This window comes from Marmoricola sp. Leaf446 (genome assembly GCF_001424755.1).
Taxonomy (GTDB): Bacteria; Actinomycetota; Actinomycetes; order Propionibacteriales; family Nocardioidaceae; genus Marmoricola.
In genome coordinates this window covers 1-55,871 of sequence record NZ_LMRF01000004.1, presented here as the reverse complement: position 1 = coordinate 55,871, position 55,871 = coordinate 1, and the positions used below count along the sequence as shown (strand labels likewise).

The window sequence follows — 55,871 nt, the reverse complement described above, 5'->3', positions numbered from 1 at the left end:
CCGCCGCGCGACCCCGACGCCCGTCANGGGGTGGAGGCCCCCCCCCGCCGCTCCGACGACGCGTTGCCCGCGGCCGAGCGGCGGGCCTGCGAGCGCCTGGTCGCCGACCTCCCCGACGCCGTCGGCGACCAGCCCCGCGAGGAGGTCACCGGCGACGAGCTCGCGGCCGCGTGGGGCGACCCGCCGGTCGTGCTGCGTTGCGGGGTCGGCAGCCCTGCCGACTTCACGCCGCTCTCGACGTGCCAGGAGATCAACGGCGTGCTGTGGTTCGTGCCCGAGGGGCAGATCACCGACCAGTCGGCCGACGTCGTCGCGACCTCGATGGGCTCGCTCCCCCGGGTCGAGGTGGCGGTCCCTGCCGCGCTGCGCCCGCCCCAGGGCATCCTCACCGACCTCTCCGACGCGCTGGGCGCCCAGGGGCGCACGCCGGACCCCGACGCGCCCTGCGGCTGAGTCCGTCTCGTCGGTCGAGCCCGTCGGGACCAGACCACGGTCCGGTCCCGCTAGCGCAGGCCGGTCTCGCGCTGCGCGGCCAGCGTCACGAGGCGCTCGACGAGCGCCGGGTAGTCCAGGCCCGACTCGCGCCACATCAGCGGGAACATCGAGGTGGCGGTGAACCCCGGCATGGTCTCGACCTCGTTGACCACGACCCGGCCGTCGGCCATGACGAAGAAGTCGACCCGGGCGAGACCCTCCACGTCGAGCGCCTCGAAGGCCCGGACCGCCAGCGCGCGCACCTGGTCGCGGACGTCCTCGGGCACCGAGGCGGGCAGGGTGAAGCTCTGCTCGAGGTACTTCGCCTCGAAGTCGTAGAAGGCGTGCTCGGCGCCCACGGTGATCTCGGCCAGCTCGCTGGTCTCGGGGTCGCCGCCGTCGAGACCCTCGAGCACGCCGACCTCGATCTCGCGGGCGCCGACCGCGGCGGCCTCGACCAGCACCTTGGGGTCGTGGCGGCGCGCCTCCTCGATCGCCGCGTCGAGCTCGGCGAGGTCGTCGACCCGGCTGATGCCGAAGCTCGACCCGGCGCGGGCCGGCTTGACGAAGACGGGCAGGCCCAGCGCAGCGACGGCCTCGCGCACCGCCCCGGGGTCGCGCTCCCAGGCCCGGGGCCGGACCAGGACGTAGGGCAGCACCGGCAGCCCCGCGGCGCTGAAGACCTGCTTCATGAAGTGCTTGTCGGTGCCGACCGCGCTGGCCAGCACGCCGGCGCCGACGTAGCGGACCCCCGTCATCTCCAGCAGCCCCTGGAGGGTGCCGTCCTGGCCCCACGGCCCGTGCATCACGGGGAAGACCACGTCGACCTGGCCGAGCACCTCGGGCACGTCACCGGCGTCGGTCACCACCAGGCCCTGCCCGGCAGTCAGCGTCACCTCGCGGTCGCCCGTCACCGTGGGCAGCTCGCCCCCGGGCCCCAGGGCCAGGCGCGCGGGGTCGGCGGACTCCAGCACCCAGCGGCCGTCGGGGGCGATGCCGACCGGCACCACGTCGTAGCGCTCGGGATCCAGCGCCGCGATGACGCTGCCGGCCGAGATGCACGAGATCGAGTGCTCGCTCGACCGACCTCCGAAGACGACGGCCACCCGGGGCCGACGGGCGGGTGCTGGGTGCTCGCTGGTCACGCGGCGACCCTACGGCGTACGTCGGACGCGGCACCGGACCCGCACCGCGTGCCCCACCGCCTGCTTCCTAGGCTGGACCGATGCGCCCCGCCACCCAGGCCGTCCACGTCGGCCGCCCGCCCCACGAGCCCGACCAGCCGCTGAACACCCCGATCACGATGGCCTCGACCTACGTCGCGGGCGGCGACCTGGAGTACGGCCGCTACGCCAACCCGACCTGGGACGCCTTCGAGCAGGCCCTCGGCGCCCTCGAGGGCGGGCGCTGCCTGGCCTTCTCCAGCGGCCTGGCCGCCGTGGCGACGATCCTCGACCTCGTCGGGCAGGGCCAGAAGGTGGTCGCGCCCCGGCACTCCTACACCGGCACCGTGATGCAGCTGGGCGACCTCGAGCTGCGCGAGCGGGTCGCCCCGGTCCTGGTCGACATGACCGACCTCGACGCCGTCGTGGCCGCCTGCGACGACGCCTCGCTGGTGTGGCTGGAGTCGCCGTCCAACCCCGCCATGGAGGTCGTCGACGTCGAGGCGATCACCACGGCGGCGCACGCCGCGGGCGCCTACGTCGTCGTCGACAACACCTTCGCGACGCCGGTGCTGCAGCGGCCGCTGGAGTGGGGCGTGGACCTGGTCGTGCACTCGGCCACGAAGTACCTCTCCGGACACTCCGACGTCCTCATGGGCGCCGTCGTCACCAGCGACGAGGAGCTGCTGAAGGTGCTCAAGGGCCGCCGCGACCTGCTCGGCGCCATCCCCGGCACCTTCGAGGCGTGGCTGGCGCTGCGCGGCCTCCGCACCCTGCACCTGCGCGTCGAGAAGGCCCAGGCCAACGCGCAGGAGCTGGTGCGCCGCCTGCGCGAGCGCACCGACCTGACCGAGGTCCGCTACCCCGGCTTCGGCGGCATGGTCTCCATCGTGCTGCCCACCGGCGACCACGCCGACCTGGTGCAGCACTCCACCCGGCTCTGGGTCTACGCCACCTCGCTCGGCGGCGTCGAGTCCACGCTGGAGCGCCGTCGCCGCTGGCAGGCCGAGGCCGCCACCATCCCCGACGGCCTCCTCCGCCTCTCCGTCGGCATCGAGGACGTCGACGACCTCTGGGACGACCTCTCCCAGGCGTTGGACGTGGCGGGGAGGTAGGGGGGGCGCGCGCGAGGCAGTTTCACCGGCTGGCCGGTGAAACTGCCCTCCGAATGGGGCGAACCGGGCGTTGGTGGGCAGTTTTGCCACACCGGCCGCCCCCTATGCGCCCTTGGTCCGTACGCCGCCCCGTGACGCGACTGCCGCACACCGAATCCCCGGACGGCCGGGTCATCAGTGACTCAGTGCGACAGCACGTTCGTCCACCACCCGGCCAGCCGACGACTCGTCCCACACACCCACGCGCCCGGCGCCCACCCACGACGCCCGGCCGGTCAGTCCTTCTCGTGCTTGGTGTCGCGCGCGATGAAGGCGTACATCATGTCGCGGGCGCTGATCTCGCCGCGGACGACGCGGTCGACGTGCTCGGCCACGGGGGCGTCGACGCCGTGCTTGGCGGCGAGGTCGTAGATCGAGGCGCACGACTTGGCGCCCTCGGCGACCTGGCGGGTCGAGGCGATGATCTCCTCGGTGGTCATCCCCTGGCCGAGCTTCTCGCCGAAGGTGCGGTTGCGGCTCAGCGGCGAGGAGCAGGTGGCGACCAGGTCGCCGAGGCCGGCGAGGCCCATCAGCGTCATCGGGTCGGCGCCGAGGCGCTGGGCGAGCCGGGCCGTCTCGGCCAGGCCACGAGTGATGAGCGAGGCGGTGGTGTTGTCGCCGAACCCGAGCCCCACCGCCATGCCGACGCACAGCGCGATCACGTTCTTGTAGGCGCCACCGAGCTCGCAGCCGAGCACGTCGGTGCTGCGGTAGGGCCGGAACGCCTGGGTGTGGCACAGCTGCTGCACGCGGTGCGCGACGTCCTCGTCGGCACACGCGACGACGCTGGCGGCCGGCTCGCGCAGCGCGATCTCGCGGGCGAGGTTGGGGCCGCTGACGACGCTGATCCGCTCGGGACCGGCGCCGGTCACCTCGGCGATGACCTCGCTCATCCGCTTGGTCGAGCCGAGCTCGACACCCTTCATCAACGAGACGAAGACCGCCTCGGGCGGCAGCACGCCGGTCCAGGTGGTGAGGTTCTCGCGCAGCTTCTGCGACGGCACCGACAGCACCACGAACTCCGCCTCCCACGCGGCCTCGCCGGGGTCGGTGGTCGCGCGGATCGTGTCGGGCAGCTCGATGCCGGGGAAGTACTCGCGGTTCTCGTGCTGGTCGTTGATCGAGGCGCAGACCTCCTCGCGGCGCGCCCAGATCGTCACCTCGTTGCCCGCGTCGGCCAGCACCCGGCTGAACGCCGTGCCCCACGAACCGGCACCGAACACGGCCACCTTGGTCATCGACGCCCTCGCTTCTGCTTGTGGGGGTTGCCGATCACGCGCGCGCCGGCGGTCGACGGGTCGAAGCGTACGGCGGGCGCGGGCTCGCCCCGCAGGTCGGCTACGAGCGCGGTGATCGCGGCCATGATCCGGTCGGTGGCCTCGGCCAGCACCTCGGGGGTGAGCTCGCGGCCGGCGAGGTCCTGCAGGTCGACCGGGTCACCCACCTTGTAGTGCGTCGTGCGCCGGGGCAGCACGTGCGGCCTCGCGGTGTACGCCGGCAGCACCTCCTGCGCGCCCCACTGCCCGATCGGGACCACCGGCGCGCCGGTGGCCAGCGCGATCCGGGCGGCGCCGGTCTTGCCCCGCATCGGCCAGCCGTCGGGGTCGCGGGTGATGGTGCCCTCGGGGTAGACGCCGACGCACTCGCCGCGGCGTACGGCCTCCACGGCGGCGTCGTAGGCGCTGACGGCCCGGTCGGTCTGCCGCGCGACGGGGATCTGGCCCGCGTCGCGGACGATGTGCTTGAGCACCGGGGTGCGGAACAGCGCGTCCTTGGCCAGGTAGCGCACCAGCCGACCGTGCTCGTAGAGGAAGTGCCCCAGCGTCATCGGGTCGAGGTGGGAGACGTGGTTGACGACCACGATGCAGCCGCCGGTCGCCGGCACCTTCTCGCCGTCGATCCAGTCGCGCTTGGTGGTGAGCACCAGGGTGGGCTTCACGATCGAGACGACCACGGTCCACGCCCAGCCGCGACGCTCCTGCAGCCTGCGGACCTTCGTCACCCGACGCTCACCTGACCTCCCACCGACGCACCTCGTCGTGCGTCTCGGACACCGATCTCCTGCCGTCGGGCCCTGCGGGGCCCGCGCCGGACGCGAGCCTATCGCCGGGCGGCGGTGTCGCCGGGGTGTGCCGCTCTGGGATGATCGGGCGGATGTCCACGTTCGTCCTGCTGGTGCCGGTCAAGACCCTGGCCCGGGCCAAGACCCGGCTGGCGCCCCGACCGGGTCGCGACCTGTTGATGCGGGCCTTCGCCCTCGACGCGCTCGCCGCCGCCCGTGCGGCGACGTCGGTCGCGCACACCTACGTCGTCACCGACGAGGACGGCTTCGGCGAGGCGATCGGCGACGAGGGCGAGGGTGACCTCAACCTCGCCCTGCGCGTCGCCGAGCGCGAGGTGCGGCTGCGCCATCCCGGGCTCGGCGTCGCCGCCCTGCTCGCCGACCTCCCCGCGCTGCGCACCCCCGACCTCGACGCGGCGCTCGGCGCCGGTCTCCGCTCGCGGTGGTACGTCGCGGACGCCGACGGCACCGGGACGACGCTGCTCGCCGCCGGACCCGGCACCGACCTCGACCCCCGCTTCGGCGCGGGGTCGGCCGTCCGCCACGAGGTGTCGGGCGCGGTGCCGGTGCGCGCCGAGGTCCCCTCGCTGCGACGCGACGTGGACACCGACCTCGACCTCCGGGCCGCCCTCGACCTCGGCGTCGGCGCGCACACCCGCGAGGCCCTGGCGGCGGACGGACCCCCCGCCCACCCCGACGGACGCCCGACGGGGTAGCCGGCCGGCCGGCGACGACCGGCTCAGGAGCTGCTGGAGCCCTTTGCCGTCGACTTCTTCGCGGTCGACTTCTTGGCCGTCGACTTCTTCGCGGGAGACTTCTTCGCGGGCGACTTCTTGGCCGAGGACGTCGTGGCCGAGGACGTCGTGGCGGCGGACTTCTTCGTGGCCGCGGACGTCGACGCGCCCGACTTCTTCGCCGCGGACTTCGTGGCGGTCGACTTCGTGGCGGTCGACTTCTTGGCGGTCGACTTCTTGGCCGTGGACTTCGCGGGGGCCGACTTCTTCGCGGTCGACTTCTTCGTGGTCGACTTCTTCGTGGCGGGCGAGGACGAGGCAGAGGACTTCTTCGTGGAGGACTTCCCGGACGACGACTTCGTCGCCGGTGCCGGATCCGGGGACCCCACGCCCGTCGCGCGGCGCGCCACGGCGGCGGCCTGGGCGATGGCCGGCTGGGCGACGGCGGGGGCGGCGGCCTCGACGGCGGCCAGGGTCAGCGCCGGGAGCTTCTTGGCACCCGAGACCACGTCACGCAGTTGGGCACCCGGCTTGAAGGCGGGCACCGCCTTCTCCGAGGACTGCATCCGGACGCCGGTGGAGGGGTTGCGGACCCAGCGGGCCCCGCGGACGCGCTTCTCGAACGAGCCGAAGCCGGTGATGGCGACCTTCTCGCCCTTGGCCACCTCGCGGGTGATCGTGTCGAGCACGGAGTCGAGGGCGTGGGCCGCCGCCTTGCGGTTGCCCTCGAACCGTGCCGCCAGGGTGTCGATCAGCTGGCTCTTGTTCACGCTGGTCCCCTTCGCGGACGCAACGACCGCGCCTCGTGCCCGGTCGTGCAAGGCACGCTAGGGCGTCGTGACGCGCACCACAACGATTCGCACGGGGTGGCGGCTCAGTGCTGCGTGACCGGCTTCCAGGCCGGGCGGTGCTGCTCGAACTCGGTGATGTCGTCGGCGTGCGACAGCGTGATGTCGATGTCGTCGAGGCCCTCGAGCAGCCGCCAGCGGGTGTAGTCGTCGATGTCGAAGGAGTCCTCGATGGCGTCGGGGCCCTCCCCCGCTCGCACCGTGCGGCTCTCGAGGTCGACGGTCACCGTGGCACCGGGGTTCTCGGCCAGGTGGTCCCAGAGCCGCTGCACGACCTTCTCGTCGACCTGCGCGGCGACGAGGCCGGCCTTGCCGGAGTTGCCGCGGAAGATGTCGGCGAAGCGCGGGCTGATGACGGCCCGGAAGCCGTAGTTCTGCAGCGCCCAGACGGCGTGCTCGCGCGAGGAGCCGGTGCCGAAGTCGGGACCGGCGACGAGGACCGAGCCCGCGGCGTACTCGGCCTGGTTGAGCACGAACGAGGGGTCGTTGCGCCAGGCGGCGAACAGCCCGTCCTCGAAGCCCGTGCGCGTCACCCGCTTGAGGTAGACGGCGGGGATGATCTGGTCGGTGTCGACGTTGCTGCGCCGCAGCGGCACGCCGACGCCGGTGTGGGTGGTGAAGGGCTCCACGGCTCAGGCCTCCTGGGTCTGGACGGGCTCGAGGTCGGCGGGCGAGGACAGGGTGCCGCGGACCGCGGTGGCGGCGGCGACCGGGACCGAGACCAGGTGGGTGCGACCCCCCTTGCCCTGACGGCCCTCGAAGTTGCGGTTGGACGTCGACGCGCTGCGCTCACCCGGCTGGAGCTGGTCGGGGTTCATCCCCAGGCACATCGAGCACCCGGCGCCGCGCCACTCCGCACCGGCCTCCTTGAAGACCACGTCGAGGCCCTCGTCCTCGGCCTGCAGCCGTACCCGGGCCGAGCCCGGCACGACGAGCAGGCGCGTGTCGGGGTCGACGGTGCGGCCACGCAGCACCTCGGCAGCGAGCCGGAGGTCCTCGATGCGGCCGTTGGTGCAGGAGCCCACGAACACGGTGTCGACCGAGACCTCGCGCATCGGGGTGCCGGCCTGCAGGTCCATGTAGCGCAGCGCGTTCTCGGCCGCGACGCGGTCGTCGTCGTCCTCGTACGCCGCGGGGTCCGGGACCGTGCCGCCGAGCGGCACGCCCTGGCCGGGGTTGGTGCCCCAGGTGACGAACGGGGTCATGGTGGAGGCGTCGAGGACGATCTCCGCGTCGAACTCGGCGCCGTCGTCGGTGCGCAGGCTCGTCCAGTGCGCCACGGCGGCGTCCCAGTCGGCGCCCGTCGGGGCCTCCTGGCGACCCTGGATGTAGTCGAACGTGGTCTGGTCGGGGGCGATCAGGCCCGCCTTGGCACCCCACTCGATGCTCATGTTGCAGACCGTCATCCGGCCCTCCATCGAGAGCTCCTCGATGGCCTGGCCGCGGTACTCCACGATGTAGCCCTGGCCACCGCCGGTGCCGGTGTGGGTGATCAGGGTGAGCACGAGGTCCTTGGCGGTGACGCCCTCGGGCAGCGAGCCGTTCACGGTCACGGCCATCGTCCGGGGCCGGGTCTGCATCAGCGTCTGCGTGGCGAGCACGTGCTCGACCTCGGAGGTGCCGATGCCGAACGCGATCGCACCGAAGGCGCCGTGGGTGGAGGTGTGGCTGTCGCCGCAGACGATCGTCATGCCCGGCTGGGTCAGGCCCAGCTGCGGGCCGATGATGTGGACGATGCCCTGCTCCTTGTCGCCGAGCCGGTGCAGGCGCACCCCGAACTCCTCGGCGTTGGCCCGCAGGGTGTCCACCTGCGTGCGGGAGACGGGGTCGGCGATCGGCTTGTCCCAGTCGACCGTGGGCACGTTGTGGTCCTCGGTGGCGAGGGTCAGGTCGGGCCGGCGTACGCCGCGACCGGCGAGCCGCAGCCCCTCGAAGGCCTGGGGGGAGGTCACCTCGTGGATCAGGTGGAGGTCGATGAAGAGCAGGTCGGGCTCGCCCTCGGCGCTGCGGACGACGTGCTCGTCCCAGACCTTCTCGGACAACGTGCGTGGCGGTGTGCCGCCAACCTCGGGATTCCCGGCTGCTCTGGCCATGACGTCTCTCGACCCCTCTCGTTTCACATGCTGAACGCCTGCGGCCCCACCGCGGCGTGCTGGTCCCACTGAACGACAAGTCCGACGCGGCTGCGAAATCTCGTGGCTTTGCATCCCAACATCTGAGACGGCAGTATTACATCATGGACAACTCCAGCGGAGTGGGCGTGCTCGACAAGGCCGCCCTCGTGCTCACGGCCCTCGAGTCGGGCCCGGCGACGCTCGCCGGCCTGGTGGCCGGAACCGGTCTGGCGAGGCCCACCGCGCACCGGTTGGCCGTCGCTCTCGAGCACCACCGGCTCGTCGCCCGCGACATGCAGGGACGCTTCGTCCTCGGCCCCCGGCTCTCCGAGCTCTCGGCCGCCGCGGGCGAGGACCGGTTGCTCGCCACCGCCGGCCCCGTGCTGGCCCGCCTGCGCGACATCACCGGGGAGTCGGCCCAGCTGTGGCGTCGTCAGGGCGACCACCGCGTGTGCGTCGCCGCCGCCGAGCGTCCCAGCGGCCTGCGCGACACCATCCCGGTCGGCTCCCAGCTGACGATGCGCGCCGGCTCCGCCGCCCAGGTGCTGCTCGCCTGGGAGGACCCCGAGCGGATGCACCGCGGGCTCCAGCACGCGGCGTACTCCGCCACCGCCCTCGCCGGCATCCGCCGTCGGGGCTGGGCGCAGTCCATCGGCGAGCGGGAGCAGGGCGTGGCCTCGGTCTCGGCCCCCGTCCGCTCCCCCAGCGGCAAGATCATCGCGGCCGTCTCGGTCTCCGGCCCGCTCGAGCGGCTCTCGCGGCAGCCCGGTCGGATGCACGCCCCGGCGGTGCTCGCCGCGGCCGAGCGGCTCTCGGAGTCGCTGCGCCGCTCCTCGGCCGACTGATCCTCGGGCGGCGCGAGGCGCGGGATCGCCCCGTCGGCGTCGGCGAAGTGTAGTGTTCTGCTGGACTTTTCCCGCCGTACACCCGACCTCCCGGAGGCACTGATGCCGCTCCCCGGCGTGCGCGAGCGCGGACCGGGGGCGACCGTCGATGACCACGGTCTCGTGGTGCCCGACGTCGAGGGCTCGGTGGTCGTGCGCTTCGAGGACCAGTTCGTCTGGTCGTTCTCGCCCCGCCGCGACGGCCGGGTCGTGGGCGGCTCCCGGCAGGTGACCTGGCCCGTCGTGCTGGCCGAGCGGCTGCACGGCACGACGCGGGTGTGCGTCAGCGACGCCGACGGCGCGGTCGTGCACCTCGACGAGGTGGTCAGCTTCGGCGGGGTCGCCGAGCCGCTGCGGCTGGTCGACGCCCACGGGCACCCGTTGGCCGTGGACCGCGCGCACCACCTCACCCGGGTGTTCGCGGAGACCTCCGACGAGGGGCGCCGCCAGGTCGTGCTGGGCGCGGCCCGCGCCCTGACCGACCTGCGTGACCGGCTCGGTGTCGACGCCCACCTCAGCTACGGGTGCCTGCTCGGGGCGGTGCGCGACGGGCGGATGATCGGCCACGACTCCGACGCCGACCTCGCCTACTACAGCCACCACGCCCACCCCGTCGACGTGGTCCGCGAGTCCTTCGAGGTCGAGCGCGGCCTGCGTCGCCTCGGGTGGAAGGTGGTGCGGATGTCGGGCGGGGACCTCAAGCTGTTCCTGCCGCTCGACGACGGTCGGGTGGTGCAGATCGACGTCTTCGGCGCCTTCCACGCCGACGGCGTCTTCTACCAGCTGGGCGGCCGCAGCGGCACGCTGCCCGCCGCCGCCCTCACCCCGGCGGCGACGGTCGTGCTCGAGGGCGTCGAGCTGGCGGCTCCGGCCGACCCCGAGCGCGTCCTGGCCTTCCTGTACGGCGAGTCGTGGCGGGTGCCCGACCCGGCGTTCGTCCCGGTCGACCCGGCTGCCGGCGTACGACGGCTCGACGGGTGGCTGCGCGGCCCCCGCGACGGCCTCCCGCGGTGGAACGAGCTCTACCGCACCCGGGGTGCCGACCTCCCCCACGGCGGCAGCGACTTCGCCCGCTGGGCGGCCCCGCGGGTGCCCGACGACGCCATGGTCGTCGACGTCGGGTCGGGCACCGGCCGCGACGCCGCCTTCTTCCGGCGCCGGGGGCACCGCGTGGCGGCGCTCGACTACTCCGGCGCGGCGCTGACCCGGTCGCGGCGGCGGATCACCCGGGCGGGCGACCCCGCCGCCGACGTACGCGTGCTGACGCTCAACGACGCCCGCTCCGCCCTCCTCGCCGGCGCCGAGCTGGCGCGCGAGGAGTCCCCACCGTGGCTCCTGGCCCGGGGCCTGCTGGGGTGCCTCGACCGCGAGGCACGGGCCCACCTGTGGCGGCTGTGCTCGATGTCGCTGCGCCGCGGCGGGGCGCTGCTGCTCGAGCAGGCCGCCACCCGCGACGACCTGCCCGTCGACCGGCTCGACGCGATGGTCTCCCGGGTCTCGACCGCCGGGCTCCGGTCCGAGCTGGAGGCCGCCGGCGGTCGCGTCACCCACGAGGAGCACGTCGCCGGGCACGACGTCCTCGGCGAGGACGACCCCTGGGTGTCCCGGCTCGTGGTCCGCTGGGACCACCCCCTGCCCACCCGGCGACCCGCCGGCACCACCACCTCCGAGGAGACCCCGTGAGCCGCTTGAGCGACGCGGTGCGCAGCCGTCGTACGACGACCCGACCGACCGCCGGAGGACGCCTGGTCGTCGACGGCGTCGCGCCCGCCCGACGCGGCCCCGTGCGCGGCCTGCTGTCGCTCCCGCAGCGGATCCGCGACCTCGAGGCCGAGGCCCACGAGAACCGTCGGCTGCAGCGGCGCGTCGCGGAGCTGACCGACGTGGTGGGCGAGCTGCTGCTGCCGATCGCCGACCGCGACGAGGAGAAGGTGCGCGAGGTGCTGCAGCGCTACCGCGACGAGTCCTTCCCGTTCTGAGCCCCGGGGCCCGGCACGGGCGAGGCCCCGTCGGGCAGGTCGGTCGGGTCGAGGAAGACGTGGCGCACCTCGGGGTGGGCCTCACGCAGCCGCCGCTCGACCTCGTCGGCCGCCTGCTCCAGCTCGTCCGCCGAGGCGTCGTCGTCGAGGTCGACCCTCGCCGCCACGATCACCTCGTCGGGCCCGAGCCGCATCGTCATCAGCTCGACCACCGCGTCGATGCCGGGGGACTCCGCCACGGTCCGGCGCAACGACTCCTGCACCTCGGGTGAGAGCGCCTCGCCGATGAGGGCGCGCTTGTTCTGCTGGCCGAGGGCGTAGGCCACGACCGCGAGCAGCAGCCCGATCAGGACCGAGGCGAGCCCGTCCCAGTAGCCGTGGTCGGTGTAGTGGTGGAGCGTGATCCCGACGGCGGCGAGCACGATGCCGATCAGCGCGGCGGTGTCCTCGAAGGCGACCGTCTTGACGGTGGGGTCCGGGGTGATCTTGAGGTGCTCGAAGAACCCGCGGTCGGCGTCCTGGGCCTGGCCGCGCAGCTGGCGCACCGCCTTGAGCCACGACACCCCCTCGAACACGAAGCTCAGCGCCAGCACGACGTAGGGGATCGTCAGCGGCCCCAGCTCCTCGGGATCGAGGATGGCGCGGACGCCCTCCAGCACCGAGTAGCCGGCGCCGAGCACGAAGATGCCGACCGCGGCGATCAGCGCCCAGAAGTAGCGCTCCATCCCGTAGCCGAACGGGTGCTGGGCGTCGGCCGGCTTCCGGCTGCGCTTCAGCGAGGCCATCAGGAACACCTGGTTGAGGGTGTCGGCGAACGAGTGCGCCGCCTCGGCCAGCATCGCCGCCGAGCCGGAGACCAGGCCGCCGACCAGCTTGGCGATCGCGATCGCGAGGTTGGCCGACCCGGCCAGCAGCACCGTGCCCGCCGACTCGTCCTGGCCGTCCGTGGTGGGGGTCCCGGTCGTGCCCGGGTCGGTCGCTGCGTCGCTCACCCCGCCAGCCTCGCACCCCGGTCCCCGGCCTAGAACAGGCCGGGACGCTCGAGGTCGAGCAGCAGCTGCTTGCGCTCCAGCCCGCCGGCGTAGCCCGTCAGCCGTCCGTCGGCCCCGATGACGCGGTGGCAGGGCACCACGACCGGGATCGGGTTGCGGCCGTTGGCCAGCCCGACCGCCCGGGACGCCGCGTTGGTCATCCCCAGGCGCCGGGCCACCTCGCCGTAGGACGTGGTGGTGCCGTAGCCGATCCGGGAGAGCTCGGCCCACACCCGCTGCTGGAACGGGGTGCCGCCGGGGTCGAGCGGGAGGTCGAACTCGCGCAGGTCGCCCGAGAAGTACGCCGCGAGCTGCTCGGCCGTGCGCCGCAGCACCGGTCGGTCGTCGTCGCGCTCCCCCACGGCCTCGACCTCCTCGGAGGGCCAGGGGCTGAACTCGATGGCCCGCAGCGCGTCCCCGCGGGCGACGAGGCGCAGCGGCCCGATCGGGGTGTCGACCTGTGACCAGGCGCTGCCCGCGTCGGCCTGCGTCGGGGTCGCGGTGGCCTGCTGGGTGGCCTGCTGGGTGGCCTGGTGGGTGGCCTGGTCCAGGGCCTGGTCGGTGGGTGCGTTCACGGGTTCCTCCTCGTGGGACCGCGGCGCTGCTCGCGCTCGCGGAGCTGGTCGAGCACGACGGACCACAGCCGCAGCAGCGCGTAGGAGCGCCACGGCCGCCAGTCGTCGCTGCGCCGGGTGACGTCGTCGATGCCGAGCGCGGTCGCGGCGTTGCGGACGCCGATGTCGGTGGGCAGGAAGACGTCGGGGTCGCCGAGGGCCCGCATGGGGACGTAGTCGGCCGTCCAGGGGCCGATGCCGCGCAGGCCGGTCATCGCCGCCCGGGTCTCGGCCCGGTCCACGCTGCGGTCGAGCACCACCGTGCCGTCGGCCAGGGCGCCCGCGAGCGTGGTCAGCGCCCGGGCGCGGGCACGCGGCATCCGCAGCACCTCGGGGTCCTCCGGGTCGAGCGCCGCGAGCGTGGCCGGGGTGGGGAACAGCCGGGTGACCTCGTGCGGGCCGTCCAGGCCCAGCGGGTCGCCCCAGCGCTCGACGAGGCGGGCGGCGGCGGTGCGCGCCGAGGCCAGGCTCACCTGCTGCCCCAGGACCGTCTGGACGGCCACCTCGGCGCCGTCGAGCTGGCCCGGCACCCGCAGCCCCGGGCGGGACGCCACCAGCGGCGCCAGCAGGCCGTCCTCGGCCAGCGCGGCGTCGACCGCGACGGGGTCGGCGTCGGCGTCCAGCAGCCGGCGGGCGCGCTCGGTGGCCGGCGCCAGGTCGCGGGTGTCGGCCAGCGTCAGGGTGCAGGGCACCGTGCCCGGCGTACGGCCGCTGAGGTCGACCCGGACCACGCCCGGGCCGTGGGGCAGCCGCACCGCGCGCTCGTACCAGTCCTCGCCGACCGCCTCCAGGCCGGGCACGGCGTGCACGGCGAGGAACCAGTGCAGGTCGGCCGCCGCGAACGGCTCGCGCACGGCGACCCGGGTGTGCAGCGTGCCCGGCACCAGGCTGGGGTGCCGGCCGGAGGCGGCGGCGCGCAGGTCGGTGGGCGAGGCGGCGTACACCTCGCGGACGGTGTCGTTGAACTGCCGCACGCTGGTGAAGCCGGCGGCGAAGGCCACGTCGGCGAAGCGGAGGTCGGTGGTCTCGATCAGCACCCGGGCGGTCTGCGCCCGGCGCGAGCGGGCCAGCGCAAGCGGGCCGGCGCCGTACTCCCCGGTGACGACGCGGTGCAGCTGGCGCACGGAGTAGCCCAGCCGCGAGGCCAGTCCCTCGACGCCCTCGCGCTCCACCACGCCGTCGGCGACCAGGCGCATCGCGCGGCCGGCGGCGTCGGCCACGACGTCCCAGCGCGGCGACCCCGGCGTGGCGTCCGGCAGGCACCGGCGGCAGGCACGGAAGCCCGCGTCCTGGGCGCCCGCCGCGGTCGGGAAGAAGGTGACGTTGTGCCGGCGCGGGGTGATCGCGGGGCAGGACGGGCGGCAGTAGATGCCGGTCGTGCGGACCGCGGTGTAGAACATGCCGTCGAAGCGGCGGTCGCGCCCCTGCACGGCGCGGTAGCGCGCCTCCCACTCGGTGTCGGTGCCGGTCATGGCACCAGTGTGCCTGCCGGCCCGACCCGGACCTCGCGGGAATCGGACGTGCACGCACCAGCTGGGAAGACAGCAGCCCGGCCTCTGCGAGACCGGGCTGCTGGGTGGTACCCCCGACGGGATTCGAACCCGCGCTACCGCCTTGAGAGGGCGGCGTGCTAGGCCACTACACAACGGGGGCCTGAGCCAGCGGAACTGTATCGGCTGGTTGAACCAGCCACCAAATCCGTGACATCGCTGGGGTACTAGGACTCGAACCTAGACTAACTGGACCAGAACCAGTCGGGCTGCCAATTACCCCATACCCCATGGGATCGGTCCGCCTGTCAGGCCGTGAGGCTGTGGGGCGAACCGAGGGTCAAAGATACACATGCGGCTCCGGCGCCACCAATCGGGGGCGCCCTCAGAGGGTGTGAGGTACGCCGCTCCGCTCCACCTGCGGCGGGCTGCTGGTGCGCTCGAGGCCCATCCGTCGCGCGACGAGCAGCACCAGGACGAGGTAGAGGCCGTTCTGCACGACGGTCACGGGCAGCTGCCACCACGACGCCTCGGAGACCGTGAGGGTGCCGGAGAGCTGGTCGAAGGCGATCGCGAAGCCGAAGGCGACCAGGTTGTTGACCACGTGCAGCGCGATGCCGGCCTCGAGGCCACCCAGCAGGATCACGGTGGTGCCGGCGATCATGCCGAAGGCGAACCGGTCGAAGAACAGCGGGAAGTTCTGCGCGCCGTGGGCGAAGGCGAACAGCACCGAGGTGGCGACCAGGGCGGGCCACGGGCCGAGCAAGGAGCCGAAGGCCTGCATCAGGTAGCCGCGGAAGGCGTACTCCTCCCCGATGGCCTGCAGCGGCGTCGTCAGCAGGATCACGACCGTGGTGGCGAGCAGCTGCCCCGTCGGGAACGCCGCTTGCCCGCTGACGGTGTCCTGCGGGCCCGAGGGCAGCAGCAGGCTGATCGCTGTGGAGACGACCAGCGCGACCACCGACAGGCCCGCACAGGCCCACAGGAAGCGCCACCGGATGCCCGGCCGCACCGAGGCCAGCCAGCGCGGCCGCATGCCGTGCACGACCCGCACGATGAGCATGGCCAGGACCGTCAGGGACGCGAGCGCGAGGTTGAGGTAGAGCATCGAGCTGGGCGTGACCGAGGTCAGCGACGCCGCGGCCTCGACCCGGTCGCCGTAGGAGCCCTCCCCGCCCTCGATCGCGACCCCGATGAACAGGATGGGGATCAGCACCAGCGGGAAGACGATCAGCCCGCCCACGACCATGGTGAGGATGCCGACCACCGGCCGCCACCAGGCGTAGCTCCAGGTGCGGAGCATGAGCGGGTAGGAGCGCGGCTCCGGGTGCGGGTGGCTCGGCCGGGGCGCCCAGCCGGGCGGCGGTCCCGGCACGGATCCCGGCGGCGGCCCCTGCGGCGGGCCCTGCGGCGGCGGGTAGCCGGGCGGCCCGGCGTGGGGCGGGGGCGGGTAGCCCGCGCTCACGACGCGGGGGCCTCGGGACGGGGCGCCCCGGCCAGCCGGGCCAGCGACGCCTCCCGCCCGAGCAGCTCGAGCGACTCGAACAACGGCGGCGAGACCCGGCGCCCGGTCACGGCCACGCGCACCGGGCCGAAGGCGACGCGGGGCTTGAGGCCGAGCCCGTCGATGAGCGCCGCGCGCAGCGCCGCCTCGATGGCCGGGGTGGTCCAGTCGTCGAGGGCGGCCAGCGCCTCGTGGGAGGCCTCGACGATGCGGCCGCCGTCGCCGGAGAGCAGCTTGGCCACGTCGGCCTCGTCGTAGACCGGCTCGTCGAGGAACAGGAAGGCCAGCATGTCGGCGCCCTCCCCCAGCGTCCCGACGCGCTCGTGCACCAGCACGCTGCCCTCGGTCAGCTTCAGCTGCTCCTCGGGCGTCGGCGGGTCGGCCACGAGGTCGGCCTCGACGAGGAACGGCAGCAGCCGCTCCTCGAGCTCCTGCACGCTCAGCAGCCGCATGTGGGCGGCGTTGATCGCCTCGAGCTTCTTGAGGTCGAAGCGGGCCGGGTTGGGGTTGACCCGACGGATGTCGAAGGCCTCGGCCATCTCGGCCATGGTGAACACGTCGCGGTCCTCGGCGATGCCCCAGCCGAGCAGCGCGAGGTAGTTGAGCAGGCCGGCGGGCAGGAAGCCGCGCTCGACGTACTCCGCCAGGCCCGAGCCCGCGTCGCGCTTGGAGAGCCGCTTGTTGCCCTCCCCCATCACGATCGGCAGGTGGCCGAAGCGCGGGGCGCCGGAGCCGATGCCGATGGCCTCGAGGGCCTCGTAGAGCGCGACCTGGCGCGGGGTGCTGGAGAGCAGGTCCTCGCCGCGCAGCACGTGGGTGATGCCCATGAGCGCGTCGTCGACCGGGTTGACCAGCGTGTAGAGCGGGTCGCCGTTGGCGCGCACGATCGCGAAGTCGGGCACGTGCTCGGGCAGGAAGGTGACCTCGCCGCGGACCAGGTCGTCGAAGACGATCGGGCGGTCGGGCATCCGCACCCGGACGACGTGGCTGCGGCCCTCGGCCTCGAGGGCGGCACGGTGCTGGTCGGTGAGCGCGCGACAGTGGCCGTCGTAGCCCTGGACCTTGGAGCCCGAGGCCTTGCGGCGCGCCTCGACCTCCTCGTTGGTGCAGTAGCAGTCGTACGCCGCTCCCGACTCGCGCAACCGCGCGACGACGTCGCGGTAGGTGTCGAACCGCTCGGACTGCAGGTAGGGGGCGTGGGGGCCGCCGACGTCCGGGCCCTCGTCGTGGTCGATGCCGAGCCAGGCCAGGGCGTCCATCACCGAGGCGTAGCCCTCGGGGGTGTTGCGGGCGAGGTCGGTGTCCTCGATGCGGAGCACCAGGGTGCCGCCGTGGTGGCGGGCGAAGGCCCAGTTGAACAGCGCCGAGCGGACGTTGCCGACGTGGAGGTTGCCGGTCGGGCTCGGGGGGAAGCGGACGCGCACCTGCTCGGGGGCCAGGTCGCCCAGGACGGGGTCGGTGCTCATCGGCGTACCACCTTGTTGGTCAGGCTGCCGATGCCCTGGACGACGACCTCGACCTCGTCACCGGCCTCCATCGGACCGACGCCCTCGGGGGTGCCGGTGAGGATCACGTCGCCGGGCAGCAGCGTCATCACGCTGGTGACGTGGGCGACCAGGGTCGGGACGTCGAAGATGAGGTCGCTGGTGCGGCCGTCCTGCTTGACGTCGCCGTTGAGGAAGGTCTGCACCCGCAGGTCGCTGACGTCGAGCTCGGTCTCGACCCACGGGCCGAGCGGGCAGAAGGAGTCGAACCCCTTGGCCCGGGTGAACTGGCCGTCCTTGCGCTGCAGGTCGCGCGCGGTGACGTCGTTGCCGATGGTGAAGCCGTGGACCACGTCGGCCCACTTCTCCTTCGGCACGTCGCGGCAGATCCGGCTGATCACCACGGCGAGCTCGCCCTCGTAGTGCAGCTCCTCGGTCTGGCGGGGGTAGAACACCGGGTCGCCCGGACCCACCACCGAGGTGTTGGGCTTGAGGAACATCAGCGGCTCCTCGGGCAGGTCGTGGCCCAGCTCGGCGGCGTGGGCGGCGTAGTTGCGACCGATGCCCACCACCTTGCTGCGCGGCAGCACCGGCGACAGCAGCCGGGCGTCGGCGAGGCGCACCTGCTCGTCGGTCGGCTGCAGGCCGACGTAGAGCGGGTCACCCACCAGCGCGGTGATCAGGGAGTCCTCGTCGGGGATCCCGTGGTCGTCGACGTCTCCGGTGACGAGCCCGAAGCGGGGGTCGTCCCCGGTGGTGAACCTGGCGATACGCACCACGTGAGCCTACCGAGCGTCGACGCGGTGGCAGGAACTACCGTCGTCGCCTGTGGAGAACCTCACCCGCGGCGCCTGGCAGGCGCGTGCCCGCGCGCACGCCGAGCGCGTCGACGTCTGGGTGCAGCCCCACCTCGAGCGCCGCCGCCGGGGCGAGAAGCACCCCGTCCACGACTTCCTGTTCACCTACTACTCCCAGCGCCCCGCCGCCCTGCGCCGCTGGCACCCGGGGTTCGGCACCGTCCTCCTCGACGCCTCGGAGCTGGCCGGCGCGAAGGGATACTCCGAGACGAAAAGCACCACCGGACCCCCCTCCGGCGGTGCCGAACGTCTCGGACTATCCGTCGACCCGGCCCACCTCGCCAAGCAACGACCGGTGGTGGAGGCGATCCACCGGCTGCTGGTGGCCACCCAGGGACGGCCCCCGACGCTGGGCTGCTTCGGGCTCCACGAGTGGGCGATGGTGCACCGGCTGCCCGACGACGGCACCCGTCACGACGTGCCGCTGCGGCTCGGCGGCGCCGGCACCGACGCGGTCGTCGAGGGCCACCGGATCACCTGCTCGCACTTCGACGCGTTCCGCTTCTTCACCGACACCGCCCGGCCGCTCAACACCCTCGCGCCGGGCCGCGACGACCGGGCGGCGTACGAGCAGCCGGGGTGCCTGCACGCCGGGATGGACCTCTACAAGCACGCCTTCCGGCTCAGCCCGCTGGTGCCCAGCGAGCTGGTGGCCGACTGCTTCGCGCTGGCGTGGGACATCCGCGAGCTCGACATGCGCGCCTCGCCGTACGACCTCGCCGGGCACGGCTTCGAGCCGGTCCGGATCGAGACGGCCGAGGGCAAGCAGCGATACGCCGCGGCGCAGCGCGGGTTCGCCGAGCGCGGCGCCCCGCTGCGGGCGGCGCTCGTCGGGTGGTGCGAACGGCTGCTGGAGGCCGACGACGATGCGGTCGCGCTTGCGGGAACCGCAGCCGCCGCAGCGTCGCGCGGCAGCCGCACCGGTGTGGTCCACTGACCCCCGCCATGACCGCACGCCCGGAAGGCCCCCGGTGAGCCACTCGCACGTCCACGACCCCGCCGACCTGGCCGAGGTGGCCGTCCGGCCCGCCGCCCGCGTCGCCCTGCTGGCCTCGCTGGTCGTCGCCGGCCTCGCCACCGTGCTGGGGCTGGTGCTGCTCTGGCCGTCGGGCGACCCGCAGGTGGAGGACCCCAGCGCGGCCTTCGCGGCGCCGGGCGTGACCTTCCACAAGGCCGACGTGACCGCGGTCGCCCCGGCCTGCGAGAGCGCGGAGGCCAGCGCCCAGGGCGGCGAGGACGGCCAGCGCTGCGGCGCCGTCCGCGCGACCGTGCTCTCCGGCAGCCGGGAGGGCGAGCAGATCTCGATCCAGGTGCCGCCCGAGGTCAGCAGCTCGGGGCTGCGCGCCGGCGACCGCATCGAGGTGATGCAGCTGCCAGACAGCGGCGCCGAGCCGAGCGGCACCGAGCAGGCGTTCTCCTTCTTCAGCGTCGACCGCAACGCACCGGTCGGCTGGCTGGCGCTCGCCTTCGTGCTCGCGGTCGCCGCCGTCGCCCGGCTGCGCGGCGTCCTGGCGCTGGTGGGCCTCGGCTTCGGCGCCTTCGTGCTGGTGCGGTTCATGCTGCCCGCGCTGCTCGAGGGGTCCGACGGACTGCTCGTCGCGGTGGTCGGCTCCTCGGCGATCATGTACGTCGTCCTCTACCTCGCCCACGGCCTGTCGATCCGCACCAGCGCGGCGCTCGCCGGCACCCTGCTCGGCGTCGCCGTCACCGCCCTCATCGGGGTCCTGGCCATCGACCGGACCCGGCTCAGCGGCGTCAGCGACGAGACCGGGTCGCTGCTCTCGACCTTCGTCACCGACCTCGACTTCCAGGGCCTGCTCACCTGCGCGGTGATCGTCGCGGGCCTCGGCGTCCTCAACGACGTCACCATCACCCAGGCGTCCTCGGTCTGGGAGCTGCGCGGCGCCGCGCCCGAGCTCGGCCGGGCGGAGCTGTTCTCGCGCGCCATGCGGATCGGCCGCGACCACATCGCCTCGACCATCTACACCGTCGTGTTCGCCTACTCCGGCGCGGCGCTGTCGGTGCTGCTGCTCCTCTACTTCTACGAGCGGCCCGCCCTCTCGCTGGTCTCGACCGAGGAGATCGCCGAGGAGATCGTGCGCACCCTCGCCTCGGGCATCGGCCTGGTCCTCGCCGTCCCGATCACCACCGCGATCGCCGCCCTGACCGTCGAGGGTCCGACGGTCGTCCGGGCGGCGACGCACCGGGCGGCGTAGCTGCGATCACCCGGACGTCCGGGTGGTCGGCCCTCCGGTGGGACGCCGGGTCGGCGGCACCCCCCTGACTCCCCCTCACCAGCCGGGCGGCACCCGGTCGCGCCAGGCGCGACCCTCGTCGGCGTACGACGCCTCGACCTGGGCGGCGACCGAGAGCAGGAGCGCCTCCTCGCCGGGACGGGCGGCGAGCATCGTGCCGACGGGGAGCCCCTCGGCGGTGTGGTGGGTGGGCAGCGAGACGGCGGGGCTGCCGGTGAGGTTCCACAGCGAGGTCCACGGCGTGAACTGCTTCTGCGCCGCGAAGTCGGCCGCCGGGTCGGCGTCGTCGCGGATCGCCCCGACCGGCAGCGGCGGGGAGGCGAGGGTCGGCGTCAGCACGAGGTCGTACGCCGCCAGCCGGGTCAGCGCCCCGGCAGCGAGCCGCCGCAGCTCGCCGATCGCCAGTCCGAAGGCCACGCCGGACACCTCGTCGGCGCGGCCCGCCAACCACCGGGTCAGCGGGCGGATGACCGAGCGTTGCTCCGATGACAGCCCGACCACCGACTGGGCGGTCAGCACCGACCAGCAGGTCTCGAAGACGGGGACGGCCTCGTGCGGCATCGGCGAAGGCACGTCGACGACCTCGTGGCCCAGCGCCTCCAGCCGTGCGCCGAGCTGCTCCCACGCCGTGACGCAGTCCGGGTCGACGGACACGTCGGCGATGACCGGCTCGACGAACCGCGCCACCCGCAGGCGGCCGGGATCGCGGTCGCACGCGGCGAGGAACGGCGTGGCCGGCGGGGGCGCCCACGAGGGGTCGCCAACCGCCCGGCCGGCGAGCACGTCGAGCAGCGCGGCCGCGTCGCGCACCGTGCGGGCGAGGGTGCCGTTGGTCGAGAGCCCGACCGGGTCGCCGTAGGTCGGGGCGGCGCTGATCCGGCCGCGGCTGGGCTTGAGCCCGACCAGCCCGCAGCAGCTGGCCGGGATCCGGATCGAGCCGCCGCCGTCGGAGCCCTGCGCCACCGGCACCAGCCCGGCCGCGACGGCGGCACCCGCGCCGCCGCTCGACCCCCCGGCCATCCGGGTGGTGTCCCAGGGCGTCACGGCCGGCGGCCGGCCCTCGGGCTCGGTGTAGCAGGGCGAGCCGAACTCCGGCGTCGCGGTCTTGCCGAGCACCGGCATCCCGGCGGCACCGATCCGGCGCACCACCTCGTCGTCGACGTCGGGCACGAACCCGGCGTACGCCGCGGACCCGAACGACGTGGGCACGCCTGCGGTGAGGTTGAGGTCCTTGACCGCGGTCGGCACCCCGGCGAGCGGGCCCTCCCCTGCCGTCGAGGCCGCGCGCGCCCGGTCGGCGGTGACGGTGACGAAGGCGCCGTACGGCTCGCCCTCGATGCGGCGCAGGTAGTGCTCGACCAGCTCGGCGCTGGAGGTCTCCCCCGCCCGGATCGCGGCTCCCTGCTCCAGGGCGGTCAGGTCGTGCAGCTCGGCCACGACCGACCTCAGGAGAGCTGGGGCAGCTTGGTCAGCGCCTCGGCGACGGCGGCCTGGAGGGCGTCGTCCTCCCACGAGGTGTCCTCGATCGTGCCGGCGAGGTAGGAGGCGTACGCCGGGAGGTCGAGGTGGCCGTGGCCGCAGAGCGCGGTGAGGATGACCTTCTCCTCGCCGGTCTCCTTGCAGCGCACCGCCTCCTCGATCGCCGCGGCGAGCGCGTGGGTCGGCTCGGGCGCCGGCACGATGCCCTCGGTGCGGGCGAAGAGCACCCCGGCGGCGAAGCACTCCGACTGCGGCTTGGCCACCGCGCCGATCTCGCCGGTCTCGTAGAGGTGGCTGATCAGCGGGCTCATGCCGTGGTAGCGCAGCCCGCCGGAGTGGATCGGGTCGGGCACGAAGTCGTGGCCGAGGGTGTGCATCTTCATCAGCGGCGTCATGCCGGCGGTGTCGCCGAAGTCGTAGGCGTAGGTGCCCTGGGTCAGGGTCGGGCACGCCGACGGCTCGACGGCCCGCACCTCGGGCGACATCCGGCCGGCCCACTTCTCGCGCAGGAAGGGGAACATCAACCCCCCGAAGTTGGACCCGCCGCCGGTGCAGCCCACCAGCAGGTCGGGGGTCTCCCCCACCTTGGCCAGCTGCAGCAGCGCCTCCTCGCCGATGATCGTCTGGTGCAGCAGCACGTGGTTGAGCACGCTGCCGAGCGCGTAGTTGACGGTCGGGTCCTGCGCCGCGACCTCGACCGCCTCGCTGATGGCGATGCCGAGCGAACCGGTGGAGTCGGGGTGCTCGGCCAGGATCGCGCGACCGGCCTCGGTCAGCTCCGAGGGGCTCGGGTGGACCGTGCCGCCGAAGGTCTCGATCATCATCCGGCGGTAGGGCTTCTGGTCGTACGACGCCCGCACCTGCCAGATCTCGCACTCCATGTCGTACTGCGCGCACGCGAACGCCAGCGACGTGCCCCACTGGCCCGCACCCGTCTCGGTCGTGAGCTTGGAGATGCCGGCCTGCTTGTTGTAGAACGCCTGCGGCACGGCGGTGTTGGGCTTGTGGGAGCCGGCCGGCGAGACGCCTTCGTACTTGTAGTAGATCCGCGCCGGCGTCCCCAGCGCCTTCTCGAGGCGGTGCGCCCGGAACAGCGGGCTGGGCCGCCACAGCCGGTAGACGTCGAGCACCTCCTCGGGGATGTCGAGGTACTGCTCGGTGGAGACCTCCTGCTCGATCAGCGCCATCGGGAACAGCGGCGCGAGGTCCTCGGGGCCGATCGGCTGGCCGGTGCCGGGGTGCAGCGGCGGCGGCGGGGGCGTGGGCAGGTCGTGGAGCACGTTGTACCAACGCGTCGGCATCTCGCCCTCGTCGAGCAGGATCTTGTGCTGCTTCACGTCCGTCATCGCCTGGCCTCTCGCGTCACCGGGTCGCTCGCCCGGGGTGGTGCGCGTGAATCTAGCGGGGGCCACCCACGGCGTCGTCCGGCTCAGGCGTCGTGGCGGCGCAGCCCGAAGGTGAGGCCGTCGATGAGCGCGTGCCAGGAGGCCTCGATGACGTTGGGGCCCACCCCGACGGTGACCCACGAGCGCTGGCCGTCGGTGGTCTCGATCAGCACGCGGGTGATCGCGTCGGTGCCGTGGCCCTGGTCGAGGATGCGGACCTTGTAGTCGATCAGCTCGAACTTCACGATCTCGGGGTAGAGCTGGCTGATCGCCTGCCGCAGCGCCGCGTCCAGGGCGTTGACCGGGCCGTTGCCCTCGCCGGTCACCACGATCCGCGCCCCTCCGGCGCGCAGCTTCACGGTGGCCTCGGACAGCGCGTCGTCGCCGATCCGGGTCTCGGTGATGACGCGCCACGACTCCACCTCGACGTACGACGGCCGCACCCCCTCGACCTCCTCGAGGAGCAGCAGCTCGAACGACGCGTCGGCGGCCTCGAAGGTCCAGCCGCGCGACTCCAGGTCCTTGACCCGCCCGGTGACCCGCTGCACCAGCTCGGGGCCGAGCTCGAAGCCGAGCTCGCGACCCTTCAGCTCGATCGAGGCCCGCCCGGCCATGTCGGAGACCAGCAGCCTCATGTCGTTGCCGACGCCCGCGGGGTCCATGTGCTGGTAGAGGTCGGGGTCGACCTTGATGGCGCTGGCGTGCAGGCCGGCCTTGTGGGCGAAGGCCGAGGTGCCGACGTAGGGCTGGCGCGAGGCGGGCGGCACGTTGGTGACCTCGGCGACCGCGTGCGCGACCCGGGTGGCCTCGCCGAGCAGGCCCGCGGGGAGCACCTGCCGGTCGAGCTTGAGCTCGAGGTTGGCCACGACCGTGACGAGGTCGGCGTTGCCGGTGCGCTCGCCGTAGCCGTTGAGCGTGCCCTGCACGTGGGTGGCGCCGGCGTCGACCGCGGCCAGGGTGTTGGCGACGGCGCAGCCGGTGTCGTTGTGGCAGTGGATGCCGACGCGGACGCCGGTCGTCTCGACGACGTCGTGGACCACGTCGCCCACCCATCCGGGCAGCATCCCGCCGTTGGTGTCGCACAGCGCGGCGACCTCGGCCCCGGCCTCGAAGGCGGTGCGCAGCACCTCGAGGGCGTAGTCGCGGTTGTCGCGGTAGCCGTCGAAGAAGTGCTCGGCGTCGAGGAAGACCCGCTGGCCCTCCGCCCGCAGGTGGGCCACGGTGTCGCGCACCATGGCGAGGTTCTCGGCCAGCGTCGTGCGCAGCGCCAGCTCGACGTGGCGGTCGTGCGACTTGGCCACGAGCGTCACCACGCCGGCGCCGGAGTCGCGCAGCGCCGCCACGAGCGGGTCGTCGGCGGCGGCGAGCCCGGCGCGCCGGGTCGCCCCGAAGGCCGCCAGCCGGGCGTGCTCGAGGTGCAGCTCCTCGCGGGCCCGCCGGAAGAACTCGGTGTCGCGGGGGTTGGCGCCCGGCCAGCCGCCCTCGATGAAGCCGACCCCGAGCCCGTCGATGTGGCGCGCGACCGCGAGCTTGTCGGCGACCGAGAGGGTGAGTCCCTCCTGCTGGGCGCCGTCGCGCAGCGTCGTGTCGTAGACGTGGAACAGGTCACCGGTGGCGGTCATGGTCCGGTCCTTCGGGTGCGGGAGAGGCGTGCGGGTGCGTGCGGGGGCAAAGAAAAAGACCCCCCGTGAGGACGAGAGGTCGGCGCGGCGGCCAGGTGGTGCGGGGCCGTCGCGCTAGGCGATGATGCGGGTGCCGTGCTGCATGCCGGCGAGTCTGCCACGGATGACCGGCGGCGGGAACGCCCGACCGGCATCCGGTCCGGCAGGCGGCGTACGCCGTGCCGGGTCGGCGCCTCGGGACGTCGGGACGTCGCGTCAGGGTGCCGCGGGGACGAACGGCGCCATCGCCACGGCGCCCTCGGAGACGGTCCCGGCCGTGAGCGCGCGGGCCAGGCCGTAGCGGTTGACCAGCCCGACGGTGAGGCAGCCACCGGTCTCGCCGGCGGGCTGCGACCAGCGACCCTGGGTCGCCGGGACCTGGTGCCGGATGACGTCCGACGGCTGGTGCGCGCAGTCACCGGCCCAGCCACGGACCTCCACGACGGCGCCGTCGGGCACCGTGGTCGGCGGCCGCCAGGTCACGTCGAGCCCGCCCGAGGTGCCGACCTCGATGCGGACGTCGGACAGCGCACCGGGCAGCGGGTCGATGAGGCACCACCCCTGCGGGGCGAGCCGGGCGGTCCCGCCGTAGAGCCGCACCAGCCGGGAGGCCAGCGGGGCGTCGATCGTGCGGCAGCCGTAGGCGCCGGGGTGCTCGGTCGCGACCACGCCGCAGCCCGCGACGTCGAGCACAGGACCCATCAGCGAGCAGGGCGCGGTGGTGTGCTCGAAGCCCAGCACGTGGCCCAGCTCGTGGGCGAGGACGTTCATGACCTCGACGCGGGTGTGTGTGCTGGTGGCGTCGGCCGTCCGGTACGCCGAGCTCAGCTCGACGAACGCACCGCGGGTGCGGCCCACCGTGGCCAGCCCGGCCGCGCCGCCGGTGCTGCCGTAGGACACCGTCACCTGCGCGAGCCGGCGGTTGGTGGTGGGGACGAGGGTGATGCGCGAGCCGGAGGCGTTCCACTTGGCCACCGCGGTGCGCAGGCTCCAGTCCCACTGCGCCGGCAGGGTCTCGCGGACGTAGAGCCGCGACCCGCGCCAGGCGATGGCCGCCCGGGAGGTGCTGGAGGTCCGCGCGCGGACCGCGTCGTCGCCGAGGTGGAGCAGGCGGGCGTCCTCCTGGGACGCGGCGGCAGCCGCGGCCGGGGCAGCCGTCGCGGGGGCGAGCGGGGCCAGCAGCGCTGCCAGCAGGGCGAGCACGACGGCGGTCAGCAGGGCGGCGAGGGACCGCGGTGCGGACGTACGACGAGGGCTCATGTCCGTATCGTGGCGTGCTGGCCGGGATAGGTGAACTGCCCGGATTCTGCGCACTAGACCGGCCACGCGGAGTCGCTCGAACCGGTGGTGGGGCGGCCCCGGGGTCGCTATGCGACACCGGCAGCGGAGCGCCGGTCCGCAAACAGGAGCCGGCGGCCTACCGCCAGGGGGCGCCCACCCCCGGCGCCCAGTTGGGCCCGGCCGAGAACAGCAGCCCGAGCACCACCGCGGCGCCGAGCAGGGTCATGGCGGCCACGAACCAGCCCACGAACTCGGTGCGCGCGGTGCGGGTGACCAGCGCCCGCGTGGTCTCGCGCAACCGCTGGGACCCCGGACCCCACCACAGCGTGGGCACGAAGCCGACGCCCGCGAGGACCAGGCAGGTGCTGAGCGGCTGCTGGAGGAGGTAGCCCACCGAGAACGCCGCCAGCGCCACCACGGCGGCGACCACCACCCCGGACAGCGCCCCGACCAGGGCCACCGCGGCGTACCCCGGGGAGGCGACGACGGAGGCCGGCACGTCCCACCAGCGCTCGCGACCGCGCAGCCGGCGGCGGCGCTCGTGGCGCTGCCGGGTGACCGAGGCGGTGCGCAGCACCAGCACGACCAGCCCGACCAGGGCGGTGCCGAGGTAGGGGGCGTAGGCCACCACCGACCCCGCGAGCGCCCCCAGCCCGACCAGCTGCAACAGCCGCTGGGCCCGGCTGGCCTCCGGCGGCGTCGGCGCCAACCAGGGCGGCGGGCCAGCCGGCAACGGGCGGGCACGGGTCGGGTCGGCCGACACGACCGGGCCGTGGCCGGGCGGAATCGGACGGTCGGCGTGGAGCACCTGCGTGGCCGCCTCGGGGCGCGCGGCCGGCGGCTGCTGGTAGGGAGCGGCCTCGCGGTAGGCCGGGATCTCGGTGGTGGCCGGGTCGTCGTACGCCGCGGCGGCGGGCGCGGGGTCGCCCGCGCGTCCGAGCCTCGTCCCGCCGTCGTCGACCGGGGCGGGGACGGCGGCACCGGCAGCACCGGCGGTCGCGAACGGCATCGTCCACTGCTCCGGCGCCGGGGCGGTGGGGCGGCGGCCGGCGGACCGCCCCGGGCGCGGCTCGAGCCCGGCCTGCAGCAGGCCGACCCGGTCGCGGATCTCGGGCACCGTCGGGCGGTCGCCGGGCTCGGTGGCCAGGCACGCGGTGAGCAGCCCCGCCAGCGGCTCGGGCACGCCGGTCAGGTCGTGCTCGCCGCGCCGGACGCGGTCCATCACGCCCATCCACGGTCCCCCGCCGTAGGGCGAGCGGCCGGTCGCGGCGAAGACGAGCGTCGCGGCCAGGGCGTGGACGTCGGAGGCGGCGGTCGCGTCGTCGCCGTACAGCACCTCGGGCGCGAGGTATCCGGGCGTGCCCAGCAGCCAGCCGGTGCGGGTCAGCCGCGGGTCGTCGGAGACCCGCGCCAGCCCGAAGTCGATGAGGACCGGCGAGCGCCCCTCCATCAGCACGTTGGTCGGCTTGACGTCGCGGTGCAGCACGCCGACGTCGTGGACCGCCTGCAGCGCCTCGGCCAGGCAGGCGGTGGCGTGGAGGAGGTCGCGACCCTGGACCGGGCCCTCCTCGTCGACGTGGTGGTAGAGCGACAGGCCGGGGACGTAGCGCGTCACGACGTAGGGCATCGGGCCGTCGGGGTCGGCGTCGATGATCTCGGCGATGCGCGGGCTGCGGATCCGGCGCAGCGAGCTGACCTCGAGCGCGAGCCGCTCGCGGGCCTCGCGGTCACCGATGACGTGGGGGCGCAGCACCTTGAGCGCGACCCGGCTGCCGTCCGGCGCCATCGCCAGGTGGACCACGCCCATGCCGCCCTCGCCGAGCTGGGCGAGGAGCCGGTAGGGGCCGACGTGCTCCTCCGGCTCGTCGCGGCGTGCGCTGCTGGTCACCGGCACACGGTAGCCCGCGGCCCGAGGCCCGACCGGCCCTCGACGCGGGTGTCGTGACCTGCGCGACACCCGCGCCGGCGGTCCACGTAGGCTCGGACGTCATGACCACCGACGAGGGCACGACCGAGACCCCCGCCGACGCCCCGGTCGGGACCCCCACCGGCACCGCCCGGCACCGCACCGCCCGCGTGAGCGTCGACGTCCTGGCCGAGCCCGAGCGGATCTGGACCGCGCTGGTGCGGCCGATGAGCCTCGCCACCTGGCTGGGCCGCGTCGTCGAGGGCAACCCCGGCCCCGGCCCCGGGTTCGCGCTGGAGCACTCGCGCGGCCAGCGCTCGCGCCACACGGTGCGCCGCTGGGAGCGGCCCCGTCGCCTGGCCCTGACCTGGGACTTCCCCGACGAGGCCCGCAGCAGCGTCGGCTTCGACCTCGAGGTGCTGCCCGAGGGCACGCGCGTCACCGTGGTCCACGAGGACCTCGACGACCCGGCGTCGTACGCCGCGGGCTGGCACCGCCACCTGCAGTACCTCGCCGCCCACGTCGACGGCGAGGCGCTGCCGTGGGACGAGTTCTGGGACGGCTACGACGAGCTGCGTGCGGCGTACGCCGCCACGGCCTAGCCACCCGCAGGACCCCGGACACCCCGGGGTCACCGCCCGGGTCGTTCAGACGACCCGGTGCATCCAGCCGAAGGCGTCGTCGGCGCGGCCGTACTGGATGTCCACGAGGTCCTGGCGGATCTCGAGGGTGAGCGGGCCGGCCTCCTCGGTGGCCCGGCCGCTGACCTCGCCGCCGTCCCAGCGCAGCGTGCCGACGGGCGTGACCACGGCGGCGGTCCCGCAGGCGAAGACCTCGGTGATCTCGCCGGAGGCGACGCCCTCGCGCCACTCGTCGATGGCGAACTTGCGCTCCTCGACCCGGTGGCCCTTCTTCTGGGCCAGCTCGATGATGGCCGAGCGCGTGATGCCCTCGAGGATGGTGCCGGTCTCGGGGGTCACGACGTGGCCGTCGGCGTGGACGAAGTAGAGGTTCATGCCGCCGAGCTCCTCGACGTGCTTGCCCTCGGCGGCGTCGAGGAACACCACCTGGTCGCAGTCGTGGGCGGTGGCCTCCTGCTGCGCCACCAGCGAGCTGGCGTAGTTGCCGCCGGTCTTGGCCGCGCCCATGCCGCCGCGGCCGGCGCGGGTGTAGTCCTCGGTCAGCCACAGCGTGAGCGGCTTGACGCCGCCCTTGAAGTAGGCGCCCGCGGGCGAGGCGATGACCATGAACGTCACGTGCTGGGCGGGCCGCACGCCGAGGAAGGCCTCGGAGGCGAACATGAAGGGACGCAGGTAGAGGCTCTTCTCCCCCGTGCCCTCCGGGACCCACCGCTGGTCGACCTCGACGAGCGCGTCCACGCAGCGCACGAAGTCCGCAGGCTCCAGCACGGGCAGCGCCAGCCGGTGGCTCGAGCGCGCCATCCGCGCGGCGTTCTCACCGGGGCGGAAGGTCCAGACCGACCCGTCGTCGTGGCGGTAGGCCTTCATGCCCTCGAAGGTCTCCTGCGCGTAGTGCAGCACCGCGGTCGCGGGGTCGAGGCTCAGCGGTCCGTACGCCGTGACCCGCGCGTCGTGCCAGCCCTGCTCCGGCGTCCACTCGACCGTGAGCATGTGGTCGGTGAAGTGGGTGCCGAACCCCGGGTTGGCCAGGATCTCGGCCAGCTCGGACTCGCTGCGCGGGGAGGTCGACGTCGTGACGGAGATGTCGAGGGTCATGGGGGCACGCTATCTCTCGGGTCGGGGGCGGCAGTTTCCCAGGTGATGAACCCGAACCGCCTCCTCGCACACGGTGCGACGTGTGTGAGGACCCGGTCTGGGTTCATCACCTGGGAAACCGGACCGCAGGCGCCGCAGTGGGTCAGCCGGCGACGCGGGCGGCGACGGAGTCGCCGACCTCGGTGGTGACGACCGGGGCGCCGGGGGTGCGGGCGGCCAGCTCGTCGACCACCGCACGCTCGACGCGGGCGGCGGCGTCGTCGAGGCCGAGGTGCTCGAGGAGCAGCGCACCCGACAGGATCGCGGCCACGGGGTCGGCCTTGCCCTGGCCGGCGATGTCGGGGGCCGAGCCGTGGACCGGCTCGAACATCGACGGGGAGGTGCGGTCGGGGTTGACGTTGCCGCTCGCGGCCAGGCCGATGCCGCCGGTGACGGCGGCGGCCAGGTCGGTGACGATGTCGCCGAAGAGGTTGTCGGTGACGATGACGTCGAAGCGCGAGGGGTTCGTGACGAGGTGGATCATCGTCGCGTCCACGTGCATGTAGTCGACCGTGACGTCGGGGAACTCCGGCGCGACCTCCTGCACCAGCCGCCACCACACCGCGCCGGCGTGGACGAGCACGTTGGTCTTGTGGACCAGCGTGAGCTTGCGGCGACGCTTCCGGGCACGGTCGAAGGCGTCGCGCACGACGCGCTCGACGCCGAAGGCGGTGTTGACCGAGACCTCGGTGGCGACCTCGGCCGGGGTGCCGACGCGCAGCGCCCCGCCGTTGCCGGTGTAGGGGCCCTCGGTGCCCTCGCGGACGACCACGAAGTCGACCTCGCCCGGCTCGGCCAGGGGTGAGGCCGCGCCGGGGAAGATGCGCGACGGGCGCAGGTTGACGTAGTGGTCGAGCTCGAAGCGCAGCCGCAGCAGCAGGCCGCGCTCGAGGAGGCCGGGCGGGAGGTTCGGGTCTCCCGGCTTCCCCCCGACGGCGCCGAGGAGGATCGCGTCGTGTGCGCGCACCTCCTCGAGCACCGTGTCGGGCAGCACCTCACCGGTGGCGAGGTAGCGCTCGGCGCCGAGGTCGTAGCGGGTGGGCTCGAACTTCACGCCGGTGGGCGTGGCCTCGAGCACCTTCAGGGCCTCGGCGGTCACCTCGGGCCCGATCCCGTCGCCGGGGATGACGGCGAGCTGGACGGAGCGGGAGGCGTCGGGGGTCACGGGGGCATCGGGCATGCGGGCGATGCTAGTTGTCGTCGGGACGCTGCCCGCCGGCGTCCCGCAGGTCGAGCGCGGTCTGCAGCGCCCGGTAGGTGGGGCTCTCGGGGTTGTTCTTGGCGGGTCCCCACTCGGGGTAGAGGTCGTACATCGTGGTGTCTCCTGGTTCGCGGATCGGATGTGGATCGACGCGAGGGAGGTGGACGGTCTCAGACGACCGCGGATCGCGCGGCGGAGGCCCGTCCGGCGAGAGGTGAGGGGTGGACGTCTCTGCCTCGCTCGCGGAGAGGGTGACAGGCCGTCAGTGGCGTGTGCGTACGCCGGACTCCGCGGCGAGGTGGCCCGTCAGTCAGGCCCCGCCACGGCAGCGAATAAGTACGCACTGGTTCCGCATGGTCCGAACAGCCTGGGCCCACTCGTACGCCGTGACCACCCCTCGGATGATCCGTCCCATTCAGTGAGACGGATTCTCGCGACCGGGGCGGATGGCCACGATTTGCGAGACTGGTCACATGAGCGCCCCACCCGACCTGCCGCCGATCGTGTCGCGGGCCTTCGACGTCTCCCGGCGGGCCGGCTACGTGTCCTTCTGCCGCAACGAGACCGGGCGGCTGCTCGCGGCGCTCGCGGCCACCCGCAGCGGGATCATGGCGGAGTTCGGCACCGGCTGCGGGGTCGGCACCGCCTGGCTGCGCTCGGGGGTGCGGCCCGGCGCGCACATCCTCTCCGCCGAGCTCGACCCCACGCTCGCCACCGCGGCGCAGGACATCTTCACCGACGACCCGCAGGTCGAGGTGCTGGCCGCCGACTGGTCGACGCTGCGCAACAAGGGGCCCTACTCGCTGCTGTTCCTCGACCCCTCGGTACCCGAGGACGCGAGCGCCGAGGCGGTGGCCGACCTCGTCGAGCCCGGCGGCATCGTGGTGCTCGACGACTTCACGCCGTGCGAGTTCTGGCCGCCGATCACCGGCGGCCGCGTCGACGTGCTGCGCGAGACCTGGCTGACCGACGAGCGGTTCACCGCGGTCGAGGTGATGGTCGCCCCCGACGCGGCCGTGCTGCTCGCGACCCGTCGTTGAGCTCGACGACGCACCACGGCAGCATCAGCTGCACCAGCGGGCCGACGGCGAGCGCGTAGAGCAGCGTGCCGAGGCCCACGACGCCGCCGAGCAGCCAGCCGAGCGCGACGACGGTGGCCTCGATGCCGGTGCGGACGACCCCCACCGGCAGGCCCGTACGACGGTGCAGCCCGGTCATCAACCCGTCCCGGGGGCCGGGCCCGAACTGGGAGCCGATGTAGAGCGCGGTCGCCAGCCCGTTGAGGACCACCCCGCCCACCAGGAGCAGCACCCGCAGCCACAGCTCGTCGGGTGCGACCAGCACGGCCAGGGCGCGGTCGGCGACCAGCCCGACCACGAAGGAGTTGGCCACCGTGCCCAGCCCCGGCTGCTCGCGCAACGGGATCCACAGCAGCAGCACCAGCAGGCTCATCACGATCACGGCCGTGCCGATGGACATCGGCAGGTAGCGCGCCAGGCCCTGGTGGAGCACGTCCCACGGGGAGTTGCCGAGGGTCGCCCGGATGACCATCGCCAGCGTGACGCCGTACAGCGTCAGCCCGACCGCGAGCTGGCCCAGCCGGCGCGGGAGCCGACCGGCGCGCAGCTGGGCGACCGGACCGAGGGCGGCGAGACGGCGGTCGCGCCGGGCGGTCGGAGCCGGGTCGTCGAGGGTGGGGCAGCTCGTCATGGGTCCATCGTGGCCGAGAAGTGGCCTGGTTGGGCATGGCCAATCGTGATTCACTGGCCTGCATGTCCCGTCACCTAGCCGCCTCGCGGGTGGCCACCCTGCTCGGCGACTTCGACCGCTCCCCCGCCTACCGCGGCCTGGCCGAGGGCCTGCGGGTGCTCATCACCGACGGCCGCGTGCCCGTCGGGGTGCGCCTGCCGAGCGAGCGCGACCTGACCGAGGCGCTCGAGGTCAGCCGCACCACCGTGGCCCGGGCCTACGCCGAGCTGCGCGACCACGGCTTCCTGGTCTCCCGCCAGGGGTCCGGCAGCGTGGCCCACCTGCCGGCCGGACGCCGCGGCCACGACGACCACCTGCTGCGCCTGACCGAGCACCCCGACGGCAAGACCGACCTCACCTGCGCGGCCCCGCTGCCGGGTCCCGGGCTGCTCGCGGCCTACGAGCGGGCGGTGGCCGAGCTGCCCCGCCACCTCGCCGGGCCGGGCTACTTCCCGACCGGCCTGCCGGTGCTGCGCGAGGCCGTCGCCGAGACGTACGCCGCCCGCGGGCTGCCCACCAGCCCCGACCAGGTGATGGTCGTGCCGGGCGCCCAGGCGGGGGTCGCCATCGTCGCCCGGGCGCTGCTGGGCGCCGGCGACCGGGCCGTGACCGAGAGCCCGACCTACCCCAACGCGATCGCCACGCTCGCCCGGAGCGGCGCCCGCGTCGTGGGCGTGGACGTGCCCCGCGACGCGACCGACACCGAGGCGATGACCACGACGCTGCGCCAGGTGGTGCCGCGGGCGGCGTACCTCATCCCGGACTTCCACAACCCGACCGGCTCGCTGCTGCCCGACGAGGCCCGCGAGCGGGTCGCGCACGCGCTGGCCCGGACGCGCACCACGGCCGTGGTCGACGAGTCGATGGCGGCGCTGGCGCTGGACGGGCAGCAGGTGCCGGCGCCGTTCGCGTCGTACGCCGCGGACGCGGTGAGCGTCGGCAGCGTCAGCAAGCCGTTCTGGGGCGGGCTGCGCATCGGCTGGATCCGGGTGCCGGCGGCCCACCTGGACGCGGTGTTCAAGGCGCGCCTCACCCTCGACCTCGGCACCTCGCCGCTGGAGCAGCTGGTGGCCGCCGACCTGCTGCGCGACGGCGCCGAGCTGCTGGAGCACCGCCGCGAGCAGCTGCGTGCCTCCCGCGACGCGGCGCTGCTCGCCCTGGCCGCGCACCTGCCCGACTGGCGCCCGACACGGCCCACCGGCGGCCTCAACCTGTGGTGCGAGCTCCCCACGGCGCTCTCGACGGCGCTGGTGCCCCGGGCCGAGCGGCACGGCGTGCTGCTCGCCTCGGGCCCCAGCTTCGCCCCCGAGGGAGGGCTCGACCGGTTCGTCCGCATCCCGTTCACCCAGCCGGCCCACGTGCTCACGGCCGCGATCGAGCGGCTGGCGCCGGCGTGGCGCGAGACGCTGGCGGACCCCTACCCGCGGCCGCACCGCGCGACCCCCGGGCTGGTGGCCTGACGTTCACCCGGACGTCGGACAGCGGTCCCCCGACGACGATGTGATGGGCGCCATGCACACCTCTCGGACCGATCTCCCCGGCACCACCTCGCGCCGGACCCTCGTCAGGACGGGCCTGGTCACCGGCGCCGTCGTCACCGCCGGCGGGTTCGCCGGCCCTCGGCCCGCGCTGCTGGACACGCGGGCCTCGGCCGCGTCGCCCCGGCTGCGCCGCAACCCCTTCACCCTCGGCGTCGCCAGCGGCGACCCCAGTCCGGGTGGGGTGGTGCTGTGGACCCGCCTCGCGCTGGACCCGCTCAACGACTCCGGCCTCGGCGGCATGCCGCGCCGCGACTACCAGGTCCGCTGGCAGCTCTCCCGCGACCGGCGCTTCCGCCGCGGCGTGCGCACCGGCACCGCGCGGGCCGCCTCGGCCGCCGCGCACTCGGTGCACGTGGAGCCGTCGGGGCTGCGACCGGGCACCGAGTACTTCTACCGCTTCCGCGTCGGCCAGTGGGTCTCCCCCGTCGGCCGCACCCGCACCGCCCCGGCGTACGACGCGAGCGGCGGCACCCTGGCGATGTCGTTCGTCAGCTGCAGCCAGTACGAGCACGGCTTCTTCACCGCCTACCGCCGCCTCGCCCAGGACGAGCCCGACCTGGTGCTGCACCTGGGCGACTACCAGTACGAGTACACCGCCGACGCCTACGTCGCCCCCGGCGGCAACGTGCGCGACCACCGCGGGCCCGAGACCACGACGCTGGCCGGCTACCGGCAGCGGCTGGCGCAGTACAAGTCCGACGCCGACCTCCAGGCCGCCCACGCCGTGGCGCCGTGGCTGGTGGTCTTCGACGACCACGAGGTCGACAACAACTGGGCCGACGACGTCGCCGAGAAGCCCGAGGAGAGCGCGGCGCTCCCGGCCCGGCGGGCCGCGGCCTTCCAGGCCTACTACGAGAACATGCCGCTGCGCCGCACGTCGGTCCCGCGTGGCCCGGACATCTCGATCCACCGCCGGCTGCAGTGGGGACGGCTGGCCAACTTCCACATGCTCGACACCCGGCAGTTCCGCGACGACCAGGCCTGCGGCGACGGCTACGACGACTGCCCCGACGCCGACGCCCCGGAGCGCTCGCTGCCCGGCCTCCAGCAGGAGCGGTGGCTGGCCGACGGCTTCGCCCGGTCCCGCGCCCGCTGGGACGTCCTCGGCCAGCAGGTGTTCTTCGGTCGTCGCGACAGCACCGCCACCCCTGACAACACGGTCTCGATGGACGCCTGGGACGGCTACCGCGCCTCGCGCGACCGCGTCGTGCGGTCGTGGCAGTCCGCCGGGGTCCGCAACCCGGTCGTGCTCACCGGCGACGTCCACGCCCACTGGGCCTCCGAGGTGCTCCAGGACTTCCGAGCGGCCGACTCCCCCGTGGTGGGCTCGGAGTTCGTCTGCTCCTCCATCACCTCGGGCGGCGACGGGTACGACGAGCCGACCGGCCAGCACCCGTGGGCGGCGTACAACCCCAACCTGCGGTTCTGGACCAACCTGCGCGGCTACGTCAACACCCGGATCACGCCGCAGGCCTTCGAGGTCGACTACCGGTGCGTCACCCGGGTCAAGATCCCCGACCAGCCGGTCTTCACCCGGGCACGGTTCGTGGTCGAGGACGGCGTGCGCGGCATGCGCCAGACCTTCGACAACCCGCTGCCGACGCGCGGCTCCACCCTCCGCGCCCTCCCCGCCCCCCGCACCGACGCCCAGAAGATCGCCGACACGCTTGCGGCCGAGACGCAGTAGACCGGCGGGGTAGTCCGAGACGAAAAGCACCACCACGGGCCCCGGACCGGTGCCGATCGTCTCGGACTACCGGGCCGCCACGGGCTACAGGTCGATCGCCCGGGCGGTCTCGGCCTGGATCGTCACGCGGATCTCCTCCAGCACCTCGGCCGGCACCGAGGAGTCGACCGACAGCGCCACCAGGGCGTGACCGCCGCGTCGGTCGCGGGAGACCTGCATGCCGGCGATGTTGACGCCGGCCCGGCCGAGGATGCCCCCCACCACCCCGACGACGCCGGGGCGATCGGCGTACCGCAGGAAGGCGAGGTGGTCGCTGGGCTCGAGGTCGACGTCGAACCCGGCGACCTCCACCACCCGCTCGCGCTGGGTGATGCCGACCAGCGTGCCCGACACCGACACCGAGGACCCGTCGGCGAGGGTGCCGCGCAGGGTGATCAGGTTGCGGTGGTCGGGGCTCTCGGACTCGGTCAGCAGCCGCACCTCGACGCCGCGCTCGGCGGCCAGCAGCGGCGCGTTGACGTAGGACACCGTCTCGCCCACCACGTCGGCGAAGACGCCCTTGAGCGCGGCCAGCTCGAGCACCTTGACGTCGTGGTCGACGATCTCGCCCCGCACCTCGACGTCGACCTGCTGGGCGACCTCGCCGGCCAGGGCGGTGAAGATGCGGCCGAGCTTCTCGGCCAGCGGGATGCCGGGTCGCACCACCTCCGCGATGGAGCCGCCCTGCACGTTGACGGCGTCGGGCACCAGCTCGCCGGCCAGGGCCAGCCGGACCGACCGGGCGGCCGCCAGCCCGGCCTTCTCCTGCGCCTCGTGGGTGGCCGCGCCCAGGTGGGGCGTGGCCACGACGTTGTCGAGCCCGAGCAGCGGCGAGCCGGTCGCGGGCTCCTCGGCGAAGACGTCGAGCCCGGCCGCGGCGATGCGCCGGGTCTTGAGCGCGTCGAAGAGGGCCGCCTCGTCGACGATGCCGCCTCGCGCGGCGTTTACCAGGATCAGGCCGGGGCGGGCGAGCGCGAGCTCTGCGGCCCCCACCATCCCGACGGTCTCCGCGGTGCGCGGCAGGTGGACGCTCAGCGCGTCGGACTCGCGCAGCAGCTCCTGCAGGCCCACCATCCGCACGCCCATCTGCGCTGCCTTGCCGGCCCGCACGTAGGGGTCGTGCGCGAGCACCTGCATCCCGAACGCGGCCAGCCGCTGCGCCACGAGCACGCCGACGCGACCGAGGCCGAGGATGCCGACGGTCTTGCCGTAGAGCTCGGTGCCGGTGAAGCGACCGCGCTCCCACTCCCCGCGCACCAGCGCGGCGTGGGCGGGACCGACGTGGCGGGCGGCGGCGAGGAGCAGCGCCACGGCCAGCTCGGCGGCGCTGACCACGTTGGAGGTGGGCGCGTTGACCACCATCACGCCGGCCTGCGTGGCGGCGCGCACGTCGACGTTGTCGAGCCCGACGCCGGCGCGGGCGACGACGCGCAGCCTCGGGGCGAGGGCGAGCGCCTCGGCGTCCACGCGGGTCGCCGAGCGCACCAGCACCGCCTCGGCCTCGGGGAGGGCGGCGAGCAGCGCGGCGCGGTCGGCGCCGTCGAAGCGGCGTACATCCACGGCCTCGCCGAGCGCGGCTGCCGTCGCCGGGCTGAGCTCCTCGGCGACGAGGACGACGGGCCGGCGGGGCGGACGGGGTGCGGGCGTGGTGGTCACGGCAGTCCTGACGTGGGGCCTGACGGGGTGAGGGGCACGACGCTGTGCGCGCCGGTCAGCCTACGCGAGGGTGGCGGCGCCCACGGCGGGTCAGCCTTGGCGACCCCCACGCGGCGGTGAGGGCACGAACCGTGCGGACGCCTCGCCCTCGGTGATCTCGCGGGGCTCCGGGCCGGGCCACACGTAGGCGAGGTCGGCCGCCACGTCGGGGAACATCGGGCCGTAGTGCTCGGGGTCCTTGCGCAGCAGCGCCGACCGGTGCGAGCGGTGGACGGACTCGTGACCCCACCACCAGGGGACCTCGCCCGCGCCCTCCAGCTCGGCCTGGGTCCGCACGCGCGCCACCCCACCGGCCGCCAGCTCGGCCCGCAGCGTCTCGGCCACCGTGTCGGCCCGACCGGCCTCGACCCACACCTCGCAGCAGGTCAACGAGTAGCGGCCCAGGGCCTCCAGGCACCCGGTCCACATGGTCACCGCGGGGTGCCGCCGCCAGCCGTAGCCCGGCACGGTCAGGCCGCGCACGACCTGGAGGCACTCCACGCGCTGCTTGCCCAGCCGCTTGGCATCCAGCGCGCGGGCCGACGCCTCCGGGTCGGCGTACGGGAGGAAGGTCTGCACGACGCAGCCGGTACCCAGCCGGACCGCCTCGGGTCAGATGGCGCAGCCGTCGGGGCCGCAGGCTTCGTCGGTGCCGCCGACCGTCTGCAGCCGCGGGTGGGCGTCGTCCCAGGCCTGGGTCAGCACCTGCGTGAACGTCTCCGCTGGCTGCGCGCCCGCGATGCCGTAGCGGCCGTCGACGACGAAGAACGGCACCCCCGTGGCGCCGTACGCCGCGGCCTGGCGGACGTCGGCCTCCACCGCGTCGGCGTACTGCTGGCTGCCGAGGACCTCCTCGACGCGCGCGGCGTCGAGCCCGACGGTCGCGGCAGCGGCGCGCAGGACGCCGTGGTCGGCGACGTTCTCGGCACGCACGAAGTACGCCGCCAGCAGCTCCTCCTTCAGCGCCACCTGCGTGGCCGGGCCGCTCTCCAGGGCGAGGTGGAGCAGCCGATGGGCGTCGACGGTGCCGACGTGCTGGGCCTCGCCGAGACGGAACAGCAGCCCCTCCTCGGTGGCGACCGCCTCCATCTGGTCGACCATCTGCTGGCCGGCGGCCGGGCCACCGCCGTACTTGCGTCCCAGCGACTCGGCGACCGTCTCGGTCGGCTCGAGCGGGGCCGACGGGTCGAGCTGGAACGAGCGGTAGACCAGCTCGACGTCCCCGCCGTGCTCGAAGCCCGCCAGCGCGGTCTCGAGCCGGCGCTTGCCGACGTAGCACCAGGGACACACGACGTCGGACCAGATCTCGATTCTCACGTGCGTCCCAACCGCCCGAGGTGGTCGACTGTTCCCGTGGACGACCTGACGGACGTGGTGGTGGCGACCGAGCGGCTCGTCGTACGCCCCTGGCGACACGCCGAGGCCGCCCGGCTGCTCGACATCCTGAGCCGGGTCGAGGTGGTGCAGTGGCTCGACGACGGGCCGCCGCAGCTGATGGCCGACCTCGACGAGGCCCACGCCCGCATCGACCGCTACCGCGGGCTCGCGACGGCGCCGCCGATCGGCTTCTGGGCGGTCGTGCCCCGGGCCACCGGGATGCCCGTCGGGTCGGTGCTCACCCTCGAGCTGCCCGAGGCCGAGGCCGGCGAGGTCGAGATCGGCTGGCACCTACACCCCGACAGCTGGGGCCAGGGGTGGGCGCGCGAGGCGGCCGCCGCCGTCCTGGCCCGCGCGTTCGACCACGGGCTGGACGAGGTGTGGGCGCTGACCCACGTCACCAACCACCCGTCGCGAGCGGTGGCCTCCGCCCTCGGCATGCGCGACCTCGGGGTGCACACCTGGTGGTACGACGAGCCCTCCCAGGTCTTCCGCGCCAACCGGACCACCCACCCCCGACCCTGACCCCGCCCCCCGGGGCGCTCGGGGTGCTCCCAGGGGTGGGTTCAGGGGTGGGTCCAGGGCATCACCCGATGCGGCGCGAGGTCGGTCGCGGCGAGGCTGCGGGACATGATCACCATCGAGTCCCTGACCAAGAGATACGCCGGCTCCACCGCCGTCGACGACGTCAGCTTCACCGCCCGTCCGGGCCGCGTGACCGGGTTCCTCGGTCCCAACGGCGCCGGCAAGTCCACCACCATGCGCGTCGTGGTCGGCCTGACTCCCGCCACCTCCGGGTCGGCGACCATCGACGGGCGCAGGTTCTGCGACCTGCCCAACCCCGGCCGCGAGGTCGGGGTCCTGCTCGACGCCTCGGCCCAGCACGCCGGCCGCACCGGCCGGGAGATCCTGCGCATCGCCGCTGCCACGATGGGGCTCCCCCGCGCCCGTGTCGCGGAGATGCTCGACCGGGTGGGGCTCACCGACCGCGAGGCCGAGCGTCGGGTGCGGCACTACTCCCTCGGCATGCGGCAGCGGCTCGGCGTCGCCACGGCGTTGATCGGGGACCCCCGGGTCCTGGTGCTCGACGAGCCGGCCAACGGGCTCGACCCGGCGGGGATCCGCTGGATGCGCGACCTGCTCCGGGGCTACGCCGACGCCGGCGGCACCGTGCTGCTCTCCTCGCACCTGCTGCACGAGATCGAGGTGGTCGCCGACGACCTCGTCGTCATCGGCCACGGCCGGGTGGTCGCGCAGGGCACCAAGGCCGAGCTGCTCGCGGGCGCCGGGAGCGTCGTACGCGCCCTGGACACCGCGGCCCTCGCCGCCGCCCTGGACGCCGCCGGGATCGACCACACCGTGGCGCCCGACGGCGCCGTCCTGGCCACGGCCGAGGCCGCCCGCATCGGCACGGTCGCGCACACCGCCGGGGTGCCGCTGACCGAGCTCCGGTCCGCGGACAGCGCGGGTCTCGAGGAGATGTTCCTCGAGCTCACCGCCTCCAGCCAGCGCGAGGGAGTCGCAGCATGAGCACCGCCACCACCACCGCCCCCCGGTCCGCCGCGACCACGCCCACCGACCTGGCCGCACCGCGGCCCGACCTGGCGGCCATCCCGTTCACGCGGCTGCTCGGCGTCGAGGCGCGCAAGACCTTCGACACCCGCTCGGGGTTCTGGCTGCTCGCCGGCATCGGCATCGCGGCCACCCTGGCCACCGCCGCGGTGATCGTCTTCGCCCCCGACTCGGCCCAGGTCTACGGCAGCTTCGCCCAGGCCGTCGGGTTCCCGATGGCGCTGCTGCTGCCCGTCGTGGCCGTGCTCGCGGTCACCAGCGAGTGGTCCCAGCGCAGCGGCCTGACGACCTTCACCCTCGTGCCCCGCCGCGGGCGCGTGCTGCTGGCCAAGGGCGTGGTCGCCGTGGCCGTCGGCGTGGTCTCGATGCTGCTCGCGATGGGCATCGGCGCGCTGGGCAACCTGCTCGGAGCTGCGATCAACGGCGTCGACCCGGTGTGGGACTCCTCGGTGCAGCAGCTCGCGATGATCGTGCTGGCCAACGTGCTCGGCCTGCTGGTCGGGTTCACGCTCGGGGTGCTGTTGCGCAGCTCGCCGGCGGCCATCACGGCGTACGTCGTCTACTGGTTCCTGCTGCCGACGATGTTCGGCCTGCTCGCGGCCTACCAGTCGTGGTTCGCCGACGTGCAGGGCTGGATCGACTTCCAGTACTCCTCGACGCTGCTCTACGAGGGCGACCTGAGCGCCACGGAGTGGGCCCACCTCGGCGTCTCCGGCCTGCTCTGGCTGGTCCTCCCCCTCGCCGTCGGGGTGCTGCTCGTGCGGCGGTCGGAGGTGAAGTAGGGCGGGGCGCTGCGGCTGCGGATTCACAGGGTCCCCTGTGAAACCGCTGCTCCCCGGGCAGAACTTCGCCCGGGGAGCAGCAGCTCCCTCCGGGGAGTCGGCGCTCAGTCGGGCCGGTGGCCCCGCGCCGACCGGGCGGTGAGCAGCCCGCCGAGCGCCCCGCCCGCGTGGGCCTGCCAGGAGATCCCGGCGTCGGTCGGCAGCACGCCCCACAGCAGCCCGCCGTAGAACAGGAACAGCACCACCCCGGTCGCCACCTGGCCGGGGCTGCGGGAGTAGAAGCCGCGGACCATCAGGTAGGTCAGCCACCCGAACACGACGCCGCTGGCGCCCAGGGTGAGCGAGCCGGGCGGGGAGAACAGCCACACCGCGGCGCCGGAGACCAGGACGACGACCAGGCTGGTGCGCAGCCAGCGGCCCCAGCCGTCCATCAGCACGATCACCCCGAGCACGAAGAACGGCACCGTGTTGGAGACCAGGTGGGCGTAGCCGCCGTGCAGCCAGGGCGCGTAGAACACGTTGTCGAGGCTGTCGAGCTGCCGCGGCTCGATGCCGTAGGGGTCCAGCGCGTTGCCGGTCGCCTGGTCGACCCCCTCGAGCACCCACAGCACCACCACCAGCACGCCCATCGCCACGGCGGCGGGCAGCAGGCCCATCCGTCGGCTCCGGGCGGGGGCGTCCAGCTGGCTCATGGGGCCAGTGTCGCCGGTCGCTCAAGCGGCGTACGGCGGCTGCAGGTTACCCGGACGTCCGGGGAATCTGGTGCCTGGCAGGCGTCGCGATGCCCGCCAGGGTGAGGAGAAGCCTGCCGAGCACGTACGCCGCGACGCGGTCACTGCGCCGGAGACACAGACGCTCCGCCGGGGTCGCAACCCCGGCGGAGCGTCTGCTTCCCCGGCGAACCTGGGGATCCGTCGACGAGCGACGGGTCGATCAGCGGCGTACGGCGGCCGCAGGTTCCCCGGACGTCCGGGGAATCTGGTGCCTGGCAGGCGTCGCGATGCCCGCCAAGGTGAGGAGAAGCCTGCCGAGCACGTACGCCGCGACGCGGGCACTGCGCCGGAGACACAGACGCTCCGCCGGGGTCGCAACCCCGGCGGAGCGCCGGTCTCCCAGGCGAACCTGGGATCCGTCGTCGAGCGACGGGTCGATCAGCGGGCGGAGGTGCCCTCGACGTAGTCGGAGTCGTGGCTCTTGACCCAGGCCATCAGCTTGCGCAGCTCGCGGCCGGTGGTCTCGATCGGGTGCGACTCACCCTTCTTGCGGAACTCGGTGAACTCCGGGCTGCCGTTGTCCTGGTCGGTGATGAACCGCTCGGCGAACTTCCCGTTCTTGATGTCCTCGAGCACCTCGACCATGTTGGCCTTGACGTCGGGGGTGATGACGCGGGGGCCGGAGACGTAGTCGCCGAACTCGGCGGTGTCGGAGACCGACCAGCGCTGCTTGGCGATGCCGCCCTCGTACATCAGGTCGACGATGAGCTTGAGCTCGTGCAGGCACTCGAAGTAGGCGACCTCGGGCTGGTAGCCGGCCTCGGTCAGCACCTCGAAGCCGTACTGCACCAGCTGCGACGCGCCGCCGCAGAGCACGGCCTGCTCGCCGAACAGGTCGGTCTCGGTCTCCTCGGTGAAGGTGGTCTTGATGCCGCCGGCGCGCAGGCCGCCGATGCCCTTGGCGTAGGACAGCGCGAGGTCCCAGGCCGTGCCGGAGGCGTCGGCCTCGACGGCGACGAGGACGGGTACGCCGCGCCCGTCGACGTACTCGCGGCGCACCAGGTGACCGGGGCCCTTCGGGGCGACCATGAACACGTCCACGCCCTCGGGCGGGGTGATGTAGCCGAAGCGGATGTTGAAGCCGTGGCCGAAGACCAGGGTGTCGCCGGGGGCGAGCTGCGGCTCGATCTCCTCGGCGTACAGCTTCCGCTGGTGCTGGTCGGGCGCGAGGATCACGACGACGTCGGCCTCCTCGGCCGCCTCGGCGGGGGTCACGACGCGCAGGCCCTCGGCCTCGGCCTTGGCGCGGGACTTCGAGCCGGGCTGCAGGCCGACGCGGACGTCGACGCCGGAGTCGCGCAGCGACAGCGCGTGGGCGTGGCCCTGCGAGCCGTAGCCGATCACGGCCACGTTCTTGCCCTGGATCAGGGACAGGTCGGCGTCGTCGTCGTAGAACATCTCAGCCACGGGGGGCTTCTCCTTCGGTAGGGGTGGATCTGTACAGGTGGGGGCGGCTCAGCCGGGGACGGCGGTGGCCACGGGGACCGGCACCGGGACGGGGCGGACGGTGCGCTCGGAGATCGAGCGGCTGCCGCGGCCGATGGCGACCATGCCCGACTGGACGAGCTCGCGGATGCCGAAGGGCTCGAGCACCGCGAGGAAGTCCTTGAGCTTGTCGGAGTTGCCGGTCACCTCGATGGTCACCGCGTCGGGGGCGACGTCGACGACCTTGGCGCGGAACAGCTGCACCGCGTCGACGACCTGGCCGCGGGTCTCGGCGTCGGCGCGGACCTTGACCAGGAGCAGCTCGCGGGTGACGGCCTCGCGGTAGTCGAGCTCGACGATCTTGAGCACCTCGACCAGCTTGTTGAGCTGCTTGGTGACCTGCTCGAGCGGGAGGCCCTCGACGCTGACCACGATGGTCATCCGGGAGATCTCGGGGTGCTCGGTCGGGCCCACGGCCAGCGAGTCGATGTTGAAGCCGCGGCGGCTGAACAGCGCGGCGACGCGGGTCAGCACGCCGGGCTTGTTCTCGACCAGCACGGAGAGGGTGTGCGTCGTCATCAGAGGTCGTCCTCCTCGAAGTCGGGGGCCAGGTCGCGGGCGTACTTGATCTCGTCGTTGGACGTGCCCGCGGCCACCATCGGCCAGACCATGGCGTCGCGCTCGACCCGGAAGTCGATCACGACCGGCACGTCGTTGATCTCCATCGCCTTGCGGATCGTCGCGTCCACGTCGGCCGGGTCGTCGCAGGTCAGGCCCACGGCACCATAGGCCTCGGCGAGCTTGACGAAGTCGGGCACCCGCTTGGAGTGCAGGTCGGTGTTGGAGTAGCGACCCTCGTAGAACAGGGTCTGCCACTGCCGCACCATGCCGAGCGACTCGTTGTTGATCAGGGCGACCTTGATCGGGATGCCCTCGATCGTGCAGGTGGCCAGCTCCTGGTTGGTCATCTGGAAGCAGCCGTCGCCGTCGATGGCCCAGACGACCGCCTCGGGCCGGGCGACCTTGGCGCCCATGGCGGCGGGGACGGCGTACCCCATGGTGCCGAGGCCGCCGGAGTTGAGCCAGGTGCGGGGGTGCTCGTACTGCACGAAGTGGGTCGCCCACATCTGGTGCTGCCCGACGCCGGAGACGTAGACCGCTTCGGGGCCGGCGATGGCGGACAGACGCTCGATGACGTACTGCGGGGCCAGCCCCTCCTCGGGGGTGTCGTAGCCGAGCGGGTAGCGCTCCTTGACCCCGGCCAGGTAGTCGACCCACGTGGAGTAGTCCCCGGCGCGGCCTTGCTCCTTCTCGGCCCGCAGCGCGGTGACGAGCTCGGTGATCGTCTCGCGCGCGTCGCCCACGATCGGGACGTCGGCGACACGGTTCTTGCCGATCTCGGCGGGATCGATGTCGGCGTGGATCACCTTGGCGTGCGGGGCGAACGAGTCGAGGTTGCCGGTGACGCGGTCGTCGAAGCGGGCGCCGAGGCTGATCAGCAGGTCGCTCTTCTGCAGCGCCGCGACGGCGGCGACGGTGCCGTGCATGCCGGGCATGCCGAGGTTCTGCACGTGGCTGTCGGGGAAGGCGCCGCGGGCCATCAGCGTGGTCACGACCGGCATCCCGGTCAGCTCGGCGAGCTCGAGCAGCTCGGCCGAGGCGTCGGCGCGGATCACGCCGCCGCCGACGTAGAGGACCGGCTTGTGCGCGGCGAGGACGTGGCGGGTGGCCTCGCGGATCTGCTTGGCGTGGGGCTTGGTGACGGGGCGGTAGCCCGGCAGGCTCAGCTCGGTCGGCCACACGAACGTGGTCTGCGCCTGCAGCGCCGACTTCGCGACGTCGACGAGCACCGGGCCGGGGCGGCCGGTCGAGGCGATGTGGAACGCCTCGGCGACGACGCGCGGGATGTCGGCGGGGTCGGTGACCAGGAAGTTGTGCTTGGTGATGGGCATCGTGATGCCCCGGATGTCGGCCTCCTGGAAGGCGTCGGTGCCGATCATGCTGGCGCCGACCTGACCGGTGATCGCCACGATGGGGACCGAGTCCATGTGCGCGTCGGCGAGCGCGGTCACCAGGTTGGTGGCGCCGGGGCCGGAGGTGGCCATGCAGACGCCGACCTTGCCGGTCGCCGAGGCGTACCCCTGGGCGGCGTGGCCGGCGCCCTGCTCGTGGCGCACCAGGATGTGGCGGATGGAGGAGTCGAAGAGCGGGTCGTACGCCGGGAGGATGGCGCCGCCGGGGATGCCGAAGATCTCGGTCACGCCGGCGTGCTCGAGGGACTTGATCAGGCTCTGGGCCCCGGACACGGTGGGCGCCTCGGGGACCGCCGGTCCCTGCGCGAGGCCCTGGGCCACCCGCTGGCCGGGGTTGGGCCGCGTGGTCTGACCCGCGTGCTGCTCGCTCATCTGCTCATCTCTTCGTCGGTCGTTCGGGGTGGATCGGTGGCAACAAAAAACCCCTCGAGCCGGTCGGCTGACGAGGGGTCGACGCGTGGCGCGAGTCCGGCTGGGGACTCAGCTCACGCGTCGCGTGCGTACGAGGAGGTCGGAACGCATGGGCCAAGCATGCCCCCACCCCCGCCAGGGCTCAACCCAGTGTGACGCGCGTCCCAAGGCGTGGGACGCACGTCCCGGATGTCGGACACCGCTTGATGGGCCCACCGCTCACTCGCGGCCCTGCCAGGTGGTCAGGCACGACCGGTTGCCGTCGGCGTCCTCGACCACCCAGAACGCGGGTGCGTGGGACTCGTCGACGAGCCGTCCGCCGGCCGCGACCACGGCGTCCAGCCGGGACTGCGCCCGGTCGTGGGGCACCCGGACGTCGAGGTGCCAGCGCTGCCGGTCGGCGCCGGGGTCGTCGCTGCCCTGGAACCACACCGAGGGCCCGCGGGACCCCGGGTCGACCAGGTCGTCGGGCGCGGAGCGGTCGTAGCCGAGCAGCGCGGCGTAGAACGGCGCCACCCGGTCGTGGTCGGGGGTGTCGAGCGCCAGCTCGAGGGTGTCGGGGACCTCGCCGGGCTGCACGCCCAGCTCGGCCGCCGTCTCGGCGATCGCTGCCGCCAGCCGCAGGTCGCGGCGCGTCACCGCGCCGACGTCGTGGCTGCTGAGCCCGACGGTCACGTGGGGGTAGCGCAGGTCGACGTCGGGGTGGTGGTCGGCCTCGTCGGCCAGCTCGGCGACGCGCTGCACGAGTCGGGCACCGGTCGTGAAGTCGCCGGTGGCGTAGCGCGCCACCACCTGGCCGAGCAGCAGCCGCCACCCGTCGGGCAGACCGTCGCTGACCTCCTGGGAGCGCAACGGCTCCCGGTCCTGCTCGCTGATCGCCATGCGCCGACCCTAGACCCGGCTGCGGACAGCCGGCGTCCTAGAGCTCCAGCTCGTCGGCCAGCGCGCGCAGCAGCTTGGCCGTCGGCTTGGCGGTGCGGGCCTCGGGGTGGCGACCGTGGCGGTAGCCCTGCTCCACGCCCTCGAGCAGCCCGATGAGGTCCTCGACGATGGTGACCATCTCGTCGGGCTTGCGGCGCTGGGCGGCGCGGCGGTTCTGGCTCACCGACGCCGGCGCCTCGAGGACGCGCACCTGGTGGGCCTGGTCGCCCTTGCGGCCCGACAGCACGCCGAACTCGACGCGGGTGCCGGCCTTGAGGGTCTCGACCCCCGCGGGCAGGTTGGACGAGCGGACGTAGACGTCCTCGCCGTCCTCGCGCGAGAGGAAGCCGAAGCCCTTCTCGGCGTCGTACCACTTGACCTTTCCGGTGGGCACCGCAGCGGCCTCTCTGTTGCGTCGGGGGTGGGTCGCGGACCTGGAGGCCGCGACGGCCCAGCGTAGTGGGTGGCCGGCGACCCCGGCCACGCAGTTCAGCGCCAGCGCTCGGGGTCCGGCAGCAGCGCGTTCATCGAGCCGGACCGGAAGCCCAGCGGGTCGACCTCGGCCGCCTCGAAGCCCGCGGCGCGGACCACGTCGAGGTGGTGGGCGACCGCGTCGACCAGGTCGCGGTCGACCTCGACCCGGGCGGTCTCCCCCAGGTCGCGCACGCGCACGTCGCGCACCGCGTGCCCGGCCGCCTCGAGCGCCGCCCGCAGGTCGGCCTCGGCGCGCTCGACCCGGGCCAGCCGCGACGGGGTGATCTCGATGCCGTAGGCCACCCGCGAGGACAGGCAGGCGGCAGCCGGCTTGTCCCACGTCGGCAGGCCCCACGACCGCGAGGCGGCGCGCACCTGCTCCTTGGTGATGCCGGCGTCCAGCAGCGGCGTCACCGCGCCGCGGTCGGCCGCGGCCGCGATGCCGGGGCGGAACCCGGCGCGGGCGTCGTCGGCGTTGGTGCCGGTGGCCACCACGGCGTACCCCTCGGCGGCGGCGAGCGGGCCGAGCACCTCGAGCAGCTCGGACTTGCAGAAGGCGCAGCGGTCGCCGGCGTTGGCGCGGTAGCCCTCGCGATCCATCTCGTGGGTCTGCGGCGTCAGCACCCGCACCCCCAGCGACTCCGCGAAGGCGCGGGCAGGGTCGCGCTCGGAGAGCGGCAGCGAGCTGCTGTACGCCGTCGCGGCGCCGACGCGGTCGGGCCCCAGCGCGCGCACGGCGGCCGCCAGCAGGAACGCGCTGTCGGCTCCCCCGCTGAAGGCCACGAGCACCCGGTCGTGGGCGCGCAGCGAGGCCTCGAGGCGCTCCAGCCGCGCCTGCAGCACGAAGTCGTCGAGCCAGGCCGGGAACCCCGAGAGGTCGTCGAGCACCACGTCGGTGCCGGCGGCACGCAGCTGCCCGGTCGTGCAGCCACCGGTGAGGACCGAGACGCTCGGCACGCCCGCCGCCTGCGCGCCCTCGACGTCGTGGACGTGGTCGCCGACGTAGAGGTGGGCGCCGTGGCGGCGCAGCACCTCGCCCTTCGCGCCGCCCCACACCTCGCCCTCGACCACGTCGACGTCGAGGCCGAGGTGCTCGACGTGCAGCCGGGCGTTGGGGGTGAACTTGCCGGTGACCAGCAGGGTGCGGCCGCCGTGGCGGCGTACGGCGGCCAGGGCCTCGGCCGCGCCGGCGGTCGCCGGGGTCGGCGCGACCGCGGTGCCGGGGTAGATCTCGCGGAACCGCGCGATGGCGGCCGGGACCTGCGCGGCCGGCAGGTGCGGCTCGAGGAGCAGGTCGAGCGGCGGGCCGAGGTTGCCGGTCAGCTCGGTGATCGGGAGCTCGACGCCGAGCTCGGAGCCGAGCACCTCCAGGGTGGCGGCGAAGCCCGGGACGGTGTCGATGAGCGTCATGTCGAGGTCGAACCCGACCACCAGCTGCTCGTCCACGACGCCAGGCTACGTCCGGGTCCCGGGTGCGCGGCGGACCAGGGTCGGCCCCCTACATTCGCAGTGTGCTGATCACCAACCACGTCCTGTCCGGCGCGCTGGTCGGCCGCGCGGCCCCCGGCCCGGCCTCGGCCTTCGCCCTGGGCGTGGCCTCGCACTTCGCGCTCGACACGGTCCCCCACTGGGGCGACGACCGGATCTTCCTCCAGGTCGCCGTGCCCGACGGCCTGGTGGGCCTGGGCGCGATGGCGTGGGTGTGGCGCACCACCGAGCCCGCCGCCCGGGTGCGGGTCCTGGCGGGCATGGCGGGCGCGTGCCTGCCCGACGCCGACAAGCCCAGCACGCTGTTCTTCGGCCGCTCGCCGTTCCCGGCGGTCGTCGACGCGTGGCACCGCGACATCCAGCGCGAGTCGGTGCGTCGGCTGCCCCAGGAGTTCGCGGTCGCCGCCCTCGGGGCGCTGGTGGTGCGGCGGCTCAGCCGCGCAGCAGGCCCTCGCGCAGCGCGACCGACGTCGTCGGGCTGAGCGGCAGCCGGGGCACCAGGGTGGCCCCGACGGCGTGGTAGACGTCGGGCTTCCCGGCCCAGGTCGTGGCGGCGGGCAGGTTGTCGGGGCCCAGCTCGTGGTGCCAGGAGCCGCGCTCGGTGTCGAGGAGGTGGGCCGCGGCGTACTCCCACCAGGCGGTCGCCAGGTCGGCGTACGACGCGTCGCCGGTCGCCTGGTGCAGCGCCGCCGCGGCCGCGACGCCCTCGGCGACCACCCAGTGCATCCGCTGGCGCACGACCGGCCGGCCGTCCCAGTCCACGGTGTAGACGAACCCGTCGGCGCCGTCGGCGTGCCAGCCCTCGCGGACCGCGGCGTCGAGGAGCGCGACGGCGTGGTCGAGCATCCAGGCCGGCGCGTCGCTGCCCAGCGCGGCGCGCAGGTGCAGCGTCAGGCGGGACCACTCCAGCCAGTGGCCGATGGTGGCGCCGTACGGCCGGAAGGGGTGGGCGGGCTGGTCGTGGTGGTAGTCGGGCAGCGGCGTCCAGGCGGCGTCGAAGTGCTCGGGGATGCGCCAGTCGTGGGCGGGCGCGAGGTCGTGCACGACGCGGGTGAGGATGCGCTCCGCCCGCTCGCGCAGGGTCGGGTCGTCGAGCACGTCGGCGGCCGCGAGCAGCGCCTCGACGCCGTGCATGTTGGCGTTGACGCCGCGGTAGCCGTCGAGCGCGGTCCAGGCCGCGTCCCACTCCTCCACCAGCATCCCGGCCTCGTCGTCCCAGAAGTGGTCGAGCAGCACCGCGACGGCGTCGGCCAGCAGCTCGCCCGCGCCGGGGAGCCCGGCGGCGGTGGCGCTGGAGGCGGCCAGCACCACGAACCCGTGCTCGTACGCCGTCTTGGCGGTCGTCACCGGTCCGTCGGCGTCCACCTGGGCCCACCAGCCGCCGTGCGTGTCGTCGTGGAACCGGCCGCGCAGCCCGGCCAGCCCGACCTCCGCCAGCGCCGCCGCGCCCGGCCGACCCAGCAGGTGGCCGAGGGCGAACACGTGGGTCATCCGGCAGGTGATCCACAGCTCGAGCGGCCGACCGGGCACCGGGCGACCGTCGTCGTCGAGGTAGCCGAACCCGCCGTCGGGGTCGGCCGCCGCCTCGGCGAACCGCAGCAGCCGGTCGAGCTCCGCGGCCAGCCAGGCGTCGCTGCCGACCGGGCCCGGGACGTCGGCCCCGGCGCTCACGGCAGCCGCGCCCGCACCACGTCGTCGAGCACCCCGAGCGGCAGCGAGCCCGAGTCGAGGACGGCGGAGTGGAAGGCCTTGACCGAGAACCCCTCCCCCTGGCGCGCCTGCGCCTCGGCGCGCATCCGCTGGATCTCGACGCGGCCCACCATGTAGGAGCAGGCCTGACCGGGCGTGACGGCGTAGCGGTCGATCTCGGGGCGCACCATGGCCTCGCGCAGCGGGGAGTTGGCGACCATGTAGTCGATCGCCTCGCGACGGCTCCACCCGAGCGCGTGCATGCCGGTGTCGACGACGAGGCGGCAGGCGCGCATCGAGTCGGCGGCGAGCATGCCGATCCGGTCGACGGGCCCGGAGTAGAGCCCCATCTCGTCGGCCAGCCGCTCGGTGTAGAGGCCCCAGCCCTCGGCGTACGCCGCGTTGTGGAGGTGCTTGCGGAACTCCGGCACGCCCGTCAGCTCGCCCGCGATGGTCAGCTGGAGGTGGTGGCCGGGGATGCCCTCGTGGAAGGCCATCGACTCCAGCTCGAAGGTGCCCCACGACGCGGGGTCCTTGACGTTGACGAAGAACGTGCCGCCGCGGCTGCCGTCGGAGGCCGGCGGGAAGTAGAACGCCTTGGCCCCGGTGGTGGTGCCCTGGACGCCGCAGGGCGCCTGCGGCAGCACCTCGAACCAGTCGGGCATCGCCTCCCAGGCGCGCGCCATCGCGACCTCGGAGGCCTCCACCAGCTGCTCGCCGCGCTCGAAGTGCAGCGCGGGGTCGGTGCGCAGCGCGTCGAAGACGCCCTGGAGGTCGTCGGTGCCGACCACCTCCGGGCCGAGCGCGCGGTACTCCTCGGCGAGCGCGGCCACGGTCTCCAGGCCGAGGTCGTGGATCTCCTGGGCGCTCTTGTCGGTGGTCGTGAAGTAGCGCAGGGCCGCGGCGTACGACGCGTCGCCGCCGGGCAGGTGGGTCAGCCCGACCCGGTCGTCGGAGCGGGCCTGCTCCAGCAGCTCGTCGCGCAGCACGTCGCGGTAGGCCTCCATCCCGGGCCGCACCTCGTGTTCGACCACCATGCGCAGCCGCGCCTTCCAGCCGTCGACGTCGAGGCCGTCCGGCGGCCGCGTCGTCAGCAGCAGGCCGTCGTCGGCCACCGGGGTGCCCAGGATCCGCTCGAGCTGCACCAGCGTGTCCTCGACCGCGAACGCGGCCGGGAGCCGACCCGCCGCGGCGCCCTCGCGCAGCCGCTCGGCGGCCTCGCGGTAGGAGCGGCCGACGCCGGCGTACTTGTCCACCAGCGCCTCGGCGACGTCCGGGGTCGGCAGTGCGAGCATCCCGGCGAGCAGCGGCATCGTGACCTGCGGCCCGAAGATCGGGTCGACCGCGATCTCGGCCAGCCGCTCGTCGAGCAGCGCCGAGCGGGATCGGGCGTCGTCGAGGAGCACCGCCCGGGTGATCCGGTCCTGCTCGTCGAGCCCGTCCTCGGGCACCTCCTCGGCCCGCCGGGCGAGGTCGCGCAGCGCCGCGACGTCGGCGTCCTCCGAGGCCCGGTCGCCGCGCTCGAACTCCCCCGGCGCGCGGTAGTCGCCGAGCAGGTGGGCGCTGGTCGGGTTGGTCCGGAGGTGGTGCTGCCAGTACTCCTCGGCCAGGCGGGCGACGGACTCGTGGGGGGTGGTCTCGGTGCTCACCGGTCCAACCTACGAGGTCAGGCGTGCCCGGTGCCGAGGCCCAGCTGGCGGGTGGTCTCCTCGCGCATCTGCACCTTGCGGATCTTGCCGGTGACGGTCATCGGGAACTCCTCGACCAGCAGCACGTAGCGCGGGATCTTGTAGTGCGACAGCTTCCCCGTGGCGAACTCGCGGACGCCGGCCGCGTCGAGCGGGGCGGCGCCGGCGCGCAGCTTGACCCAGGCGCACAGCTCCTCGCCGTACCTCTCGTCGGGCACGCCGATGACCTGGACGTCCTCGACGTCGGGGTGGGTGTAGAGGAACTCCTCGATCTCGCGGGGGTAGATGTTCTCCCCGCCGCGGATCACCATGTCCTTGATGCGGCCGACGATGTTGCAGTAGCCGTCCTCGCGCATCTCGGCGAGGTCGCCGGTGTGCATCCAGCCGTCCGCGTCGATGGCCTCGTCGGTCTTCTCCTCGTCCTGCCAGTAGCCGAGCATCACCGAGTAGCCGCGGGTGCACAGCTCGCCCGGGGTGCCGCGCTCGACGGTCTCGCCCGTGGCCGGGTCGACGACCTTGACCTCGACGTGCGGGTGGACCCGCCCGATCGTGGCCGTACGCCGCTCCAGGTCGTCGTCGGCGCGGGTCTGGCACGACACCGGCGAGGTCTCGGTCATGCCGTAGGCGATCGACACCTCGGCCATGTGCATGTCGTCGATGCAGTGCTTCATCACCTCGACCGGGCAGATCGACCCGGCCATCACGCCGGTGCGCAGGGTCGAGAGGTCGTGCTCGGCGAACGTCGGGTGGTTCTGCATCGCGATGAACATCGTCGGCACGCCGTACAGCGCCGTGCACCTCTCCTCGACCACGCACCGCAGCGTCGTCTCGGGGTCGAAGCCGGGCGCCGGGATCACCATCGTCGCGCCGTGGGTGGTGCAGCCGAGGTTGCCCATCACCATGCCGAAGCAGTGGTAGAAGGGCACCGGGATGCAGAGCCGGTCGGCGTCGGTGAAGTTGACGAGCTCGGTGGTGAAGAAGCCGTTGTTGAGGATGTTGGTGTGGCTCAGCGTGGCTCCCTTGGGGTAGCCCGTGGTGCCGCTCGTGTACTGGATGTTGATGGGGTCAGCGGGCGAGAGCGTGGCCATCCGCTCCGCCACGGCGTCCTCAGGCAGGCCCTCGCCCTCGGCCAGCAGGGCGTCCCACTCGTCGGTGCCGATGTGCACGGTGCGCTCGAGCGAGCCGGCCTCGCCCGCCGCGACCACCTCCTCGGTCATGGCGCGGTAGTCGCTGCCCTTGAAGCTCTCCGCGCTCACCAGCAGCCGCAGCCCCGACTGCTGCAGCGCGTAGGACAGCTCGTGGGTGCGGTAGGCCGGGTTGACGTTGACGAGGATCGCGCCGGCCTTGGCCGAGCCGTACTGCGCGATGGTCCACTCCGCGCAGTTGGGCGCCCACACCCCGACCCGGTCGCCCTGGGCGATCCCAGCGCCGATCAGCCCACGCGCGAAGGCGTCGACGTCGCGGTCGAGCTCGGCGTAGGTCCAGCGCCTCCCGGTGGCGAACTCCACCAGCGCCTCGTGGTCGGGGTACGCCGCGACCGCGACCTCGAAGTCGGCCCCGATCGTGCGCTCGATCAGCGGCGGCGTGGTCTCTCCGGCGGCGTAGGACTCCATGACGCGCACCCTAGCCACGGCGTGTGACCCGGGTCACGGTGGCGGAGTGGTCACTCGGGCAGCGGACGGGCCGCGGTCTCGGGCATCCGGACGTAGACCACGAGCGAGACCAGGCACAGCGCCGCGACGTACCACCCGAACAGCCCCGGGTTCCCGAGCTTGGTGAACAGCGTCCCCACGTAGGGCGCGGTGCCGCCGAACAGCGCCACCGTCAGCGAGTAGGGGAAGCCGATGCCCGCGGCACGGACGTGGCCGGGGATCAGCTCGGCATTGACCGCCGCGCTGACCGAGGTCCAGAGCCCGACCACGACCATCCCGACCGCGCTGATCGCCAGCAGCCCCAGCACCGTGCTGTTGGCCCGCACCAGCGCGAGGGCCGGCACGATGCCGCCCCCGAAGAGCACGGCGAAGGCGATCATCACCGGTCGCCGCCCGACCCGGTCCGAGAGCGCCCCCAGCGCGGGCTGGGCCAGCCCGAAGAGCACCAGCGAGAGCGTGCTGACGAGCAGCGCCTGGTCGAGGCTGACGCCGCTGTTCTGCTCGGCGTACGTCGGGAGGTAGGTCGTCCACGTGTAGTAGGCGATCGTGCCGGCGACCGTGACGCCGCACAGCAGCAGCGTCTGGCGCGGGTAGAGCCGCACCGCGTCGAGCAGGCCGGGCCTCTCGTCGGCGGGCGGTGCCACGCGGGTCTCCTCGGCGCCGGACCGGATCCACAGCCCGACCAGCGACAGCAGCCCGCCGACGACGAACGCGATCCGCCAGCCCCAGCCCTCGAGCTGGGCGTCGGTCAGGGTGAGCGCGAGCAGCGTCGCGGTCAGCGAGGCGAGCAGCTGGCCGACGGTGGTGGTGACGTACTGGAAGGACGCGAACAGCCCCCGACGTCGCGGCGGCGCGGACTCGATCAGGAAGGTGGTGTTGGCGGCGAACTCGCCGCCGACCGAGAAGCCGGACAGGAGCCGACCCACGACCAGCACGACCGGGGCCCAGATGCCGGCGGCGGCGTGGGTCGGGGTGGCCGCGATGATGAGGCTGCCCAGACCCATCAGCAGGATGGTCAGGGTCAGCGTGTTCTTGCGGCCCCAGCGGTCGGCCAGCGAGCCGATCAGCAGCCCACCGATCGGGCGGAAGAAGAAGCCGACGGCGAAGATCGCAAACGTGTTCAGCACGTCGGACACCTGGTCGCCGGACGCGAAGACCTGCGTCGCGAACACCGGGGTGAGGAAGGTGTAGACGTACCAGTCGTACCACTCCACCGCGTTGCCGACCGAGGCCGCGGCGACCTGCCGGGTGCGCTGCCGCCGCGTCAGCGTCGGCGTGGAGTCCCGAGAAGTGGTGGTGTCCATCAACCGAATCTAGGACTCCCCGCGCCCGGTGGCCACGGCCGGCCCGGGTCCCTGAGATGGCTGCTCGGTTCACTGAGGAGGTCGCTCTGCGACCGTCCTGGAGGGCTGTCCCTCACTCCCGTCGGTGGAAGTCGATCTTGCCGTCGGGTCTGACGCGGTGGTGGTAGGCCGGGTCGTGGACCCGGCGGTGGTGGTGACCGCACAGCAGCCGACCGTTCTCCACGCTCGTCGCGCCG

At 73.9% G+C, this 55,871-nt stretch carries 51 protein-coding genes and 2 tRNA genes; 16 read left to right on the top strand and 37 right to left on the bottom strand.

Annotated features, from left to right (window positions below):
* Positions 1–27: 27 nt before the first annotated feature.
* Positions 28–453: DUF3515 domain-containing protein (locus ASG49_RS11915; protein WP_235562044.1), on the top strand; the 426-nt coding region annotated here is incomplete at its 5' end.
* Positions 454–503: 50 nt separating this feature from the next.
* On the opposite strand, the gene ASG49_RS11910 is transcribed toward ASG49_RS11915, so the two are convergent.
* Positions 504–1,619 (bottom strand): D-alanine--D-alanine ligase family protein, encoded by a 1,116-nt coding sequence (locus tag ASG49_RS11910; RefSeq protein WP_056542140.1) that lies wholly within the window; start codon positions 1,617–1,619, stop codon positions 504–506.
* Positions 1,620–1,699: 80 nt separating this feature from the next.
* On the opposite strand from ASG49_RS11910, the gene ASG49_RS11905 reads away from it, so the two are divergent.
* Positions 1,700–2,752 (top strand): PLP-dependent aspartate aminotransferase family protein, encoded by a 1,053-nt coding sequence (locus ASG49_RS11905; protein ID WP_056542138.1) that lies wholly within the window; start codon positions 1,700–1,702, stop codon positions 2,750–2,752.
* Between the two features lie 275 nt (positions 2,753–3,027).
* Here the strand turns inward: ASG49_RS11905 and ASG49_RS11900 are convergent, their stop codons facing one another.
* Both ASG49_RS11900 and ASG49_RS11895 read right to left on the bottom strand, forming a co-directional pair.
* Entirely contained in the window at positions 3,028–4,029 is a 1,002-nt protein-coding gene (locus tag ASG49_RS11900; protein ID WP_056542136.1) for an NAD(P)H-dependent glycerol-3-phosphate dehydrogenase, read from the bottom strand.
* On the bottom strand, positions 4,026–4,793 hold the full coding sequence (locus ASG49_RS11895) for a 1-acyl-sn-glycerol-3-phosphate acyltransferase (protein ID WP_082534080.1): 768 nt from the start codon (positions 4,791–4,793) through the stop codon (positions 4,026–4,028). Before ASG49_RS11895 ends, ASG49_RS11900 begins: the two co-directional genes overlap by 4 nt.
* Positions 4,794–4,945: 152 nt before the next feature.
* On the opposite strand from ASG49_RS11895, the gene cofC reads away from it, so the two are divergent.
* The gene (gene cofC / locus ASG49_RS11890; RefSeq protein WP_056542134.1) at positions 4,946–5,569 is read left to right on the top strand and encodes a 2-phospho-L-lactate guanylyltransferase; all 624 of its coding nucleotides are present in this window, start codon (positions 4,946–4,948) and stop codon (positions 5,567–5,569) included.
* A 23-nt stretch (positions 5,570–5,592) separates the two neighbouring features.
* Here the strand turns inward: cofC and ASG49_RS18325 are convergent, their stop codons facing one another.
* From ASG49_RS18325 to leuC, 3 genes are all read right to left on the bottom strand, one after another.
* Complete coding sequence (locus ASG49_RS18325) at positions 5,593–6,357, bottom strand: HU family DNA-binding protein (protein ID WP_082534079.1); 765 nt, start codon at positions 6,355–6,357, stop codon at positions 5,593–5,595.
* Between the two features lie 104 nt (positions 6,358–6,461).
* Complete coding sequence (gene leuD / locus ASG49_RS11880) at positions 6,462–7,064, bottom strand: 3-isopropylmalate dehydratase small subunit (RefSeq protein WP_056542131.1); 603 nt, start codon at positions 7,062–7,064, stop codon at positions 6,462–6,464.
* Positions 7,065–7,067: 3 nt separating this feature from the next.
* Positions 7,068–8,528: a 3-isopropylmalate dehydratase large subunit gene (leuC, locus tag ASG49_RS11875; RefSeq protein WP_056542129.1), complete on the bottom strand. Its 1,461-nt coding sequence runs from the start codon at positions 8,526–8,528 to the stop codon at positions 7,068–7,070.
* Between the two features lie 143 nt (positions 8,529–8,671).
* Here leuC and ASG49_RS11870 point away from each other — a divergent pair, with 143 nt between their 5' ends.
* The 3 genes from ASG49_RS11870 (at position 8,672) to ASG49_RS11860 (ending at position 11,412) form a co-directional block, all read left to right on the top strand.
* Entirely contained in the window at positions 8,672–9,394 is a 723-nt protein-coding gene (locus tag ASG49_RS11870) for an IclR family transcriptional regulator (protein ID WP_056542127.1), read from the top strand.
* 102 nt (positions 9,395–9,496) lie between these two features.
* Entirely contained in the window at positions 9,497–11,116 is a 1,620-nt protein-coding gene (locus ASG49_RS11865) for a class I SAM-dependent methyltransferase (protein ID WP_056542125.1), read from the top strand.
* A complete protein-coding gene (locus tag ASG49_RS11860) occupies positions 11,113–11,412 on the top strand; it encodes a DUF6752 domain-containing protein (RefSeq protein WP_082534078.1) in 300 nt (99 codons plus the stop codon). The genes ASG49_RS11865 and ASG49_RS11860 overlap by 4 nt, the downstream gene beginning before the upstream one ends.
* On the opposite strand, the gene ASG49_RS11855 is transcribed toward ASG49_RS11860, so the two are convergent.
* From ASG49_RS11855 to ASG49_RS11820, 8 genes are all read right to left on the bottom strand, one after another.
* Positions 11,385–12,404 (bottom strand): cation diffusion facilitator family transporter, encoded by a 1,020-nt coding sequence (locus ASG49_RS11855; protein ID WP_082534077.1) that lies wholly within the window; start codon positions 12,402–12,404, stop codon positions 11,385–11,387. The two genes, ASG49_RS11860 and ASG49_RS11855, sit on opposite strands and share 28 nt — an antisense overlap.
* Before the next feature lie 29 nt (positions 12,405–12,433).
* Positions 12,434–13,018, bottom strand: a complete 585-nt coding sequence (locus tag ASG49_RS11850) for a methylated-DNA--[protein]-cysteine S-methyltransferase (protein ID WP_235562043.1) — start codon at positions 13,016–13,018, stop codon at positions 12,434–12,436.
* Positions 13,015–14,529 (bottom strand): AlkA N-terminal domain-containing protein, encoded by a 1,515-nt coding sequence (locus ASG49_RS11845; RefSeq protein WP_056542124.1) that lies wholly within the window; start codon positions 14,527–14,529, stop codon positions 13,015–13,017. Before ASG49_RS11845 ends, ASG49_RS11850 begins: the two co-directional genes overlap by 4 nt.
* Positions 14,530–14,634: 105 nt before the next feature.
* Positions 14,635–14,710: transfer RNA gene (locus ASG49_RS11840), tRNA-Glu, on the bottom strand.
* A 56-nt stretch (positions 14,711–14,766) separates the two neighbouring features.
* Positions 14,767–14,838 (bottom strand) — tRNA-Gln (locus ASG49_RS11835).
* Positions 14,839–14,932: 94 nt separating this feature from the next.
* Entirely contained in the window at positions 14,933–16,012 is a 1,080-nt protein-coding gene (locus tag ASG49_RS11830; protein ID WP_235562042.1) for a CPBP family intramembrane glutamic endopeptidase, read from the bottom strand.
* Positions 16,009–17,517: a glutamate--tRNA ligase gene (gltX, locus tag ASG49_RS11825; protein WP_056542119.1), complete on the bottom strand. Its 1,509-nt coding sequence runs from the start codon at positions 17,515–17,517 to the stop codon at positions 16,009–16,011. The genes ASG49_RS11830 and gltX overlap by 4 nt, the downstream gene beginning before the upstream one ends.
* Complete coding sequence (locus tag ASG49_RS11820) at positions 17,514–18,311, bottom strand: fumarylacetoacetate hydrolase family protein (protein ID WP_056542421.1); 798 nt, start codon at positions 18,309–18,311, stop codon at positions 17,514–17,516. The genes gltX and ASG49_RS11820 overlap by 4 nt, the downstream gene beginning before the upstream one ends.
* A 52-nt stretch (positions 18,312–18,363) precedes the next feature.
* Here ASG49_RS11820 and ASG49_RS11815 point away from each other — a divergent pair, with 52 nt between their 5' ends.
* Both ASG49_RS11815 and ASG49_RS11810 read left to right on the top strand, forming a co-directional pair.
* The gene (locus ASG49_RS11815; protein WP_235562041.1) at positions 18,364–19,329 is read left to right on the top strand and encodes a 3-methyladenine DNA glycosylase; all 966 of its coding nucleotides are present in this window, start codon (positions 18,364–18,366) and stop codon (positions 19,327–19,329) included.
* Between the two features lie 34 nt (positions 19,330–19,363).
* A complete protein-coding gene (locus ASG49_RS11810) occupies positions 19,364–20,608 on the top strand; it encodes a YibE/F family protein (protein WP_235562040.1) in 1,245 nt (414 codons plus the stop codon).
* Positions 20,609–20,683: 75 nt separating this feature from the next.
* On the opposite strand, the gene ASG49_RS11805 is transcribed toward ASG49_RS11810, so the two are convergent.
* The 5 genes from ASG49_RS11805 to ASG49_RS11785 form a co-directional block, all read right to left on the bottom strand.
* A complete protein-coding gene (locus ASG49_RS11805; protein WP_056542117.1) occupies positions 20,684–22,084 on the bottom strand; it encodes an amidase in 1,401 nt (466 codons plus the stop codon).
* Positions 22,085–22,092: 8 nt separating this feature from the next.
* On the bottom strand, positions 22,093–23,472 hold the full coding sequence (locus ASG49_RS11800) for a TrpB-like pyridoxal phosphate-dependent enzyme (RefSeq protein ID WP_056542115.1): 1,380 nt from the start codon (positions 23,470–23,472) through the stop codon (positions 22,093–22,095).
* 83 nt (positions 23,473–23,555) lie between these two features.
* The gene (gene cimA, locus ASG49_RS11795; protein ID WP_056542113.1) at positions 23,556–25,133 is read right to left on the bottom strand and encodes a citramalate synthase; all 1,578 of its coding nucleotides are present in this window, start codon (positions 25,131–25,133) and stop codon (positions 23,556–23,558) included.
* A gap of 255 nt (positions 25,134–25,388) precedes the next feature.
* Positions 25,389–26,432, bottom strand: coding sequence for a M57 family metalloprotease (locus ASG49_RS11790; RefSeq protein WP_056542111.1), 1,044 nt, complete (start codon positions 26,430–26,432; stop codon positions 25,389–25,391).
* Positions 26,433–26,589: 157 nt separating this feature from the next.
* Positions 26,590–28,341, bottom strand: a complete 1,752-nt coding sequence (locus tag ASG49_RS11785; protein ID WP_156384315.1) for a serine/threonine-protein kinase — start codon at positions 28,339–28,341, stop codon at positions 26,590–26,592.
* 101 nt (positions 28,342–28,442) lie between these two features.
* Between ASG49_RS11785 and ASG49_RS11780 the strand changes: the two genes are divergently transcribed.
* Positions 28,443–28,961 (top strand): SRPBCC domain-containing protein, encoded by a 519-nt coding sequence (locus ASG49_RS11780; RefSeq protein ID WP_056542107.1) that lies wholly within the window; start codon positions 28,443–28,445, stop codon positions 28,959–28,961.
* Between the two features lie 45 nt (positions 28,962–29,006).
* Here ASG49_RS11780 and ASG49_RS11775 read toward each other — a convergent pair whose 3' ends face one another.
* The 3 genes from ASG49_RS11775 to ASG49_RS19475 all read right to left on the bottom strand — a co-directional run bounded on the left by ASG49_RS11775 (position 29,007) and on the right by ASG49_RS19475 (position 31,447).
* Positions 29,007–30,095: a branched-chain amino acid aminotransferase gene (locus ASG49_RS11775; protein WP_056542105.1), complete on the bottom strand. Its 1,089-nt coding sequence runs from the start codon at positions 30,093–30,095 to the stop codon at positions 29,007–29,009.
* Between the two features lie 142 nt (positions 30,096–30,237).
* Complete coding sequence (locus ASG49_RS11770) at positions 30,238–31,314, bottom strand: 3-isopropylmalate dehydrogenase (protein WP_056542103.1); 1,077 nt, start codon at positions 31,312–31,314, stop codon at positions 30,238–30,240.
* Positions 31,315–31,324: 10 nt separating this feature from the next.
* Positions 31,325–31,447, bottom strand: a complete 123-nt coding sequence (locus tag ASG49_RS19475) for a hypothetical protein (RefSeq protein WP_255355130.1) — start codon at positions 31,445–31,447, stop codon at positions 31,325–31,327.
* A 361-nt stretch (positions 31,448–31,808) separates the two neighbouring features.
* On the opposite strand from ASG49_RS19475, the gene ASG49_RS11765 reads away from it, so the two are divergent.
* Positions 31,809–32,375 (top strand): O-methyltransferase, encoded by a 567-nt coding sequence (locus tag ASG49_RS11765; RefSeq protein ID WP_056542101.1) that lies wholly within the window; start codon positions 31,809–31,811, stop codon positions 32,373–32,375.
* Here the strand turns inward: ASG49_RS11765 and ASG49_RS11760 are convergent.
* Positions 32,314–33,045, bottom strand: coding sequence for a YitT family protein (locus tag ASG49_RS11760; protein ID WP_056542099.1), 732 nt, complete (start codon positions 33,043–33,045; stop codon positions 32,314–32,316). The genes ASG49_RS11765 and ASG49_RS11760 overlap by 62 nt on opposite strands.
* A 62-nt stretch (positions 33,046–33,107) precedes the next feature.
* Between ASG49_RS11760 and ASG49_RS11755 the strand changes: the two genes are divergently transcribed.
* On the top strand, positions 33,108–34,544 hold the full coding sequence (locus ASG49_RS11755) for a PLP-dependent aminotransferase family protein (protein WP_056542097.1): 1,437 nt from the start codon (positions 33,108–33,110) through the stop codon (positions 34,542–34,544).
* 52 nt (positions 34,545–34,596) lie between these two features.
* A complete protein-coding gene (locus ASG49_RS11750; protein ID WP_056542414.1) occupies positions 34,597–36,312 on the top strand; it encodes an alkaline phosphatase in 1,716 nt (571 codons plus the stop codon).
* An 84-nt stretch (positions 36,313–36,396) separates the two neighbouring features.
* On the opposite strand, the gene serA is transcribed toward ASG49_RS11750, so the two are convergent.
* From serA to ASG49_RS11735, 3 genes are all read right to left on the bottom strand, one after another.
* Complete coding sequence (serA, locus tag ASG49_RS11745) at positions 36,397–38,007, bottom strand: phosphoglycerate dehydrogenase (RefSeq protein WP_056542095.1); 1,611 nt, start codon at positions 38,005–38,007, stop codon at positions 36,397–36,399.
* A 90-nt stretch (positions 38,008–38,097) separates the two neighbouring features.
* Positions 38,098–38,625: an MSMEG_6728 family protein gene (locus ASG49_RS11740; protein WP_056542093.1), complete on the bottom strand. Its 528-nt coding sequence runs from the start codon at positions 38,623–38,625 to the stop codon at positions 38,098–38,100.
* Positions 38,626–38,658: 33 nt separating this feature from the next.
* Positions 38,659–39,363 (bottom strand): DsbA family oxidoreductase, encoded by a 705-nt coding sequence (locus tag ASG49_RS11735; RefSeq protein WP_056542091.1) that lies wholly within the window; start codon positions 39,361–39,363, stop codon positions 38,659–38,661.
* Between the two features lie 36 nt (positions 39,364–39,399).
* On the opposite strand from ASG49_RS11735, the gene ASG49_RS11730 reads away from it, so the two are divergent.
* The 3 genes from ASG49_RS11730 to ASG49_RS11720 all read left to right on the top strand — a co-directional run bounded on the left by ASG49_RS11730 (position 39,400) and on the right by ASG49_RS11720 (position 41,777).
* Positions 39,400–39,948, top strand: a complete 549-nt coding sequence (locus ASG49_RS11730; RefSeq protein ID WP_156384314.1) for a GNAT family N-acetyltransferase — start codon at positions 39,400–39,402, stop codon at positions 39,946–39,948.
* 105 nt (positions 39,949–40,053) lie between these two features.
* Positions 40,054–40,953, top strand: a complete 900-nt coding sequence (locus ASG49_RS11725) for an ABC transporter ATP-binding protein (protein ID WP_056542089.1) — start codon at positions 40,054–40,056, stop codon at positions 40,951–40,953.
* Positions 40,950–41,777 carry an ABC transporter permease subunit gene (locus ASG49_RS11720; protein WP_056542087.1) on the top strand — a complete coding sequence of 276 codons (828 nt, stop codon included), beginning with the start codon at positions 40,950–40,952 and terminating at the stop codon, positions 41,775–41,777. Before ASG49_RS11725 ends, ASG49_RS11720 begins: the two co-directional genes overlap by 4 nt.
* Before the next feature lie 104 nt (positions 41,778–41,881).
* Here the strand turns inward: ASG49_RS11720 and ASG49_RS11715 are convergent, their stop codons facing one another.
* From ASG49_RS11715 to larE, 7 genes are all read right to left on the bottom strand, one after another.
* Positions 41,882–42,469 carry a rhomboid family intramembrane serine protease gene (locus ASG49_RS11715; protein ID WP_082534074.1) on the bottom strand — a complete coding sequence of 196 codons (588 nt, stop codon included), beginning with the start codon at positions 42,467–42,469 and terminating at the stop codon, positions 41,882–41,884.
* 459 nt (positions 42,470–42,928) lie between these two features.
* On the bottom strand, positions 42,929–43,957 hold the full coding sequence (gene ilvC, locus ASG49_RS11710) for a ketol-acid reductoisomerase (protein WP_056542085.1): 1,029 nt from the start codon (positions 43,955–43,957) through the stop codon (positions 42,929–42,931).
* Between the two features lie 48 nt (positions 43,958–44,005).
* Entirely contained in the window at positions 44,006–44,554 is a 549-nt protein-coding gene (ilvN, locus tag ASG49_RS11705; RefSeq protein WP_056542082.1) for an acetolactate synthase small subunit, read from the bottom strand.
* Entirely contained in the window at positions 44,554–46,380 is a 1,827-nt protein-coding gene (locus tag ASG49_RS11700; RefSeq protein ID WP_082534073.1) for an acetolactate synthase large subunit, read from the bottom strand. The genes ilvN and ASG49_RS11700 overlap by 1 nt, the downstream gene beginning before the upstream one ends.
* A gap of 258 nt (positions 46,381–46,638) precedes the next feature.
* Positions 46,639–47,301 (bottom strand): VOC family protein, encoded by a 663-nt coding sequence (locus ASG49_RS11695; protein WP_056542080.1) that lies wholly within the window; start codon positions 47,299–47,301, stop codon positions 46,639–46,641.
* Positions 47,302–47,338: 37 nt separating this feature from the next.
* Entirely contained in the window at positions 47,339–47,734 is a 396-nt protein-coding gene (locus ASG49_RS11690) for a cold-shock protein (protein WP_056542078.1), read from the bottom strand.
* A 95-nt stretch (positions 47,735–47,829) separates the two neighbouring features.
* Positions 47,830–49,260, bottom strand: coding sequence for an ATP-dependent sacrificial sulfur transferase LarE (gene larE / locus ASG49_RS11685; RefSeq protein ID WP_235562039.1), 1,431 nt, complete (start codon positions 49,258–49,260; stop codon positions 47,830–47,832).
* Between the two features lie 65 nt (positions 49,261–49,325).
* On the opposite strand from larE, the gene ASG49_RS11680 reads away from it, so the two are divergent.
* Positions 49,326–49,784 (top strand): hypothetical protein, encoded by a 459-nt coding sequence (locus ASG49_RS11680; protein WP_056542075.1) that lies wholly within the window; start codon positions 49,326–49,328, stop codon positions 49,782–49,784.
* Here the strand turns inward: ASG49_RS11680 and ASG49_RS11675 are convergent.
* From ASG49_RS11675 to ASG49_RS11660, 4 genes are read right to left on the bottom strand one after another with little or no spacing between them, the layout of a single operon-like run.
* Positions 49,735–50,973 (bottom strand): AGE family epimerase/isomerase, encoded by a 1,239-nt coding sequence (locus ASG49_RS11675; RefSeq protein ID WP_056542072.1) that lies wholly within the window; start codon positions 50,971–50,973, stop codon positions 49,735–49,737. The two genes, ASG49_RS11680 and ASG49_RS11675, sit on opposite strands and share 50 nt — an antisense overlap.
* Complete coding sequence (locus ASG49_RS11670) at positions 50,970–52,640, bottom strand: DUF885 family protein (protein WP_056542070.1); 1,671 nt, start codon at positions 52,638–52,640, stop codon at positions 50,970–50,972. The genes ASG49_RS11675 and ASG49_RS11670 overlap by 4 nt, the downstream gene beginning before the upstream one ends.
* Before the next feature lie 17 nt (positions 52,641–52,657).
* Positions 52,658–54,292, bottom strand: a complete 1,635-nt coding sequence (locus ASG49_RS11665) for an AMP-binding protein (protein ID WP_056542069.1) — start codon at positions 54,290–54,292, stop codon at positions 52,658–52,660.
* A 50-nt stretch (positions 54,293–54,342) separates the two neighbouring features.
* The gene (locus ASG49_RS11660) at positions 54,343–55,635 is read right to left on the bottom strand and encodes an MFS transporter (protein ID WP_056542067.1); all 1,293 of its coding nucleotides are present in this window, start codon (positions 55,633–55,635) and stop codon (positions 54,343–54,345) included.
* Between the last annotated feature and the right edge of the window lie 236 nt (positions 55,636–55,871).

What these genes read in the sequence shown, in the direction of transcription:
- leuC (WP_056542129.1), bottom strand. Translation starts at nt 8,528, where the DNA reads ATGGCCAGAGCAGCCGGGAATCCCGAGGTTGGCGGCACACCGCCACGC.
- ASG49_RS11780 (WP_056542107.1), top strand. Translation starts at nt 28,443, where the DNA reads ATGACCACCGACGAGGGCACGACCGAGACCCCCGCCGACGCCCCGGTC.
- ASG49_RS11715 (WP_082534074.1), bottom strand. Translation starts at nt 42,469, where the DNA reads ATGAGCCAGCTGGACGCCCCCGCCCGGAGCCGACGGATGGGCCTGCTG.
- gltX (WP_056542119.1), bottom strand. Translation starts at nt 17,517, where the DNA reads ATGAGCACCGACCCCGTCCTGGGCGACCTGGCCCCCGAGCAGGTGCGC.
- ASG49_RS11700 (WP_082534073.1), bottom strand. Translation starts at nt 46,380, where the DNA reads ATGAGCGAGCAGCACGCGGGTCAGACCACGCGGCCCAACCCCGGCCAG.
- ASG49_RS11775 (WP_056542105.1), bottom strand. Translation starts at nt 30,095, where the DNA reads ATGACCCTCGACATCTCCGTCACGACGTCGACCTCCCCGCGCAGCGAG.
- ASG49_RS19475 (WP_255355130.1), bottom strand. Translation starts at nt 31,447, where the DNA reads ATGTACGACCTCTACCCCGAGTGGGGACCCGCCAAGAACAACCCCGAG.
- ASG49_RS11760 (WP_056542099.1), bottom strand. Translation starts at nt 33,045, where the DNA reads ATGACGAGCTGCCCCACCCTCGACGACCCGGCTCCGACCGCCCGGCGC.
- ASG49_RS11665 (WP_056542069.1), bottom strand. Translation starts at nt 54,292, where the DNA reads ATGGAGTCCTACGCCGCCGGAGAGACCACGCCGCCGCTGATCGAGCGC.
- ASG49_RS11770 (WP_056542103.1), bottom strand. Translation starts at nt 31,314, where the DNA reads ATGCCCGATGCCCCCGTGACCCCCGACGCCTCCCGCTCCGTCCAGCTC.
- ilvN (WP_056542082.1), bottom strand. Translation starts at nt 44,554, where the DNA reads ATGACGACGCACACCCTCTCCGTGCTGGTCGAGAACAAGCCCGGCGTG.
- cofC (WP_056542134.1), top strand. Translation starts at nt 4,946, where the DNA reads ATGTCCACGTTCGTCCTGCTGGTGCCGGTCAAGACCCTGGCCCGGGCC.
- ASG49_RS11720 (WP_056542087.1), top strand. Translation starts at nt 40,950, where the DNA reads ATGAGCACCGCCACCACCACCGCCCCCCGGTCCGCCGCGACCACGCCC.
- ASG49_RS11755 (WP_056542097.1), top strand. Translation starts at nt 33,108, where the DNA reads ATGTCCCGTCACCTAGCCGCCTCGCGGGTGGCCACCCTGCTCGGCGAC.
- ASG49_RS11660 (WP_056542067.1), bottom strand. Translation starts at nt 55,635, where the DNA reads ATGGACACCACCACTTCTCGGGACTCCACGCCGACGCTGACGCGGCGG.
- ASG49_RS11695 (WP_056542080.1), bottom strand. Translation starts at nt 47,301, where the DNA reads ATGGCGATCAGCGAGCAGGACCGGGAGCCGTTGCGCTCCCAGGAGGTC.
- ASG49_RS11905 (WP_056542138.1), top strand. Translation starts at nt 1,700, where the DNA reads ATGCGCCCCGCCACCCAGGCCGTCCACGTCGGCCGCCCGCCCCACGAG.
- ASG49_RS11870 (WP_056542127.1), top strand. Translation starts at nt 8,672, where the DNA reads ATGGACAACTCCAGCGGAGTGGGCGTGCTCGACAAGGCCGCCCTCGTG.
- ASG49_RS11865 (WP_056542125.1), top strand. Translation starts at nt 9,497, where the DNA reads ATGCCGCTCCCCGGCGTGCGCGAGCGCGGACCGGGGGCGACCGTCGAT.
- ASG49_RS11790 (WP_056542111.1), bottom strand. Translation starts at nt 26,432, where the DNA reads ATGAGCCCTCGTCGTACGTCCGCACCGCGGTCCCTCGCCGCCCTGCTG.
- ASG49_RS11900 (WP_056542136.1), bottom strand. Translation starts at nt 4,029, where the DNA reads ATGACCAAGGTGGCCGTGTTCGGTGCCGGTTCGTGGGGCACGGCGTTC.
- ASG49_RS11800 (WP_056542115.1), bottom strand. Translation starts at nt 23,472, where the DNA reads ATGACGGACGTGAAGCAGCACAAGATCCTGCTCGACGAGGGCGAGATG.
- cimA (WP_056542113.1), bottom strand. Translation starts at nt 25,133, where the DNA reads ATGACCGCCACCGGTGACCTGTTCCACGTCTACGACACGACGCTGCGC.
- ASG49_RS11725 (WP_056542089.1), top strand. Translation starts at nt 40,054, where the DNA reads ATGATCACCATCGAGTCCCTGACCAAGAGATACGCCGGCTCCACCGCC.
- ASG49_RS11845 (WP_056542124.1), bottom strand. Translation starts at nt 14,529, where the DNA reads ATGACCGGCACCGACACCGAGTGGGAGGCGCGCTACCGCGCCGTGCAG.
- ASG49_RS11750 (WP_056542414.1), top strand. Translation starts at nt 34,597, where the DNA reads ATGCACACCTCTCGGACCGATCTCCCCGGCACCACCTCGCGCCGGACC.
- ASG49_RS11765 (WP_056542101.1), top strand. Translation starts at nt 31,809, where the DNA reads ATGAGCGCCCCACCCGACCTGCCGCCGATCGTGTCGCGGGCCTTCGAC.